Raw genomic sequence first — 55,707 nt, forward strand, 5'->3', positions numbered from 1 at the left:
CGTGTGGTTCTGTGTCTCGCGCCCTTCAACGAAAGTGAATGTTGCTGTCCAGAGAATGGTGTTGTCATGGCTGCGAATGAGTCTGACGGAAAAAGCACCCTCGTGCCGGCCGCCGCAGCAATCCGCGAGCGCCAGTATGCATCGATATTCATCATTCCGGCCGCGAACCGTGCCCATATCAATGGTCTTTCCCGCCCACAGCCCGGCCATGACGCTCCTGGAAAAATGCCGGTCCGCAATTGCGAAATTATCCATGAGAAAAACCAGCCGTCTCTTCCGGGAAACTTTATTGATGAGGAGTTTCGACAGGGGTTTCTGAAGAAGGTCGTCATGCGGGAGCGGCAATTTTCGCGCTGCTGAAAAATCCGCCAGAAACCGCCACCACCGAAAGGTGACCAATGGATTGGCCGCAAAACGCAGCCAGAAAAGGACCGCCCGCTTCCAGTAGGCGCGCCGGGGAAAGGTCATAATTCTCCAGAGCAACAAAAAACGGGGTGTTTCCGAAACCGTCTGGGCCACATCATCCGTGACCGGGAGTTTCTCTGCCAGAACGGCAGCATCTTGAATGCGCGACATAAATGGGCTTCCGGCAGAACATGGCGTTCAGCCGGGGCATGCGCCGGAATTGTCAAGATTCTGTCGAGAAACGGCCTGCCCTACGTGAAGACCGGTTTGTTGCCTCAGCGCAAAACAAGCAACCGCAAAGAGACGGTTGGCCGGGAGATTTCAGGAGGTTTTCCCAAAGACAACTATCACGATGGCTCCGCCGTCCGGTCGTGTCTTTATCTGCAGATCGCTGTCATGCGCCCGTGCGATTGCGCGGGCAATCGACAGGCCAAGCCCCGTGCCGCCGGTTTTGCGCGCGCGTGACGGTTCCATCCGCCAGAAGAGTTCGATGCCGTGTGCCTCGACGCCGGGGGGAAAGCCCGGCCCTTTATCCTCGATCGCGACAAAGGCGCGCCCGTCCTGAAGCCCGGTCGAACAGCGCAGAAACCCGCCGCTCGCCGCGTAGCGGCGCACATTGTCCATCAGGATCAGCAGCAGCTGCCGAAGGCGTTGGCGGTCGCCGCAAACGGGAGCGGGCTCCAGCGACATATCGATATCGATGCCGGCCTCATCCATCAGCGGCCGCGCCGCTTCAGCCACGGCCGCGCATTCGGCGGCAAGATCAAGCGGCTCGGTGTCTTTGACGAGGCTGTTGGTTTCTGCCAGGGAAAGTGTGCGCAAATCATCGACAAGACGCGCCAGCCCCTCCACATGGACGATGAGGTGGCGAATGGCCTGCTTGTCGAGGGGAAAGACATCATCCGCGATGCCGTGCAAACGGCCCTGCAGGATCGTCAGCGGGGTGCGCAATTCATGGGCCACCGCCATCGTGTTGAACTTCAGCCGGCGCTCCATCATCTGAAGTTCCCGCGTCAGGCTCTCGAAACTGTCGACCAGAAATGCGACTTCGGCGATGGGGTTCGCCTTGATCTTTGCGCCTCCGCTGAAATCGCCGGTCGCCATGCGCCGAGCAGCATCGGCAAGTTCGCCGAGAGGTGCCGCAATGCGCCGGGAGATGAAATAACCGAGCAGGCTGCACAGAAGGACAGCGAGCAATCCGAAGAGGAATACCGATTTGATAAGCTCGTTATCCGCCTCATCCTCCAGGCCCGGCAAAACCTCGATAAGGGCCTGAAGCTGGCGCTGATCCGGCATCACGCCCCGGTCGATATCCGAAAAGGCCTTGGAGGCATCGGGCGACAGCTGGGCGATGATGCGCTCTTCAATATTGTCCGCATACCAGGAAACGCCGAAGTAGACCAACGCGACGGCAAAGATGAGCATCGTGGTGATCGTGATCGCCGTCATCGTGCGCAGGCGCAGTCGCCAGAGTTTCATGGTTTCTGCTCCCCGGCCAGCCGATAACCGACGCTGCGCACCGAGACCAGATAACCGCAGGCGCCATGATCCGCCAGTTTCTTGCGCAGATTGGCGATGTGCGTGTCGATGGTGCGCGCCAGCGCATCGCTTTCCGGCAGGCAGGCATCCAGAATATCGGCGCGCTGAAAGGCGTGGGTGGGGCGGCGCGTCATATGGGCGAGTATCCTGAACTCGCTCAGCGTCAGGGGTAGAACGGTCCGTCCCCCATCGCCGCAAACGGCCGCGACATAGGCTTCGGTGTCCACTTCGATGGCCCCGAAGCGCAAGACCCCACCGGCGGCCGGCTGTCGCGTGCGTTTCAGCACGGCATTCACCCGCGCGATCAATTCGTGGGGATTGAAAGGTTTGACGATGTAATCGTCAGCGCCAAGGCGAAGGCCGGTCAGCTTGTCCATATCCTCCGCAAGGGAGGTGACCATGATGACAGGTGTATCCCGTTCCCGCCGGATGCGGTTCAACACCTCGATGCCATCGAACTTCGGCAGGCGAATGTCGAGCAGAACCAGATCCGGTCTCAACATGGAGAAATGCGTCAGCGCTATTTCTCCGTCGCTCGCCCTGACGGTTCTGTACCCTTCGCGAATGAGATAGGCGTCCAGAATCTGAATAATATCGGGGTCGTCTTCGACGATCAGAATAAGCCCTTTGTCCATACTCGATCCGCAAATCTGCTTCTGTAAACCGTGGTAACGCCGGGACGCTAAGCGGATGCGAAACATCGGGCAAGAGCCTCCATCCCCGAATAAACACTATCGGTGCCGCTTTCCTCGCAGTCTTGTCTCTTTCTCCGCAAAGCCTTGACATTTCTGCGGAAGAGAACTGGCCATGCACCAGCCTCTCGCCAGTAAAACCGACAGGAAAAAGCGGAATTGGACCCGGAGGTCGAAATTTCGCGCAGGCGCCATCCATGTCGCCTGTCAGGCTTTTTCGCGTGCCGCCGGCAGTTCCTCCCTGCTGGCTCTTCTGGTCGCTCTTGCGATGATGATTGTCTTCACGCTCAGGTCGGATATCGATCTTGAGGTGAGCCGGCAATTCTGGACGGACCGTTTCCACCTTGGCGAGGACGAGTTCCTGGTTTCCGTCCGAGATCTGAACCGCATGCTTCCGCCAGTTTTGTTGTCGGGGCTGGTGTGCATGCTTGTCCTCATGCCATTTTCGGGCGGCCTGCCTCGGGTTTTACCACCGCACAAGCTGCTGCTTATTGCCGTCTTTTTTGCTCTGGGCCCGGGTGCCACGGTTCATATACTGAAAAACGCGTTTGGCAGGGCAAGACCTCGCCATCTCGGCGAGTTCGGGGGAGACCTGTTGTTTACACCGGTTCTTTCCCTTGACGGTGGCTGCGCCCGAAATTGCTCTTTTCCTTCCGGTGAAAGCGCTTCCGCAGCCGCTCTTCTTGCCTTCACCATTCTCCTGCCAGAGAAATTTCGCCTGATCGGCATCGCGATACTGGCGCCATTCATCGTGATTGTCTCCCTGAACAGGGTCGCAATGGGCGCTCACTTCCTCTCAGATGTCCTGATTGCTTGGCCCTTGATGCTTGCGGTGTTCCTTCTGCTCCGGCGGCCGTTCATGAACAACCGGCAGGCGATAGACGCCGCCTTTTCCCGCAGGGTCGACGGGACGCGGCCCGCCGCGGAAACAAGGCCATTTGCGGGACAATAAGGCTGAGGGGAATCACATCCGCCCAATATCAAAAAGGGCAGCGGAAAACCGCTGCCCGTGCTGTTTCTTGCGGAGTGGCCAGATGGCCTTATTTCACCTGGGCGACGACCAGCTTGCCGTCGGCGCGTTCGGCGACGAACTCGATATTGGCGCCTTCCTTGAGCTTGGCGAGGATCGCATCGTCCTTGACGCGGAACACCATCGTCATGGCCGGCATGTCGAGGTTCTTCAGTTCTTCATGGATGATGGTGACCTTCTTGGCTGCGGCATCGACCTTCTTTACCGTTCCCTTGGTGAATTCCTCTGCGAAGGCGCTGAAGGGAGCGGTGAGCAGGAGTGCTGCTGCAACGGTGATTTTAACGATGGTCTTCATGGTCAGATTCCTTTGTTGCCGGGTTACTTTGCAGAAACTTTGAGATCGCCGCGCATGCCGGCCTCGTAATGTCCGGGTTTCAGGCAGGCGAATTCGAACATGCCGTCATTGGTGAATTTCCAGATGATTTCGCCGCTTTCGCCGGGCGCGAGGCTGATCGCGTTCGGATTGTCGTGCTCCATCTCCGGAGCCTTCTCCATGGCGGCCTTGTGCTCCAGATTGGCCTTCTGTTCGTCGAGAATGAATTCATGGTCCAGTTCGCCGACGTTCTTCACGACAAAGCGGACTGTCTTGCCTTTCTTGAAGTCGAACTTGGCGGGGGTGAAGAGCATCTTGCCGTCCGGCGTTTCCTTCATCGTCACCTGAATGGTCTGGGTCACCTTGGCCTTGTCGCCCGGTTCGCCGATCGCCATCGCTTCATGGCCGCCGCCGTGGGTGCCCGACGCAAGGGCGGGCGTGGCGAGAGCGGCAAGAAGCAGTGCAATTTTCAGTTTGGTCATTCCATATTTCCTTGATTTTGGTGGGGTTCTTGTGGGGGTTGGGATCTGCGCGATCAGCCGTGTTTCATCGGTTTCGGCGTGATCTGCGTTTTGGGGTCATTGGTCTTGGTCGTATCCGGCAACTCGCCGGTCCATTCCCAGGCCTGGGTTCCGGGCGGGTTTTCGTACCAGCCGGGATCTGAGTAATCGCCCGCGGAGATGCCTTCGCGGACCTTCACCACGGAGAACATGCCGCCCATCTCGATGGGGCCGTGCGGACCCCAACCCGTCATCATGGGTACGGTATTCTCGGGGATTTCCATTTCCATCGCGCCCATATCGGCCATGCCGGCGGTGCCCATCGGCATATATTCCGGCCGCACCTTGCGGATTTTCTCTGCGACGCTCTTCTTGTCGACGCCGATGAAGGTCGGGACGTCATGTCCCATCGCATTCATCGTATGGTGCGACTTGTGGCAATGGATCGCCCAGTCGCCGACATATTTGGCGTCGAATTCATAGGCCCGCATCGCACCCACGGGGATATCGATGCTGACCTCCGGCCAGCGCGCCTCGGGCCGCACCCAGCCGCCGTCCGTGCAGGTCACCTCGAAATCGTAACCGTGCATGTGGATCGGATGGTTGGTCATGGTCAGGTTGCCGACGCGCACGCGCACCCGGTCGTCCTTGGAAACCACCAGCGGATCGATGCCCGGAAACACCCGGCTGTTCCATGACCACAGATTGAAGTCGGTCATGGTCATGATCTTCGGCACATAGGAACCGGGATCGATGTCGAAGGCATTGATGAGGAACACGAAATCGCGGTCCACCGGCATGAAGGCCGGGTCCTTCGGATGGATCACGAAGAAACCCATCATGCCCATCGCCATCTGCACCATCTCGTCCGAATGCGGGTGGTACATGAAGGTGCCGGATTTCACGAGATCGAACTCGTAGACGAAGGTTTTGCCAACCGGGATATGCGGCTGCGACAACCCGCCGACGCCGTCCATGCCGGACGGCAGGATCATGCCGTGCCAGTGGATCGTCGTATGTTCCGGCAGCTTGTTTGTGACGAAAATACGCACCCGGTCGCCTTCGACGGCCTCGATGGTCGGGCCGGGCGACTGGCCGTTATAACCCCAGAGGCGGGCGGTCATGCCCTCCGCCATTTCGCGCTCCACCGGTTCGGCGACAAGGTGGAATTCCTTGACGCCGTTGTTCATCCGGAAGGGCAGGGTCCAGCCGTTCAAGGTGACGACGGGGTTGTAATCCGGGCCGGTGGTGGGCTTGACCGGGGCCTGGGTCGCAGCCGTTTCCATCACGGCCGCTTCCGGCAGGCTGGTGTTGGATGTTTTCGCCCAGGCCGCCGAGGAGACCATTGCGGCGCCGACACCCAGAAAGTTTCTTCTATTAAACATGGTCGTTTCCTTTCTCAATGTCCGCCACCGCCGCCGCCAGCGGCGGCAACCTCGGTCTCCGCGCCAGCCGCAGCACCCGTGCCGCCACCGTAAATGGCGGGAGCGAGGCTGGCCTCGGCGAGCCAGAAGTCACGTTTCGCATCGATGGCGAGCAGGCTTGAATTGACCTTTTCCCGGCTGTCGGCCAGAAGCTCGAAGGTGTTGGTGATCATGCCGTTATAGGTCAGCAGCGACTGCTCCTCGATTTTGGTGCGCAGCGGCACCACGCTGTTGCGGTAATGCCGGGCGATGTCATAGTTCGAGCGATAGGCCTGATAGGCGGAGCGGGCTTCCGAGCGGACATTGACCGCCTTTTCCGCCAGCAGGTTCGCCGCGCGCATATAGGCAAGTTCGGATTCCCGCATGCGCGCCTGACCGGAATCGAAGATCGGAATGACGAATTCCAGCTCGGCATTGCCGGTGGTCTGCTTGTGGATTTCGCCGTCTTCCAGCTCGCGCTCGGTCTCGAAGCCGGAACGGATTTCGAGATCGGTCACGTATCGGGTGGCTTCCGTGAGCTTGAACGACCGGGCGGTCGCTTCCAGATCGAGCTTTGCCATCTGCAGATCCACGCGGCGCTGCAGCGCCTCGGCCTCGATCATGTCCCGTTTGGTAAGCGCTTTCGGAAGCGGGGGCAGGCGGTTGGGAATGGTGTATTCGATATCCGCTCCCCACAGTCCCATCAGCCGGGTCAGTTCCTCCTTGGCAAGACGGGCCTCAAGCCGCGCTCGGGCAATCTGGCCGGTCAACTCGGCGTAAAAGACCTGTTCGCGGGCCTGGCCCTCCTTGTTGAGCGAACCCGCCTCGCCGAGTTTCACGGCAAGTTCCGAGGCGGCATCCGCCGCGGTCTGTGCCTGCGCCAACTGGCCGACATTTTCCCATGCTGCCACCGCGGTAATCCAGGCGCGGCGGGTATCGGCCGCCAGTTGCAGCGTCTTCAGCGCGGCGCCAAGCTGCGCCTTGCGGAAGCCGGTATCGGCGATCTCGACATTTTTCTTGAGGGTGGCCAGCGCCAGAATATTGGTGACGACGACACCCTCGATCGCCTGATAGGCCCTGAGCCCCGGGGCGCCGATCCCCGTCAGCCCGATACCGACCCGCGGATTGACCAGCATGGTCGATTGCCATGCGGTGGCGGCGGATTCGCCGAGATCGGCATAGGCTGCCTGAAGGCCCTTGTTGTTCAGGAGCGCAACCTGCACCGCCGTCTCGACATCGAGACTTTTGCCGGCGGCCATCAGCGATTTGACGCGGGCCTGCGTCGCCTGCGCCTCGGCCCGGTTTTGCACCCAGACCGCCTGCTTGCCTGTCGCCTCGGATGTCCTGGCCGAAACATTGGTGAAACCGGCGTCACGCGACGCATATTGGGCGGCCGTGACACAGCTGCCGAGAAGAAGCGGCAGGCAAAGGGCGGTCGCGAGTTTCGCTCCGAGTTTGAAGGTAAGTATCGTCATGATGCGTCTCCTTTCGGAGCCTGCGCATCGTTCTGGTTACGCCAGGGCTTCGGGTCCACCGGCGCGCGGTGCGTGTAACCCGCGACCGGGGTCTGATAGCGGATGGGGGCCGCGCCGAGCGAAGGGTTTGCCGCGTCGTCATAGGAGGCGGCGTCGTTCATCATGGATGTGGCTGTGCAGCCGCCCAGAAGCAGGGGCGCCGCAACCACAATGTAAATTGGGTTCATGGGTATTTTCCGAATAGGAGATGCAACGGCGCGGCGGCGCTAAAGCCGCTCACGCACGGTCATTGCCCAAAGGCGGGCTTTGCCTGTTCAGATATTCGGGGGGCGGTGAAGGAGCGGGGTCTGGCCCAGCGCCTTGCTGTCGTCGAGGAAGGAACGGATGCTGTTGACGACGGGTCTGCCAATGGTGTCGTGGCTGATCAGAACCGCCATGCCGAGACAGAAATCGCCGCAGCATTGCGGCTTGACGGGCTTTTTGACGCCGCCGTCCTGTTCGGCCATATCGTTGTGATCGTGACTGTCGGACATCATGGCTGAGGCGCCATGGTCCATCGTCGCGCCGTGATCCATCATGGCGGACTGATCGTGCTGCATTCCACCGGCTTCGGCAGGATGCATTGCGGCATTGACGGTGGAAACACTATAGCCAGCCAGTGACAGTATCATCACCAGTCTAAACAACAGGGCCAGCAATTTCGATGCTCGCAACATCTCACGCATGTTGCGTAGAAAAGCTGTAGTCCTGTGATTTGTCAATGGATATCCCTCATAACCATTGACGAAAGCCGTTATGTCGAATTCACGCGGAGCGAGGCCGGCAAGCGGAATCGCGGGGTCTGCAGCCTGCCCGCACCTTACGCGAAGTCGATGAAGGCTTCATCGAGAATAAGGAGCTTGCGGGCCTGCATGCGGGCATATTCCTCGTAAAAACCCTGCGAAATCCAGAGCGCGGAGCGGCCGCGTCGTCCGCTCCAGCCGATGCCGCCGATCAGTTCGGCCGCCGCTAGCTTACGGCCGATGTGGATACGCGACAGGGAGAGGGATGTCGCCAGTTGCGTCACGGTTTCCACATCAGTCAGGCGCCTGCCCTGTTCGGTCGGCCTTTCCCAGTCGATGCCGGCGATAAGGCGGTCCATCAGCAGTCCGCCGGCATCGAACCAGTTGAAGATGATGGAGAGCGGGCCGGGGCAGCGCACCTCCGGATGCGACAGAAACGCCTGCGATACGCAGGGGTGGATATGGGGAAGCATGGCCTCCGACCGCTTGATGAAACGTGATGCCCTGAAGCCCTCGTCGAGCAGATCCAGCGCCTGAAAATGCACGTCGTACCATTGGGCGAGCATCGCCAGCGCCGGGGCTGAAGGCACGACCCCATTGCCGGGCCCATTGCTGGATTGGTCTGCCGGGCGTGTCATTCCGCGTTTCAGCGCCTCTTTGAAGAAGGCATAAGCGACACTATGGCTGGCGAGCCCATGCCGAAGCGCCAGATGGCCGAAATCTTCCCGCGTCAGGGCGGCTTCTCCCGCTCCTGTTTCATGGGCGCCGCATTTCTGAAAATAGAGCGCCAGAAGCGCGTGAGAAAGAAGCCGGCTCTGGCGTGTCGCAAAAAGCGCGGTCATCTCGGGCGAGCCTTCGTAAAGGGCGATGAAACTTCCCGCCAGCAGACGCAGCGCCGCCGCGAAGGGTTCTTTTTGCAGCATCGCCTCTATTTCGCCGGGCGCTGGCCTGCGGCAATCGGCTGTCGCGGTCGGCAACCGGGAGATCGCAAAATCGAAAAAATTGGTCATTGGCCGCGCTCCGGGATGGGATAATCCAATCGCCCTTACAGGAGCTGAAATGGCGCGTCTTCTCATTGCGCGCAGAGGTGAAATTTTAAGCCGGCGGCATATCCGCAGCGCGGGCGTCGCCGGGCGTCATGCCATAGGTGCCGGCAAATACCCTGTAGAAAGTAGCGAGGCTGTCGAAGCCGCAGCCATAGGCGATCTGCGTGACCGGCAAGGCGGGGAATGCCAGCAGCAACCGTTTCGCTTCCTCTATCCGCATGGAGGAGAGCGTGCGGGAAAACGACAGTTCGGCACCCTCGAAAACCACATGCAATTGCCGAAGCGAAATGCCCAGTTCCCTTGCGACGGCGGCAGGGGTCAGGTTCTGCCGGGATTTTTTCCGTATCATGATGTCCTGTGCCGCATAACAGAGCCCGGTCCTGAGCGCGGCGCGAACCTCCGGCATGGCGGGCGAAAGCCGCCCGCGCGCCGTCATGGCAAGCCGGGCGATATGGGTGACATCGCGGGCGGGATCGATGAGCCTGCCGGGGTCGGCGTTCAGCGCATTGAAGAGGGCCCGGAAGGGCAGGGAGAAACTGTTGTTTTCCGCATAACGCGTCGCAAACAGGTCATCGGTGGCCTGACCGAGCATGACCTGGTAATCCACGGGGATCTTCAGCATCCTGTAGTGAAAATCCGCCTCGTTTCCCGGTATCGCATCATAGGGCAAGTCGGAATAGTTGATGGTGATATCGCCACCGCCAACCGCGTGAACCTGATTTTTACCGGCATGCAGAAAGCCGGAGCCCCTGACCTGCAGGCCGATGCAGAGGCTGTCGCCGGCAATGCGGGCAATATCGGCTTCGGTGCGGTTCACCCGGTAAGAGGAAGCACGCATCTCGGTCACCACGGCGCCGGCGACGGCGCGCGCCTGAAACGAACCCCGGAAGCTGTGGCGGAGATCCCGCGCAAGCTCGATTGTCACGCCAAACAGGCTTTTGCCGCGCACTTCGCGCCATTGGTCGAAGCGGTGTTCGGGCAGAAAATCGTCGGTTGCGAAGCGGACTATGGTGTTCGTGGCTTGATCCTCCCCGACGATCCCTGCGGCCTATTTTTCCGTTGCGCGAAATCGAAGATGAACGAGCGGATAGGGTCGCCCCTGTCCGTCGAGATCGGAGCGTCCCGTCGGTTCGAATCCCAGCCGGCGGTAAAACCCCATGGCCGCGGCGTTCTGTTCGTTGACGTCCGTGGTTAGTGCGGGGTGGAGCGCAAGCGCCCGCTGAACCAGAACCTTGCCGATGCCCTGGCCGTGATGGTCCGGATCGATGAAAAGCGCCTCCATGTGCCCTTCATGCAGAAACATGAAACCGAGGGGGCGATCAGAAACATCGACCGCCAGCGTGAGCGACGCCCGCGGCAGAAAAGCTTCGACTTCCTCCCCGATCGCGACGCGATCCGCCGGCAGAAGGAACCCATGGGTGGCGTCGACTGCTTTGCTCCATATGTCGAGGATGCGGGAAGCGTCGGGGCTCTCGGAGGGACGAAGTGTGATCATGCCTCACCCTTAGCAAGGGCGGACTTTTCACGCCATGGGCCGACCCGATCTTTTCCGTGAGCGCGTGCGGATTCAATGAATTTCAGCGTTAAAGCCGGCGATTCCGATCCTCGCATATGTCGCCCTCTCTCCTGCCGAAAAATTTTTCTCGAAAAAAGTGCTTGCAAAAGACGGTTCGAAAAAAATAGATAAAAAGAACTTCTATCTATTTATTTTGAGGGAAAGATCGGCAGATGGATCAGATCGTCACGCAAATCGACAGAAATCCAGCTCCGGCTGGGGGTTTCGGCAACGGCTTGTCGCTCGAAGAAGCCAAAATTATCTATAATTTGCCGTTTAACGATCTCCTGTTCCGCGCCCAGCGTGTGCATCGCTGTCATTTCGATCCCAATGCCATCCAGATGAGCCGGCTTTTATCCATCAAGACCGGCGGCTGCCCGGAGGATTGCAGCTATTGCAGCCAGTCCGCCCGCAACCCCACCGGCCTTAAGGCCTCCAAACTCATGGAAGTGGAGCGGGTGCTGGCTGAGGCGCGCAAGGCGAAGGAGGGCGGCGCGACGCGTTATTGCATGGGTGCTGCCTGGCGCAATCCCAAGGAGCGCGACATGGAGGCCGTGGTGGCCATGGTCGAGGGCGTGAAGGCGCTCGGCATGGAAACCTGCATGACGCTCGGCATGCTGACGCCGGAGCAATCCGAGCGGCTGGCCGATGCCGGTCTCGACTACTACAACCACAACGTCGACACTTCCGAGCGGTTCTATTCGCAGATCATCACCACCCGCACCTTCGAGGACCGGCTGGAAACGCTCGCCAATGTCCGTGATGCCGGCATCAAGGTCTGCGCGGGCGGCATTCTCGGCATGGGGGAAACGGTGGAAGACCGGATCTCGATGCTGGTGACGCTCGCCAACCTGCCGGTGCCGCCGGAAAGCGTGCCGATCAACCTGCTGATCCCGATCCCCGGCTCGAAGCTGGCCAAGGCCGATCCCGTCGATCCGATCGATTTCGTCCGCACCATCGCGCTGGCGCGCATCCTCATGCCGCGTTCGCATGTGCGGCTCTCGGCCGGGCGCACGGAGATGAGCGATGAGACGCAGGCGCTCTGTTTCCTGGCCGGCGCCAACTCCATCTTCATCGGCGAAACCCTGCTGACGGCGGATAATCCGGGTGAGGACCACGACACGGCGCTTTTCCGCCGTCTTGGCCTGAAGCCGATGGAACTGCAGTCCACGGAATTGCAGTCTGGGGAGGCGGGAGGGTGCCGGTGAACCTCGCGGCCCTCTCTCCCTATGAGGCGAAGCTTGCAGGCCTGGAGCGCAAATCGCGGCTGCGCGCGCTCGCTCCTCAACAGGGGATCGATTTCACCTCCAATGACTATCTTGGCCTTGCCGATTCGCCCCGGCTGAAGGCGGCATTTCCCGACGCCATCGGAAGGGGCGTGCCGGTGGGGGCCGGCGGCTCGCGGCTGCTGCGTGGCAACCACCGCGAACATGAGGCGCTGGAAGCGGAAGCAGCGGCATTTTTCCGAGCGGAAAAAGCGATCTATTTCGGCAGCGGTTTTGCCGCCAATGTCGCGCTGTTCTCCACATTGCCGCTGCGGGAAGACCTCGTTCTTCACGACGCCCTGATCCATGCCAGCGTCCATGACGGTATCGCGGCCGGCAAGGCGAAGGCGATTGCCGTGCCGCATAATCAGATCGAGGCATTCGAACGGGAAATTATCCGCTGGCGGCAGGAGGGTGGCCGCGGCCGGCCGTGGATCGCCATCGAAAGCCTCTATTCCATGGATGGCGACCGTGCGCCCCTTTCGGCCCTGGCTGATCTTGCCGGGAAACACGGAGGCTTCCTTGTCGTCGATGAGGCCCATGCCACCGGTGTTTTCGGCCCCGGCGGGCGCGGGTTTGCCGCGGAGCTGGAAGGCCGGGGCAATGTGGTGGCATTGCACACCTGCGGCAAGGCGCTCGGTCTCTCCGGCGCGCTTTTGAGCCTGCCGGCAGTGCTTGCCGATTACCTCGTCAACCGCGCCCGCGGTTTCATCTATTCGACCGCGCCTTCGCCGCTGATGGCGGCCGCGGTGCGGGAAGCCCTGCGCATCGTCGCCGATGAACCGTGGCGACGCCTGCGGCTGGCGGAGCTGGTAAACTTTGCCGGCGAGGAGCTTCGCTCCCGGCTCGGCGTTGCGCCCAGCGGCTCGCAAATCCTGCCGGCGATGATCGGTGACAATGCCCGTTCGCTTCGTGTCGCCGCGCATCTGCGGGAGGGCGGTTTCGATGTACGCGCGATCCGCCCGCCGACGGTGCCAGAGGGCACGGCGCGCCTGCGCATCGCCATTACGCTCAATGTGGATGAGAGCCAGATCGCCGATATGATTGAGCTGCTTGCCCTTTCCTTGGCGGAGGAGCGAAGATGAGCCCTCGTTTCGTTATCTCCGGCACCGATACGGGCATCGGCAAGACGGTTTTTTCCGCAGCGCTGACCCATGCCCTGCAGGCTTGTTACTGGAAACCCGTGCAATCCGGGCTGGAGGAAGAAACAGACAGCGAGACGGTGGAACGGCTGGGTGGCGTGCCGCGTGCGCGCATCCTGCCAGAGGCCTATCGCCTGAAAATGCCGGCTTCGCCGCATCTATCGGCCCGCCTCGAGAATGTAACGATCGACCCCACGCTGCTGCTGCCGCCGCAAACGGATGGACCGCTGGTGATCGAGGGGGCGGGCGGGCTTCTGGTGCCGCTGACCGACACGGTGCTCTTCGCCGATATCTTCGCCCGCTGGCAAATTCCGCTTGTGCTCTGCGCAAGAACGTCTCTCGGCACCATCAACCACACGCTGCTCTCGCTCGAGGCGTTGCGGCACCGCGCCATTCCCGTGCAGGGCGTGGTCTTCATCGGCCATGAGAACCGGGAAAATGAGCGCGTCATCGCCAATATCGGCGCCATTCGCCTGCTCGGCCGTCTGCCGTGCCTGCCGGAGATGACATCAGAGGTGCTGCATCGGGCATTTGCCCGACACTTCAATCTCGCTGATTTTCTGGAGGCGCCGGCATGAGCCGTTCCCCTGTCTGGCATCCCTTCACCCAGCATGGGCTGGAACCGCTAATGAAACACGTCGTATCAGCGGAAGGCGCATTTCTCGTCGATGAAGACGGCAATCGCCTGTTTGACGCCATTTCCTCCTGGTGGGTCATCACCCACGGGCACCGGCATCCGGCGATCATGGCAGCCATCCGCGCCGCGACAGAGGCCTTCGACCAGGTCATTTTCGCCGAGTTCTCCCATGAACCCGCCGAAACGCTGGCGCGCGGGCTGATCGAGCTTGCGCCCGCCGGGCTAAGCCATGTGTTTTATTCCGATAGCGGCTCGACGGCGGTTGAGGTGGCGCTGAAAATGGCGCTGGGATATTTCCACAATCGCGGAGAAAAGCTCGACCGTATCGTGGTGATGGAGCATGGCTATCACGGCGATACCATCGGCACCATGTCGACCGGTGAGCGCGGTGTCTTTAATGCCGCTTACGAACCGCTGCTCTTCGGTGTCGACCGGCTGGCTTTTCCGGAAGCGGGCAGCGAACAGCGCACGCTGGACATGTTCGAAAACTTCTGTCGTTCAGGCCGTATCGCTGCCCTGTTGGCTGAGCCGCTGGTGCTTGGGGCCGGCGGCATGAGGATTTACGGCGCGGATGTTCTGGCCGGGCTGAAACAGATCGCCGAACGCCATGGCTGCCTCGTCATTGTAGACGAGGTGATGACGGGCTGGGGCAGAACCGGAACCATGTTCGCCTGCGAACAGGCCGGCATTTCACCGGATATTCTCTGCACCTCCAAGGGCCTGACCGGCGGCTCCCTGCCGCTGGCGGCAACGCTGTGCAGTGCGGAGATTTTCGACGCGCATTTTTCGACGGATCGTCGCAAGACCTTTTTCCATTCCAGTTCCTATACGGCCAATCCGATTGCCTGCGCCGCGGCCGTCGCCAATCTTCAGGTCTGGCGGGATGAGCCCGTGCTTCAACGCATCGGGCAATTGCAACGGGTGCTGCGTGACAATCTCCGGCGATTTGCGGATGACCGGCGTTTCACCGGCATCCGGCAGATGGGGACCATCGCGGCCCTCGATCTCGTGGTGCCCGCCGGCGGGTATCTCGCCGAGGCGGGGCCGCGCATGCGGCAACTGTTCCGCGAGCGCGGGTTCGTCATCCGCCCGCTCGGTAATGTGCTTTACCTGATGCCGCCCTATTGTTCGACGGCGGAAGATCTGGCCAGCGCCTTTGACGCCATTGATGAGGTGGCCGGGATCGTCACCGAAACCGCTTCGCTAAAATCGCGCGCGCTCGGCATCGCGTGAAAACGGGGTGTGGCCATGTTCAGCCTGTTCCAGAACCGTTTCCGAAAGTCCTGACAATGCAGACCCGTTCTTCCCGCATGGCCGGTTTTGGTCATGCCGTTCCGTCACGATGCGTCGACAATGCCGAGATAGAGACCAGTCTCGGGCTGGAAGCCGGCTGGATCGAGCGGCGCACCGGCATCCGCACGCGTTATTGGGCGCAAGAGGGCGACACTCTGAGCGGCCTTGCCGCGAGCGCCGGCCGCATGGCGCTGGAAGACGCCGAAATCGGCTCCGACGACATTGCTCTGACGCTGCTTGCGACTTCCACGCCGGATCACCTCTTGCCGCCCTCGGCGCCGCTGCTCGCCCACAGGCTGGGCCTTGCCCGATCCGGCGCGATCGATCTCGCCGGGGCCTGTTCCGGCTTTCTTTATGCGCTCACCCTTGCGGATGGCTTTGTCCGCGCCCACGGCCGCGCCGTCCTCATCGTTGCCGCCAATATATTGAGCCGCCGTATCAATCCGGCGGAAAGGGCAAGCGCGGTCCTGTTCGCCGATGCCGCCGGCGCCGTCGTCCTCAAGCCCTGCCGCGAGGCGCAGCGTGGGCTTTTGTCAGCCGATCTCGTTGCGGATGGCGACGGTTACGATCTGATCCAGATAGCGGCGGGAGGCAGCAGCCAGCCATTCTCTGCCGATACATCGACTGAGGAGGTGCTGATGACGATGCGTGACGGCCGCGAAGTATTCTCCCGTGCCGTGGCGCTGATGACCGAGACCTCGCAAAGGGTGCTGCTTGAAGCCGGAATGACAGCAACCGATATCGACCGTTTCGTGCCCCATCAGGCCAATGCCCGCATGTTCGACGCCGTCTGCGGCAATCTCGGCATTGACAGGGAAAAGACGGTTCGCACCATAGAAACCTTCGGCAATTCCTCCGCTGCCACCATTCCGCTTTCGCTCTCCGTCACCAATGCCGAAAGGCCTCTCGCGGAAGGCGAAACCCTGCTTTTGACGGCCGCCGGTGCCGGTATGACGGGTGGAGCTGTGGTCTATCGCGGGTGAACGATGCCGGGCACGGGACGTCGCGATGCCATGCGATATCCAAAACTCAAGAAGCTGATTTTATTTGGAGAAATTTGGCTGGGGAACCTGGATTCGAACCAAGATCGACGGAGTCAGAGTCCGCTGTTCTACCATTGAACTATTCCCCAAAAGCTTTAAAGCGCGTGGCGCGTTCGCTTTGGTGGGTCGTCATATAGATGATTTATTCCGGGGCGCAAGTCGAAAAAATCGAAAAATGCGTTTTATCCCTGTTTTGCGTTTTGCTCCTCGGTTCAAAGCCGTGCCCGGGTGGAGCGTGGGGTGGAGAGCAAAAGGCTGGTCTCGCTGCCGGTGATGCCGGGCACCAGGCGGATGCGGCGCAGTACCGCGTCGAAATCGCTGAGCGTGGCGGCGTTGAGTTCCACGATCAGGTCCCAGCGGCCGTTGGTGCTGTGGATTTCAGAGATTTCCGGAAAACCGCCAAGGGTGCGGATGACGCGGTCCGTCACATGGCCTTCAATCTCGATCATCATGATGCCGCGGATCGCGGCCTCCACCGCATCGGCGCGCAAAATGACGGTATAACCGATGATGGTGCCGTCATTCTCCATTCTTTCGATGCGTGAGCGCACCGTCGCACGCGAGGTTTCCGTCTCGATTGCGAGATCGGAAATGCTGCGCCTGCCATTGTGTCGCAAAAGGGTGATGAGCCGCTCGTCGAGATTGTCCATGATGACCAATTCGGTAAATCAATTTTACCAGATCGATAGCTTATTTCGATAATATTGCCAATATTTGATGTTCATTTCGCCAGATCACTGTGGTGAACTGGTCTTGTTGGCAGGAAAGCGAGGATGGGAATGGAAATCAGGTTGATCGGTGCGCCGCTGCAAATCGGGGCCGGGCAATTGGGATGCGAGATGGGGCCGAGCGCCTATCGCGTCGCGGGGCTTGCTCGTGCCCTTGAAGAACTGGGGCATCGCGTTGTCGATACCGGCAATGTGACGCCGGCGACCTTCCGCGAATTTAATCATCCCAATCCCGCCGTGCATCATCTGTCTGAAACCGTGGCCTGGACCGAGGCTCTGACGGAGGCTGCCTATCGTGAAAGCGCGGATGCCGTGCCGATCTTTCTCGGAGGCGACCATGCGATTTCCGCGGGGACAGTCGCCGGCATGGCGCGCCGGGTGGCAGAGACCGGCCGGCCGTTTTTCGTGCTCTGGCTCGATGCCCATACCGATTATCATACGCTTGAGACGACGCGCAGCGGCAATCTGCACGGCACGCCGGTCGCCTATTTCAGTGGGCGAGAGGGATTTGCCGGGTATTTCCCACCGCTTTCCCATGCGGTTCCGGAAGACAATATCGGCATGATCGGCATCCGCAGTGTGGATCCGGCCGAAAGGGCCGCGCTGGAAAAGAGCGGCATCACCGTGCACGACATGCGCTCGATCGACGAGCATGGCGTCGCCGTTCTGCTGCGGGCGTTTCTGGCACGGGTTCAGGCGGCAAACGGGCTTTTGCATGTCAGTCTCGATGTCGACTTTCTCGAGCCGTCCATCGCGCCGGCCGTCGGCACCACGGTTCCGGGCGGTGCGACGTTCCGCGAGGCGCATCTGGTCATGGAAATGCTGCATGATAGCGGGCTGGTCTGCAGTCTCGATCTGGTGGAACTCAACCCGTTTCTCGACGAGCGCGGCAGAACCGCGACGCTGATGGTGGATCTCGCCGCCAGCCTGATGGGCAAGCGGGTCATGGACCGCCCGACACGGGCCGGCTGAAAGGGGTGATGCGATGAACATGATACCGAACCTCAATATCGTGCCCTTCGTCAGCGTCGATCACATGATGAAACTCGTGCTGCGCGTCGGCATCGATACGTTCCTGCGCGAGCTTGCCGAGGCGGTGGAAGAGGATTTCCGCCGTTGGGAAAGCTTCGACAAGACGCCGCGCATCGCCTCGCATTCGAAGGAAGGCGTCATTGAATTGATGCCGACCAGCGATGGCACGCTTTACGGCTTCAAATATGTCAACGGCCATCCGAAGAACATGAAGGAAGGCCGCCAGACGGTGACGGCTTTCGGTGTGCTTTCCGATGTCGGTAACGGTTATCCGCTGCTTCTGACCGAGATGACCATCCTGACGGCGCTGCGCACCGCCGCCACCTCCGCTGTCGCCGCAAAATATCTCGCCCGCAAGAATTCCCGCTCCATGGCCGTCATCGGCAATGGCGCCCAGAGCGAATTCCAGGCGCGCGCCTTCAAGGCGATTCTTGGCATAGACACGCTGCGGCTATTCGATATCGACCCGTCCGCCAGCGAAAAATGCGCCCGCAATCTCGCCGGGCAGGGTTTTGCCATCAAGATCTGTGAGAGTGCACAGGAAGCGGTCGAAGGGGCGGATATCATCACGACCGTCACCGCCGACAAGCAATATGCGACGATCCTGACCGACAACATGGTCGGGCCCGGCATTCACATCAACGCCGTCGGCGGCGATTGCCCCGGCAAGACGGAGTTGCACCGGGATATTCTGCTTCGATCCGATATTTTCGTCGAATATCCGCCGCAGACGCGCATTGAAGGTGAAATCCAGCAATTGCCGGCGGATTATCCCGTCATCGAGCTTTGGCAGGTCATAACCGCTGAAAAGCAGGGGCGGGCAAGTGAGCGACAGATCACGCTGTTCGACAGCGTCGGCTTCGCGACGGAAGATTTTTCGGCGTTGCGTTACGTGCGCTCGAAGCTGCCATCCACCGGGCTTTATACGGAGCTCGATCTGCTGGCTGATCCGGATGAGCCGCGTGACTTGTTCGGGATGCTGCTGCGGTGTGAGGCGGCTCTCGTCTAGGGTTTTCTGCCTATTTCGTCTCCCGGCGGCTCTTGCGGGCAACCACATGTTCGCGCCAGATGGTGAAGAGGCCGGCGGCAATGACGATCGCTGCACCGATGACCATGTTGGACGTCACCACTTCGCCATAGACGGTGACGCCGATGATGGAGACGAGCACCAGCTGATAATAGGAAAAGGGCTGCACGGAGGCTGCATCCGCCAGTTCGAACGCCTTTATCAGGCAATAATGGCCGCTCATGCCGGTAATGCACAGCGCCAGCATCCAGCCCCAATTCTGCGGCTCGATGCTGACCCAATAAAACGGACCGACCAGCGTCAGGGCCGCCGCACCGGCCACGCCGGTGTAGAAGAAGCTTGTCATCGCCGAATCGCTTTTGCTGCCGAGGCGGGTCAGGACGCTGTAGAGCGCCAGCATGAAGGTGGCCACGAAGGTGATAATCAGCCGGTTGTCGAAACCGTCGCCCTCCGGCTTGAGGATGACGAGAACGCCGATGAAGCCGACAAAAATGGCGCTCCAGCGCCGCCAGCCCACATGTTCTCCCAGCAAAGGCATGGACAGCGCCGCAACGATCAGCGGTGCGGAGGCAAGGATGGAATGGCTGTGCGCCAGCCCGACGACGGCGAAAGAAAAGATCGAAATGACGATCTGTACGGCGAGAAGCACGCCGCGGCCGATCTGCAGCCAGGGACGGTTGGCCATGACGGCGCCCCGAATGCCGCCCGCCGACCTTGCGGCCATCAAAAGAACGAAGACGGCAAAGGCCCAGTATCGCAGCATGGCGATAAAAACCGGCGGATAGGCGCTGCCCAGATGTTTCGATATGCCATCCTGCGCCGCAAAGATCGTGAAAGCGACAAGCGCATAAAGAAAGCCGGTCCGGGGTGATGGCATGAAAAAACCGCTATCCGACTGCCGCCGGCAAAAGAGTATTCGGGGTGAATGAGGTGGGTAACAGCCATATGTTACGGCCGTACCTTGTCAGACAACCTTATTTTCCGAATAGCTGCCATGCAAGTGTGGAAGCTGCGTTTTAAAGGGGCGATTGCTGGAGCATGCTTTTGCTGCATTCTCTCCTCATCCCTGTGCCTGTCACAGGGATTCAGCCAGCCCAAGTCATTGGGCTGAAAGGAGTTTTTCTCGCCGTGCAGACGCGCGTCGGCTGGATTCCTGTGACGAGCACAGGAATGAGGGCGGTGGGCACGCCGCTCCGCAGGTCGGCGTAGAGCTAGTATGATGTGAGCCTGCTGCCGAGGGCTTTGGGACAGGCAGGGCTGTCCGCCGTCAACAATTGCGCGGCGGAGAGAAGGTTCAGCAAGACGCTCAGCGTCCCGGTTGTGGCTTCAGCCGATCTTCACGGCCGTCTTCGAGGTCGCGGATTTCAGTGCGGCATCGGCCAGTTTCAGCGCGATCAGACCGTCCTTGATGGAGGGCGACGGCGCGACGTTGTTTTCGATGCTGTCGATAAAGGCGGTGATTTCCGCGGCATAGGCGGCCGTATAACGCGTCATGAAGAAATCATGCAGCGGCGGGCGGGTGTAGCCGTCCGCATTGGCGATTTCGATGGAAACCGGACGCTGGTTTTCGGCCGCGGCCGAACCGAGCGAACCGTGCACTTCGATGCGCTGGTCGTAACCATAGGTCGCGCGGCGGGAATTCGAAATGATCGCCTGTCTGCCGCTTTTTGTCGTCAGGATGATGCTGGCGCTGTCGAAATCACCCAGCGCGCCGATCTCCGGATTGACGAGGACGGAACCGGTGGCAAACACGCTTTCCACTTCCTCGCCGAGCAGGAAACGGGCCATATCGAAATCATGAATGGTCATGTCGCGGAAAATGCCGCCGGAGACCTTGATATATTCGGCCGGCGGCGGGCCGGGGTCGCGGCTGGTGATGGTCACCATTTCCACCTTGCCGATGCGGCCATCATCGATTGCCTTGTGAACGGCCTGGAAATGCGGGTCGAAACGGCGGTTGAAACCGAGCATCACCTTCGCTCCGGTTTCCTCGACCACCTTGGCGCAAGCTTCCGCGCGGGCGACATCGAGATCGACGGGCTTTTCGCAGAAGATCGCCTTGCCGGCGCGGGCGAAACGCTCGATCAGGTCGGCATGGGTGTTGGTCGGGGTGCAGATGATAACGGCATCGATCGTCTCGTCGGCCAGAACCTCATCGATCGTGCTGACCTTGCACTGCGCCTCGCGGGCGATTGCTTCCGCAGCACCGGCCATGGCGTCCACAACGGCCACCAGCTGCGCACGGCTGTCGGTGGTGATCGCCTTGGCGTGGACCTTGCCGATCCGTCCAGCGCCGAGCAGTGCCAATTTCGTAACCATCTTTCCTCCGGTTTCTCACACCCGTCCCTCACTCCCGGAAAGACAGAATATGAATGCAAGCAATGTTTCGATATGGAATATATGTTCCATTTTGCTAGATCGACATTGCAGACGTGTCAAGCGTTTTGACGATGATCCAGACGGCCGAAATCGCTCTTCGGGAAGGTCATGCGGCGCGGATGGCCGGTGTCGTTAAAAGCCCCTAGCGATAATCAATCGGCCGAAGCTGTCAGGGCCGCATTGTGGGGCAGGGCGTATACTTCGACCGGGGTTTCGAGGCCGCGCAGCAGCCATGGGCCGAGATTTTCCAGCTTTCCCTGATATCCGGCCATGCGTACGAATTCCTCGGAGAAAAGCACATTGCGCCCGGTCTCCTTGGTCAGCGTTTCCAGCCGCGAGGCGATATTGACGGCGGGGCCGATGACGGTGAAATCGAGGCGGGTTTTCGAGCCGATATTGCCATACATGACATCGCCGACATGCACGCCGATGCCGTAACCCAGGGGATCGTGGCCCTTGCGGCAATTGATTTCATTCAGCGCAACGAGGCTCTTCTGCGCGCTGGCGATGGCTTTCAGCAGGTTTTCGCAGGCCTTGGGATCGCTGAGCGGGAAAATCGCCAGTAGCCCGTCGCCCATGAATTTCAGGATTTCGCCGCCGAATTCCTCGATGGGATCGCACATGGCATCGAAATAACCGTTCAGAAGCTCGATGACATCGTCGCGCGGCCAGAGGTCGGAAATATGGGTGAAATTGCGCAGGTCGCAGATCAGGATCGCCGCGCCCACCGTCATGCCGCTGCCGCGTGTGGTTGCGCCATTGAGGATTTTTTCGCCCGCATGCGGCCCCACATAGGTTTCCAGAAGGGTGCGCGTCATGCGGTTCTTCAGGCGTATTTCGCTGACGAGCGCCAGCGCCGGAAGCAGGTTTTTCAACGCGAGGATTTCGCTGTCGGAAAAACCGCCGGGCCGGTCGCTGGAGAAGCTGGCGACATGGCGCTTGCCGAAGGTGTGCTCGATCGGCCATGCGCAATAATCGGTCAGCCCCTCGGCCCGCAGGTCTTCGTAGATCGTATAGCCGGGCTCATCGATGTCGTCTCCGTTCAGCCGGTGGCGGACTTCGGCGGCGCCCTGGTGAATGTCGTTGATAGGGCTGTTCAGATATTCGGGCGTATTTTCAGACCCATAGCCATAGGTGGCGATTTCGGCGGAGGACAGGCCGGCTTTCCACAGAATGCGCGCGCCAAGCCATTGCGGATGGCGAATGCGGAAAGCGAGCACGCCCCGCGCCACGGAAATTCCGCTCGCCCGCAGCCTGTTGCAGAGCTCGACGAATATTTCGTCGATAAAGCGTTCGTCCTTGGTGCCGGTGATCAACCAGTCGAGAATTTCCGTCTTTTCCGCTGGCCACAATTCATCCAATGCTGAAGAAACCCGTTCTTCGGTGTCGAGACTTAGTGTCATGGCAGGATTCCGGAGGTTGTTGCTGCTCTCGCACAAGCGGGGCGCATGTCGCACTCGGCCAACATGGTCGCTCGTGAACCCCATGTGGTGCCGGATAACGAAAATGTTAAGAGAGGGGCGCGGAAAATGTTCCGGAAGGGATAGGCGGCATCGGGCCACGCGCGCCGCCCGGATGTTCCCGGGAACATCGTCCCCGGCGGCGCTGAGATTTTTGATGATCGCTAAGGCGGATCAGATAACGGTTTCGACAGGAATATGAAGAGCTGCGGCAACGCGTCTGATGCGCAGCGGATCGCTGTCCGTGCCGTCTTCGAGCGCGCGTATTTCGCTGGTCGTCAGGCCGCAGGTCACGGCAAGCTGTTCGACCGTATATCCGGCGAGATTGCGCGCGGTCAGAACCTTTTTGGCAAAAGGAGCATCTGTTTCGTGATCGGAATCGGGTTGTGAGATTGAAATTGTCATTATTGCATCTCCCTCAGAATGGACACTTAAATGCGGGCGGCAAAGAAAAGTTGCCGGGCCGAATGCGACCGCGTTGCCGGAGAAGAAAATCGGTGCTGCAACGCAGCGAGGAACATAGCGGCTTCATCGACCTACGCAATAGTTAAATTTTGTTAAGATTCGTGATCGCTGCATTCCTGCGGCACGCCTCTGCCGGAAAAAAGCCGAGATACCGCCGTTTTTCGGGGCTCTTGCGACGGGGCTTTCGCTAGAGCATGCCCCAGGCGCGAAACCGGCCGCGACCGGTCACTTCCCGCAGTTCCAGCTGGTTGGCGAGCCCGATCGCGCCCTGCGGTGTGGTGCCGAGTTCCTTGACGATCATCGCTGCGGAAACCACCGGTCGGGAGACGACAAGTTCCACGAGTTCCGGCAGGCGCGAGGAGGAACGCCGGCCTGCCAGCTTGCGCATCATGCGTTCACGCGCATGGGCCAGCCGGTCATGTTCCTTCATGCCGACCTGCGCCGCTTCGTAAAAGCTGTCGAGAAGTGCGAGAACCCGCTGTGTCTGGTTTCGGGCGTGCCGACGCTCCCGCGGGACCGCGCGGAGACCGGCGCTGAGGGCCGGCAGGTGATCGGGCGTGACGGCGCCGTCGCGCAGAAAGGCGGAGGCCAGAAGCCGGCCGAGCCAGGGGCTGCGTTGCAGCACCTCGATCATGTTCCAGGCGTCGAGCAGGATGGCGGTGCGAAGAATCGCCGGCAGTTCCTCCGTCCGCGCATAGACGTTCCACCATTCTTTCAGCCGCTCATCCTCGTCCCAGTCGGGTTCGTTGATGATCGCATGGCTTTCCTCCCTGTGCATTGGCGGAAGCGCGCTACCGGTGGTGATCGCGTCGAGCGTTGCGGCGCTTCGCGCCAGAAGCGCATCCAGCTCGGAAAAAGCGCCATCCAGCGATGTTTCCTCCACCTCCTCGTCGGTGTCTTCATCGCGGGCGTGGTCGAGCGTTTGTCTGGAAGGCTCTGGCGCTTGGGCAAGTGCCGCCCTGCCGCGTAGCCTTGAAAGGCCCGGCGCGGTAAAGGCCCAGCCGGGGGGATTGGAAAAGATCAGCCGTCTCGAGCGGAGAATCCGGTGCGCCGCCGTCATTTCATGGGTTGGCGCGCGCACATCCATATGCGCGTCATGCAGCACCAGATCTTCCATGTGAACGAGTTCGCCATCCACCCACATGGAGGAAATCGCATCGGTGAAATCCTGTCTTTCGATGAAGCCGTGTTTCATCGGTGACCGGTCGATCCGCTCGTCCAGCCGCGCCAGCGCCTCGCCGGCACGGGCGGCGGCAATGAGAAGCTTTTCAATCTGAACGTCCGATATATCGTAAATCATTGATATTTTTTAGTTTGAGCGCGGGCGGCTTACAAGGCGGATCACAGGTGGGCGGGTTTGGCTGGTTTTTCGGCAATATTGCGATGCGGTATAAACTTGCGCACTGCAACATGACGGGTATATACCCCCACCGAGAGCGACAAATTATCACACCTTCCGTTCGCCCTTCCATCTCCAGACGAAGATGAATTGGAGTTTACCCGTGAATATTATGGCAAATGGTCCCGCCACCGCGCCGGACCAGAAAACCCGTTTGAAATCCATTATCGGCGGATCGGCGGGCAACCTCGTCGAATGGTACGATTGGTACGTTTATTCGGCCTTCACCCTTTATTTCGCGCCGGTGTTTTTCCCTTCCGGAAACCAGACCGCCGAGCTTCTGAGTGCAGCCGCCGTTTTCGCCGTCGGATTTCTGATGCGGCCCATCGGGGCCTGGTTCATGGGCACCTATGCCGACCGCAAGGGCCGCAAGGCCGGCCTGACCTTATCTGTCACGCTGATGTGTCTCGGCTCGCTGCTGATCGCGATTACGCCCGGCCATGAGGCGATTGGCATTGCCGCGCCGGCCATTCTGGTTTTCGCAAGGCTTCTGCAAGGCATCAGCGTCGGCGGCGAATATGGCGCGAGCGCAACCTATCTCAGCGAAATGGCCGGCAAGAACCGCCGCGGTTTCTTCTCCAGTTTCCAGTATGTGACGCTTATTTCCGGTCAGCTTCTGGCGCTGGCGGTACTTCTGGTGCTGCAGCGGGTTCTGACGCCGGAACAGCTCGGCTCCTGGGGCTGGCGCATTCCCTTCTTCATTGGCGGCCTTCTGGCGATTGCGGTGTTTTATATCCGCCGCGGCCTTGTCGAGACGCAGTCCTTCGAAAATGCCAAGACCGGCGCTGCCGACAAGCCGAAGTCCAGCGGATGGGCGCTGTTCAAGCACTATCCAAGGGAAGCGCTGATGGTCATGGCGCTCACCTCCGGCGGCACGCTCGCCTTTTATGCCTATACGACCTATCTGCAGAAATTCCTCGTCAACACCTCCGGCTTCAGCAAGGAAAGCGCCACGGAAATCACCACGGCGGCGCTCTTCGTCTTCATGCTGTGCCAGCCGATTGCGGGTGCGCTGTCCGACAGGATCGGCCGCAAGCCGCTGATGGTCGGCTTCGGTATCCTCGGAACGCTGTTTACCTATGCGATCTTCAGCATGCTTTCGACGACGACCGATCCCATCATGGCTTTCGCCCTCGTTCTGGTCGGCCTGTTGATCGTCACCGGCTATACCTCCATCAATGCGGTGGTGAAGGCGGAAATGTTCCCTGCCCATATCCGCGCGCTTGGCGTGGCTCTGCCCTATGCGCTGGCGAACACCATATTCGGCGGAACGGCGGAATTCGTGGCCCTGAAGTTCAAGCAGATCGGCCACGAAAACTGGTTCTTCTGGTATGTGACGATCATGATCGCCCTGTCGCTGGTGGTTTATGTGAAGATGCGCGATACGCGCGATCACAGCCATATCCACGAGGATTGAGCGACCGCCATCCAGACCGGCAAAAGCCCCGTCCTTCCGACGGGGCTTTTTCTTTTTAGCATTCAGGCGGCTTCGGCGGGAAGGGCGATGCGGGCTTCAAAACCGTCCTGCCGGCCCGGCGCCGGAGAGGAAAGCACCAGCTCTCCGCCGGCCTGCTCCACCAGGCTCTTCACGATGGCAAGGCCAAGCCCGGTTCCGTCCGCCGTGGTCTGGCCCCTGGTAAAACGCGTCGTCAGCTTGGGCAGGAGAGCCGCGTCGATCGCCGCCCCGGAATTGACGATGCGGATCGTGCCGTCCGCTTCGGCGACGACCTGCACCGGGCTTTCCGCCGGGCTGTGGATCAGCGCATTTTCGAGGAGGTTACGGATGATGATGCCAAAGGCATCCGCGCCGATCCTGCAGGACAGGCCGCCTTCACAGCGATTGGTGAAGCGGATGCGGGATGAGCCGATGGCCGTTCTCATCATGTCATCGATAACCAGTTCGAGAACGGGGATGAGATCGTTTGCCGTGTCGGTGACCCCGATCCTCGCTTCCGCGCGCGACATCTGAAGCAGTTTTTCGGCCAGGTGGGCGAGATGCTGCAGGGATTTTTCGATGTTTTCCACGCGCGGCGCAAGTTCCGGCGGTATGTCGGCGTGCAGCCGCTGCGCCTGCGCCAGCGCGCCGGCAATCGGCGTGCGCAATTCATGGGCGCTGTTGGCGGTGAATTCCCGTTCCGCCTCGATTGCCGATCGCAATCGTCCGAGCAGCAGATTGACCGAACGGGCAATGGGATGGAGCTCGCCCGGAAAGGGTTGCGTCGGCAGCGGCGCGAGATTGCCGCCGTCCTTTTTGCCGATGTCGTCGCGCAGGGTCTGTATCGGTCGCAGCGTTCTGCGCACCACGACAATGACGGCGAAAATGCTGGCGGGAATGAGGAGGAGAACGGGAAGCAGCAGCGCGGTGCCCGCCTCTTCGATTGCCTCGCGGCGATTTGCGAAGGCATCGGCAACCTGCAGGAAATAGTTTCCGTCCGGTGTCGCAACCGTAAAGATACGCTGGGTCGCGGTTTCGGAAAAGCCGGGTTCGAGCGAGACCTCGAAAGGCTCCGTCGAACTGTCATGCGAATGCAGCACCACCTGTCCTTCCCGGTCGCGGACCTGATAGGTCAGATATTCCGCCCGTTCCGACGTCCGGTTGAGCTTTTGCGCGGCAGGCGCGGTGTTGTTTTCCCTCAGGTCGTCCACCAATAGCGGCAGCAGTCTTTCGGCGGTTTCCTCAACGCCGGCGTCGAAAATTTCGGCGAACTCATCCTGCATCACCATGACGCCCAGCCCGCAGGCGAGAAGCCAGGATATGGCGACAACGCTGGTCAGCGCCGTCACGAGCTTGCGGGTCATGCTGGTCGGTCTGGCCATTTCTGCCTGCTTGTAATTCTGACTATCGAATGGTGTAGCCGACGCCGCGCACGGTTTCGACGCGGTCATGGCCGATTTTCTTGCGAAGTCGGCTGATATAGACCTCGACCGTGTTGCTTTCTATTTCCGCGCCGAATTCATAAAGCGTGTCGTGCAATTGCGCTTTCGAGACGACCGCGCCGGGATGTTCGACGAGTTTTTCCAGCACGGCCCATTCCCGGGCGCTCAGCGTCTGCGCCGTTCCATCGACCGTGATGTTGCGCGCCACCTGGTTGATCTCGATGCCGGGCAGGCGGATGACGGGAGCGGAACGCCCTTCGTAACGGCGCGAAACCGCCAGCATGCGGGCCGAAAGCTCGTTGAGATCGAAAGGTTTGACCAGATAATCGTCCGCACCGGCGTTCAGCCCGGCAATCCGGTCGGAGACCTGGTCATGGGCTGTCAGAATGATCACCGGCGTTGCGTCATCGCGCTGGCGCAGGCTTTGCAGAAGGGTAATGCCCTCGCCATCCGGCAGGCGCATGTCGAGCAGGATGAGGCCGTAACCCATCGTCAGCGTCGCCGCCATGGCGTCGCCGAGCGTCTTGAACCAGTCGACAGCATGACCCGCCGCCGCGACATGGTCCCGCAGCGCTTCGCCCAGCACATGATCGTCTTCAACAAGCAGAACCCGCAAGACAGCTCCCTCTATCGCTTCGTCCTGCGTATCTCTTTCTCCGGATAAGCGTCAAGCACGGTGTTTCAGCTGTTCTGCCGCTGGGTGCAGCCGCCGAATACATCGAGCGAGGGATCGTAGACCGAAGTGGAGACATTCATCATGCCAAGGATGCTGTGGAAATAATTGTCGTGCGAGCGCCCGCCCTCCGCTGCGGTTTTTGCGAGGCAGGCTTTGTTGAGCCCCATGGATTTCGCAAAGTCGTCGTCGAACCAGACGAGAAACGGCACATGGGTCTGCTGGTCGGGCGCCAGAAGATAGGGCGCGCCATGCAGGTAGACGCCGTTTTCGCCAAGCGACTCGCCATGGTCAGACGCATAGATCATGCCCGTCGCCAGCCTGTCCGAACGAGCCTTCAGCTTGTCGATCACGGTCGAGAGGAAATGGTCGGTATAAAGAAGCGTGTTGTCGTAGGAGTTGACGATCTCCGCGTCGGAGCAGTTACCAAGCTCGGCCGTGCGGCAATCCGGGGTGAATTTGCGGAATTCGTCGGTATAGCGCAGATAATAGGTCGGCCCGTGGCTGCCCATCTGGTGCAGCACGATGACGCTGTCTCTGGTGACGTTGTTGAGCCAGGAGTCGAGCTTGTCGAAGAAGATATCGTCGCGGCATTCCCCGCCGGTGCAGAAGCGGCTGTCATTGGTGGAGGGCAGGTCGAAATAGGGGATGCGGTCGGCCACGTTCTTGCTGCCGGTATTGTTGTCCAGCCATGTCGCGCTGACCCCGGCATGGACGAGAACATCCATGACGTTTTCATTGGCGAGCGCCTTTTTGTGGCTATATTCCGAACGCGGGAACTTCGAGAACATGCAGGGAATGGAAATCGCCGTCGCGGTGCCGCAGCTGGTCGTGTTCGGAAAATAGACCACACCGCGTTTTGTAAGCTCGGGATTGGTATCGCGCCCATAGCCATTCAGGGAAAAGTTCGCGGCCCGCGCCGTCTCGCCCGCCACGATGACGGTGATACGGGGTTTGCGGACGCCGCCCAATGAAGGCAGGACCTTCGCATCCCCGCCGACCGGGCTGACCTGAATATCGACTTCCTTGCCCGCCAGCGTGAAGTAATGAATGGCCGACATGATTGGCGACAGGGGATTGACGCTTTTGACGATATCCTTGTGCTGGCGCACGGCGGTGGTGAAGGTCTTGGAATTGGCGAAGCTGATGATGCCGGCGATGGAAAGACAGATCAGGATGCTGATCGTGTTCCACAAAAGCTTGTCGAGGATCGGGCGGTGGCGCACACGCACGGTGGCGATGAGGAGGGACGGCACCAGTCCGTAAATCGCCATGTGCCAGAGAAAGCCGGGCGTGATCAGATTGCCGGCTTCCGCCTGCGTCGTCTCCATGGCGTTGCGGATCATGTCGCTGTCGATGACGATGCCGTAGCGATCCATGAACCAGGAAGCGGCCGCCGCCGCGAAGATCACGAAGATCAAAAACGGCTTGATGAGATATTTGGCGGAAAAAATGATGATGAGGGCGCCGAGAAAGGCGGCCATGGCAGCATAAAGCGCGACAATGGCGACCGGATAGGCGGAAAGATAGGTGTGAACCTTCGACCAGAATGTCCGGTTCATGAAAAACAGCAGATAGGCCGCCGTCAGCAGGCTGAGCGGCACGCTGCCGATTTCCGGACGATATGTTACTGTTCCCGTCGCTTTCGCGGTAAAAAGAGCCACTGTCAGATCCACCAGATTTCCAATAGGCCGGCGGCAACGGAGACGGGGCGAAAACGCCGTCGTCCAGGCTGCCGCATGGGCCGATCAATGGCGGATGCGTCATTTTGCTGACATCAACCTGAAAGCTTGTCATGGAAGTGTCACACTCCGTCGTGGCCGTTCGGTGGTGGTGTTTGAGATTGTCGAGACGATAGAGGCCTTAATTGAGGCCCACGATGCCTGTGGCGGTGGTGCGCGTTGCGAATATGCGCGTGGCCCTGACCGGTAGCAGGCTGCCTGCGGGCAGGTTCTGGAAGGTCACCGTCGCCCCGGAAAGCAGGGTCAGGCAGAGATGGCCGCCATTGCCCACATAGATGGCGCGGGTGGGGGAAGAAAGCGGGTTCGTATCGTCCGGAACGACATCGAAAGCGTGGGATGCCGGAGATTCGAGGCCGGCGGCGTGGTGTTCGTAAGTCTCAGCCATTGCTGTCTCCCGTAAATTAAAATCTGCCGCGATTATGGGGTGCGCTGCGGCTGTGGGGAAAAGCGGGGACAGGAAATATTCGGACAGGATTTCGGCCTCGTGTTGGGCCTGCCCGCAAGAGCGTCATTCCTTTCGCAATCCCATGCGGTTACGCCGCCCCCGCCTGTTGCCGCCGATGCGGCGCAAACGGGTGATGGCGGATTTTTCGTCCACGGGATCGGCAGGCGGGCGGGTGCTGTCGCTTCAATTGCGCATATGGAGAATGAAGGCCCTGACGGCGGGAGAGGCTTCCGTTTTCCGGTGGGCTATAGCGAGGTCCGAGGTCGTGGAACTGGCCGCAAGCGGCACGTAGCGCACACCGGGCAACCTCAGGCAATTAAGCGAGCGCGGCACCAGCGCGACGCCGAGGCCGATGGCCACCATGCTAGTAATCGTGGTGTAGTCCCTGCCTTCCGGGTTGATCGCCGGCTGGAACCCGGCTTCATTGCAGGCTTCTATCGTATTGTAATGAAAGCCGACATCCGGTGGTTGCCGCGGGGTAATGAAGGTCTCGCCGGCAAGGTTTTTCAGATCGACCTGCAGCGCAAACGCCAGGGGATGGTTTTCAGGAAGTGCGGCCATCAACGGTTCGCGCAGCACCACATGGGTTGTCACACCTTCCGGAACAGGCGCAGGCGGGCGGATGAAGGCGAAGTCCAGATTGCCGTCGGCAATCTTGGCCAATTGCAGCCGCATCTCCATCTCGATCAATTGTAGCTCCACATCGGGATGGGAAGCGCGGAAACTGGCGATGGACCGGATCATCAGGCCGGAATAGGCGGCCGAGGCGACATAACCGATGGAAATGCGCCCGGTTTCGCCGCGATCGACGCGTTTGAGCGCCGCAAGCGTCGCCTCGGCATTGGCGAGGATCTTCCGGGCATCCTCGTAGAGAAGCTGGCCGGGCGTGGTCAGCTTCACCGAGCGGCGCGTCCGGTCGAGAAGCGGCATGCCGACAATCTGTTCGAGCGCCATGATCTGCTGGCTCAAGCCCGGCTGGGCGATACCGAGGCGGGCGGCGGCGCGCTCGAAATTGCGCTCATCCACCAGCGTGGTGAAATAGCGCAGGTGGCGCAATTCGAACGTTTCTGCCCGGCTTGCCGGTTTCCTGCCCATCGTCACGGCCTTTCCGGCAGATTTGAATAATTCCAAGCTATTATCGCTGCTACTTTTCATAATCAATAGTTCTGAAAAAAACCGGCTGCGCTTATTGGATCACAATTCGTCCCTTGCGTAATAAGATGACTTAAATTCTCCAGAAAAATACCGCCTTATGGTGGCGCGGGTGATGAAGGGGCTTGGGGTGCAGGGAAAAACCAAACACATTTCCATTCTGGCTGGCGGTTGCGCCGTCATCGCTTATGTGGGCTTTTTGGCCCCGGCTTCCGCCCTTGCGCAGGAGGCCGGTACGACGGTGCTGCAGACCATCACCGTGGAGGGCGCCAAAAATCAGGACCCCAAGGCGCCCGTGAAAGGCTATGTGGCGAAAACCAGCGCCAGCGCCACCAAGACGGGGCGATCCCTGATCGAGACGCCGCAATCCGTATCCGTCATCACCAAGGACCAGATGGATGCTCAGAACGTTCGCAATCTCAGCGAGGCGCTGAATTATGTTCCGGGTGTCGTCGCGCAGCCGTTTGGGGCGGATCCGCGTTTCGATGCGCCGCGCATTCGCGGGTTCCAGGGAAACCAGTTGCAGTTCCTGAACGGTCTGCGGCTGATGCGCACCGCCGGTGCGCCCTCCTATGAGGTTTACGGTCTGGAGCGCGTGGAAGTCATTCGCGGGCCGGCTTCCGTTCTTTTCGGTCAGGGCAATCCCGGCGGCCTCATCAATCTCATCAGCAAGCGGCCGACCTTCGAACGGTTCGGCGAAGTCGGTGTGCAGATCGGCAGCTTCGACTATTACCAGTCGATGTTCGATATTGGCGGCCCCGTGGCGGATAGCGACAGTTTCGCCTATCGCCTGACCGGCCTTGCGCGCAACGCCCATGCCCAGACGGACAATTTGCAGAACGACCGTTATTTCATCGCACCGGCGCTGACCTGGCAGCCGGACGAGGATACGAAGCTGACGGTTCTTGCCTCCTATCAGCACGACAATCCGAGTTCGCCCTCCGGCCTCCCGCCGGCGCTGACCTATCTCAGACCCGGCAATATGCTGGATCGCAGCTTTTATGTCGGCGATCCGTCCTTCGATACGTCGAGCCGCAAATTCACCAATATCGGTTATGAATTCGAGCACCGTTTCGACGAGACCTTCACCTTCCGGCAGAACGCGCGTTATTCCAATTTCGACTGGTCCTACCGCGCGCTCGGCATGTCCTCGACCAGCGGCGGCATGATCGGCAATCTTATCCGCCGCAATGCGACGTTTCAGGACGAGTTGCTGAACACTTTCAACATCGACAACAGCCTGCAGGCGGAGTTCTCCACGGGGCCAATCGACCACACCCTGCTTGTCGGGCTGGACTACCGTTATTTCGACAATAACGTCAAAACCGAGTTCTGGGCCGCGACGCCGCTCAATCCCGTCAATCCGGTCTATGGCGGGCCGATCAGCCTCACCTCGCGCACGCTTTATGCCGATGTGAAGACGGATATTTCCCAGATCGGCCTTTATGCGCAGGACGAGATGGCTTTTGAGAACTGGCGCGTTACCGCCGGCCTGCGGCAGGACTGGGCAAGCACCAGTGGCACGACCTTCAACGGCACCACCTACCGTTCGCTCGACAAGGACGATCACAAGCTGACCGGCCGCGTCGGCATCAGCTATCTGTTCGATGGCGGCATCGCGCCCTATGTCAGCTACGCGACCTCCTTCGAACCGGTGCCGCAGCCGGCTGTCGGCGATGCGCCGAAACCGACCACCGGCGAACAATGGGAGGCGGGCGTCAAATACCAGCCCGAGGGTTTCGACGGTTTCTTCTCCGCCGCGATCTACGATCTGACACAGAAAAACGTCACGACGACGGTGGGCGGCGTGACGCAGCAGATGGACGAGGCGCATGTGAAAGGCCTCGAGCTTGAAGGCGTCGCAAGCCTTGCCGACGGGCTCGACCTGCGCGCGGCCTATACCTACATGGACAGCGAGGTCTCCGGCCGCGTGAATAACGGCAAGGAGCTGGACAGCACGCCGCGGCACGCCGCAAGCCTCTGGCTGGATTACACTTTCCCGGAAGATACCGTCCTTGAGGGTTTCGGCATCGGCGGCGGTGTGCGTTATGTCGGAAAACGCTATGGTGATGCCGCCAACACCTTCGAGATGAAGGGCCTCGCCCTGCTCGATCTCGGCGTGCACTACGAGAAGAACGGCTACCGCGCCTCGCTTCTGGTGCAAAACTTGACTGATAAAGAATATATTTCTAGTTGCTCGACTTTCGGATGCTATTACGGTGACGGAAGAACGGTTATGGGCAAGCTGACCTATCGTTGGTGACGCCATATCAAAGTGAAGCAGCAGGGGCATGACGCGCAAGGATCGATGGATGTCCCCCCTTTGGGGGCGGCGGGAATTTTTAGGCCTGCTCGCTGCTTCGGCTCTTGCTGGCAAGGCGCGCGCGGCGGTCACGCCACGCCTTGCCGCCATCGACTGGGCCATGCTGGAAACCGCCGTTGCGCTCGGCGTCATGCCGGTGGCGGCGACCGAGCTCATCCAGTTTCGGGAGGACGCGGTCGAGCCGGAAATCCCCGCAACCGTCGCCGATCTTGGCCTGCGCGGCGCGCCGAATTTCGAGCTTCTGCAACTGACCCGGCCCGATCTCATTCTGATTTCGCCCTTCTACACCCGCTATACCGGCAGGCTGGAAGCGATTGCCCCGGTCTTCTCGCTGCCCTTTTACGTGAAGGGCGAGCCGCCTTTCGCAAAGGCGCTGGCGGCGGTCTCCGCCCTTGGCGAAAAGCTTGGCAGCGCCGATGAGGCGCGCAGGGTTCTGGGCGAAACGGAAGCGACGCTGCAAGCCATGCGGACCCGCCTTGCCGGTTTTGCGGCGCGGCCGAGTTATGTGATCAATATCGGCGACGCCCGGCATTTTCGCGCTTTCGGTGCGGATAGCATGTTCGGGGATGTTCTTGGCCGGCTGGGGCTCGCCAATGCCTGGGTGGATCGTTCGCAATTTACCTTCGCGGCCCCGGTGCCGCTTGAAAATCTCGCCGCTTCGCCCGATGCCCGCATCGTCATCGTCTCCGATATTCCGGTCGAGGCGCGGGAAACCCTGCGCAGCAGCGCCATATGGCGCGCGCTGCCTGCCGTGCGGGAAAACCGGGTGGTCACGATCGGCAATGTCGGTCCCTATGGCGGCATCACCGCCGGCATGCGCTTTGCGCGGCTTCTGACCGAAGCGCTCTCGGCGCAGGGAGAAGCTCTGTGACGGCGCGGCCTCTCCAGCTTTTCTTCGGGCTGCTGTTCGTTCTGGCCTGCGGGCTGTCCCTGCATGCCGGGCTGTTACGGCTGCCTTTCGGTGCATGGCCCGGCCTGCCGTTCGATGCTGCCACCATGTCGATGGATCAGGTGATTTTCGCCTTCAGCCTGATGCCGCGCGTGGCGGTCGCCATTCTGGCGGGCGCGATGCTCGGCCTGTCGGGCGCGTTGTTCCAGCAATTGCTGCGCAATCCGATTGCCGATCCTTCGACGCTCGGCATCTCGGCCGGCGCGCAACTGGCCATCGTCATCGCAACCCTGTTCTTCCCGTGGATGCTGGATGGCAACCGCGCTTTGGTGGCGCTTGCCGGCGCGGCCGGTGCCGCCGGCATCGTGTTTCTTCTCGGCTGGCGACGCTCCTTCGAGCCGGTGACCATGGTGGTGTCGGGGCTGCTGGTCGGCATCACCGCCGCGTCCGTTTCCGCCGCGCTGACGCTGGCACAGGGCGAATATCTGATGTCGCTGGTCGTCTGGAACGGCGGCTCGCTCAGCCAGCAGGACTGGTCGAACGCCTTGTCCCTCGCGTTCCACCTTGTTGCCGGGCTCGTTCTGACCGGCCTGCTGATGAAGCCGCTGACGGTCCTCGGTCTCGGCGATGCCGGTGCAAGATCGCTTGGCGTCTCGCTGTTTTCGATCAGGCTGGCGGTCGCCGCCGTCGCGGTCATGCTGGCCGCCTTTGTTGCTTCGGCGGTCGGCCTCGTCAGCTTCATCGGCCTTGCAGCACCTGCGCTCACCCGGGCGCTTGGTGTGCGGCGTTCGTCTTCGGTGCTCCTGGTTTCCCCGCTTCTGGGCGGACTGCTGCTGTGGTTCTGCGACGGTCTCGTGCAGCTTCTGGCAAGCACGACCGCCGAAGTTTTTCCGACTGGCGCGGTAACGGCCCTGATCGGCGGCCCGCTGCTTCTGTGGCTGCTGCCGAAAATCCGGCCGACCGATGTGCAGCGCGGTGAAGGCGTCGAGCTGGCGACAAGACGCCGGCTTACGGCCCTGCTGCCGGTGCTGGCCGTCATGGCGGGGCTGGTTTTTGCAGCGCTTGCCATCGGCAAGGGGCCCGATGGCTGGACGGTGCTGAAGGCTGACGATCTGCAAAGCCTGCTGCCGTTCCGCTGGCCGCGGCTGGTGGCGGCCGTGGCCGCAGGCGGACTTCTGGCTATGGCGGGCGCGCTTCTCCAGCGGCTTACCGGCAATCCCATGGCAAGCCCGGAGGTGATCGGCGTCAGCGGCGGTGCAGGCCTCGGTTTTGCCGCCGCCATCACGATTTTTCCGGCCGCCGGTCTTTTCGAACTGTTTTGCGGCGCAGGCATCGGCTCTGCGGCCGTCATGATCCTCGTCCTGCTGTTTTCCATGCGCCGGCACCTCGCGCCGGAAAAAATCCTGCTCGCGGGCATTGCCATCAGTTCGCTCTGCTCGGCCGTTCTCTCGGCGCTGCTTGCCATTGGCGACCAGCGGGCATGGCAGATCCTCGCCTGGCTCAGCGGCTCGGGTTCGACGGCGACGCCGGCTTCGGCGATTTTTCTCGCCATTCTTTCCGTCGTGCTGCTGGCGGGCGCGCTATCGGTCACGCGCTGGCTGACGATCCTGCCGCTCGGACGCGATGTGCCGCTCTCCCTCGGCCTGCCGCTCGGCGCGGCCCGCATCGCCGTCATCGCGGTGGCGGGCATTGCCACCGGAGCTGCCTCGCTGCTCGTCGGTCCCTTGAGTTTCGTCGGATTGATGGCGCCGCATATTGCGCTTCGCGCCGGTTTCACTACGCCGCGCGACCATCTCTTCGCCTCCTTCCTGTTCGGCGCGGTGCTGATGGCGCTTTCCGATCTTGGCGCACGGACAGTCACCTTTCCTTACGAACTGCCGCTCGGGCTTTTTGCGGCGCTTGCCGGCGCGCCCTATCTGATCTGGCTTTCAGGCAGGCGATGATGATTTTTTTGAACGACGTACGGAGATGAGAACCATGGGTCAGGCAGCACTTGCCGTCGATTATGACGATATTCCGCTTTTTTCTCTCGACGGCGTGACCATGGAAGTGCCGGGCAGGACATTGCTGCAGCCGCTGACGGCCAGTTTTGCGACCGGCAAGACCATCGGCCTGATCGGTCATAACGGTTCGGGAAAATCCACGTTGCTCAAGATTCTCGCGCGGATTCAGGAGCCGACGGCGGGCAGGGTCTCATTCGAAGGTAAGGCGCTCGGCGCATGGGGCAATCGTGAATTTGCGCGAAAGCTCGCCTATCTGCCGCAATATACGCCGGCCGCCTCCGGCATGCTGGCCAAGGAACTGGTGGCGCTCGGCCGTTATCCCTGGCACGGCGCGCTTGGGCAGTTCACCAAAGCGGATCAGGAGAAGGTGGACGAAGCCATCGAACTCACCGACACCGTCGCCTTCCGCGACCGGCTGGTGGATACGCTTTCAGGCGGCGAGCGCCAGCGCGTGTGGCTTGCCATGCTGGTGGCCCAGAACGCCGAGAGCCTGCTTCTCGACGAACCCATCTCCGCGCTCGACATGGCGCACCAGATCGAAGTGCTTTCGCTGGTGCAGAGACTGTCGCGCGAAAAGGGTCTCGGCGTCATCGTCGTGCTGCACGACGTCAACATGGCGGCGCGCTTCTGCGATGAGATCGTCGCGCTTCATTCCGGCCAGCTTATCGCGCGGGGAACGCCGCAGGAGATCATGACGCCGGAGACGCTGCAGCGCATCTATGGTGTCCGCATGGATGTCATGACCCATGCCGCCACCGGCTTTCCCGTCGCCCTGCCGCTTTGAGGTTGTTGCAGCAAAACAACGGCCGGCAACACTGGCTGTTGATGGCGATTCCCCACGTATTTCCCGCCCTAACAATGTCTTAATGGCATCCTACCGCCATCAGACATTGTTAACCGTTCCGCTTTCATCGCCTCCAATTAAGTTGTTTTGGATCGATTTCAGGGAACAAACGTTAACAGTGCGGAATTCAATATCCGGAGAGGGCAAGAAGGGCTGCTGCGGGTAGGAATAAAACAGGAGAAAATCAGATGAAAAAGGCTGTTGCCGTAACTTTTGCCGCATTGACAATGGGCCTCGGCGGAACCGCATCCGCCCTCGCTGCCGACCTCGCGAGATATGAGCCGGCTCCGCAGGAGCAGGACGATCGCAACGGCGTCAAGATCGGTTACCTCACCTGCGATATCGGCGGCGGCGTCGGTTACGTTCTCGGCTCGGCCAAGGAACTGGATTGCACCTTCCAGTCCACCATGGGCGCCCGTCGCACCGACCATTACACCGGCGCCATCCGCAAGATGGGTGTCGACCTCGGCTTCACCACGCAGGGCCGTCTGGTCTGGGCCGTTTTCGCCCCGACCGCCGGTTACCACCGCGGTTCGCTCGGCGGCCTTTATCAGGGCGCAACGGCTGAAGTCACCGTCGGTCTCGGCGTCGGCACCAACGTTCTCGTTGGCGGCACGTCCGGCTCCATCCAGCTGCAGACGGTCAGCGTGACGGGTCAGGTTGGTCTCAACCTCGCCGCCACCGGCACCTCCGTGACGCTCACGGCCATGAACTGATCGGCAAAGTGCCCGGCCCCGGCCGGGCATTCTGTCGCATGTCAAAATACGCCCTCTTCGTTGTCAGACGGAGAGGGCGTTGTATTATCCGGGCCATGATTTCCACATTCAGAAGTGTCGCGGCAGTAACCGTCTGTTCTTTCCTTTCGGCGACAGCCGCTTTTGCCGAGGGCGATGCGGCCCACGGGGAGAAGGTCTTCAGCCGCTGTTCCACCTGTCACAGCGTCGACACGCCACGCACCCGCATGGGGCCGCATCTGATGGGTGTCGTCGGCAGGTCGATGGCTTCCGTCACCGATTACGGCCACTATTCGCAGGCGCTGAAGGATGCCGGTGCGGCTGGCCGGGTGTGGTCGGAAGAGGAACTGCAAAAATTCATCGCCAGCCCGAAAAAGGCGATCCCGGGAAATGCCATGCGCTTTTTCGGGCTGTGGAGCGAAACCGATATAGCGGATCTGATCGCCTATCTGAAAACGCATCCCATGCCGCAATAGCGGTCAGAGCGGCGCTTCAGCGATAATCTCTTCCGCCTCTTCGAAGGTCATCGCCATGACTTTCGAGCCGATCTCAAAGCCGAAGCCGTTACGGGCGAAAGCGGAGAATTCCTTGGTCTTGCGCTTCTCGTCCAGTTCGACACGGCGAAACGGCCCGAAGGCGCGCTTGCGGGCGAAGATGACGGCTGCGACGAGATCGTTTGTTTCCTGAAGCGCGACGGCTGCCGTTTCCCGGGCGATGCCCTTGACCTGAAGTTTCTGCGCGAGCCCGCGTTTTGACTTGCCGCTGCGCTGGCCGCTCCGCACGGTAATTTCCGCGAAGGCCGTGTCGTCGAGCGCCTTGATGCCATAAGCGAAGGTCACGGCAAATTCGCCAAGCGCCCTGACCTGCGCCGGGCTGATATCCTCGAATTTTTCCCGCGCCTTGCGCATGATGGCGTCGCGCAGCTGCTTTTCCGTCATCATGCGCTGTTCCAGCCGGTAGAGCGCAGAATTGCGCGCCCAGGACAGCATCCGGCTGGTGGGTTCAATGGCCGGCGTGTCGCCGTCCATCGCCATGTCCTCGGCCAGGAAGGGGCTGGAATCGTCGTTCATTCCGCTTTTATAGCGCGGTGAACCCGTCTTGCCAGTTCCTTCCCGGCCCGTTTCCTCCGGTTTTCAGTAGCTCAGGGCGTTTGCGCGCCGGTTGCGGCGACATAGACCGAATAAAGCGATTTCGTCGCGGTGATGAACAGGCGGTTCTTTTTCGGGCCGCCGAAAGTGAGGTTGGCGACTGTCTGCGGTACCCTGATCTTGCCGAGGAGCGTACCTTCGGGGGAAAAGCAGTGAACGCCATCGCCGGCGCTGGTCCACAGGTTGCCGGCCGTATCCAGGCGGAAACCGTCCGGCAGGCCATTGTCGAGATTGCAGAATTCCCGGCCGTTGGTGAGCTTCGCGCCGTCCACCACATCGAAGACGCGGATATGGCGCGGGCGGGAGACATCGTGGCTGTAGGAACTGTCGGCAACGTAGAGCTTCGTCTCATCAGGCGAGAAGGCAAGACCGTTCGGCTGCAGGAAATCGTCGATGGCGATGTCGATCTTTCCGGTTGCGGGATCGAGCCGGTAGACATTGCGGGTCTTCTGTTCTGGCTCCGCCTTGTAGCCCTCGTAATCGGACAGAATGCCGTAGGTTGGATCGGTGAACCAGACGCTGCCATCGGATTTCACCACCACGTCATTGGGTGAGTTCAGCCGCTTGCCGCCGTAGCTGTCGGCAAGAACGGTGATCGCGCCGTCGACTTCGGTGCGGGTGACGCGGCGGCCGCCATGTTCGCAGGAAACGAGCCGCCCCTGCCGGTCGCGCGTATTGCCGTTGGTGAAGTTGGAGGGCTGGCGGAATACCGAGATCCCGCCATCCGGCACCCAGCGCAACATGCGCTCATTCGGAATATCGCTGAACAGCAGGCAGTTCAGATCGGCAAACCACACCGGGCCTTCGGCCCAGCGGCAACCGGAATAAAGCTCTTCCAACTCGGCATTGCCGACGATCAGATGGCGAAAGCGGTCGTCGTGGATTTCGTAAGGGGAGGTCTTGTCTGTGGTCATGAGCGTGGTCCGCTTGGGGGCTTGTCGTTATGGGTTCAGCGCGTGGCCTTGGGGCCGCTTGCCAGAAGAATGACGGAGATGATGATGAGGCCGGTGAGGATGAGACGGATGCCGGCGCCGAAACCGTAAGTATTCAGCATCGACACCACCAGGAACATGAAGAGCGAAGCGCCCCAGATGCCGGGCACATTGGAATCCCCTCCCGCCACCGCCGTTCCGCCGATGACGACGACAGCAATGGACATCAGCAGATATTCCGAGCCCATGTTGAGCGCAGCACCGCCGGAGAAGCTGGCGAGCAGGTAACCCGCGATGGCAGCAAGCACCGCGCAGAGCACATAGGTGACGAAACGTGCGCCGTCCACCGGAATGCCGGTCATGCGGGCGGCGAAGGTGCTCTGGCCGATGGCGGAAATCCAGCGTCCGTAAAACGAGCGGTCGAGCAGCAGCCAGGCGATGACCGAAAGTAGCAGGGCCACGAGGGCGACGTTCGGAATGCCGAAGAAACTTGACGTGGTGAATGTGGCCAATGTTTCCGGCGGCTTGATGCGCAGGCCGCGGTTCGACCAGATGGCGATGGATTGCACGATGAAGCTCATGGAGAGCGTCGCGATGATTGGCGGGATGCGCAGGAGCTTGATCAGCGCATAATTGCCGATGCCGATGGCGATGCCGATCAGGATGGCGATCAGCAGTCCGGGCAGGATGAGACCGTCGGACACATCCATGAATTTGAGCGCCAGCGTGCCTGACAGCGTCATCGTGGCGGGTACGCAGAGGTCGATATTGCCCGGTCCGAGCGTGATGACGAACATCTGGCCGATGCCGACGATGACCGAAAAGGCCGCAAAGGTGAGTGCGGCGTGCGACAGGCCGAAGGAGCTTGCACCGCCGGTGAAGAGCACGGTGACGATCCAGACGACCGCCGTTGCGGCAAAAGACCAGATCCATGGTTTTCTGGTGAGGGAAGAGAGCCCGTTCATTGGTTTTTCTCCCGCTTTTCAAGACGGTTGAGCAGAATCCGCAGCGCCAGCACGATGATGAGGATCGCCCCCTGCGCGCCGATCTGCCAGTCCGGCGAAATGCGCATGAAGGAGAGAAACGAACCGGCGAGCGTCAGCGTCAGCGCGCCGATGACCGCACCTATGGGCGATACCCGGCCGCCGACGAATTCACCGCCGCCGAGAATGACGCCGGCAATCGAGAGCAGCGTGTAACGCAGCGCGATATTGGCGTCGGCCGATGTCGTCAGCCCGACGAGGGCGATACCGGACAGCACCGCGAAGAAACCGGCCAGCGCAAAGGTGGCGGCGCGAATGCCGACGACCGACCAGCCGGAACGCTCGACCGAGCGGAAATTGCCGCCGACGCCGCGCATCAGCACGCCGAAGGAAGAGCGCATGACGATGTAATGGGCGACCACCGCGATCAGGATGCTGGCGACGATGGCGATCGGCACAAAAGGCGGTTTTGCCGTCATCAGCGTGCGGATGAAAGCGGGGGCCTGGCCGCCGGGCGAGGGAAGAATGAGAACGGCGAGGCCGCCCCAGACGAAGCTCATGCCGAGCGTGACCACGATGGAGGGCAGGGCGCGGATATGGATGATGGCGCCCAGCAATGCATAGACCGCAATCGCACCGGCAAAAATCGCAATTCCGAGGAGTGGCGTGGTTTGCAGGAAAGTGGCGGTCACACAGGCGCAGAAACTGACGAAGGTACCCATCGACAGATCGAGATCGTTGACCGACATGATCAGCATCTGCGCAATGGTGGCGAGCGCAATCGGCACCGCCAGATTGAACAGCAGGTTCATGCCGGTATAGCTCATGGCGCGCGGCTGCATGTAGAAGACGGCGGCGAGCAGGAAGGCGAGCGAGGCGGCGGGAATGATGAGGCGGAGCGCGTTTGCCGAGAGTTTCATGCGTGGTCTTCTCCGGCAAAGGAGGCCGCCAGCACATTCTGCTCGGTAATATCGTCGCCGACGAGTTCCGCCTGGATGGCGCCGTCGCGGAACACATAGACCCGGTCGCAGAGGCGGATTTCGTCCATTTCGGTGGAGTACCAGATGAAGGTGCGGCCGTGGGAGGCTTCGGTTCTCAAGATGTCATAGACCTCCTGTTTGGTGCCGATATCGACGCCGCGCATCGGGTCGTCCATCAAAACCGTGCTGGCGGTGGTGGCAAGCGCGCGGGCAAAAAGCACCTTCTGCTGGTTGCCGCCGGAAAGCGAAAGGATCTTGTTGCCCATGTCGGGCGTGCGGATTTCGATGCGCTTTTTCCATTGCGCCCCAAGCTCGGTTTCCTTGGCTCTGTCCACCATGCCTGCGGCTGAAATATCCCTGAGCGAGGCGATGGACAGGTTTTTGAGGATGCTCCACAGCGGAAAAGTGCCGTTCAGGCTGCGATCCCCCGCCACGAAGGCGATATCGGTCTTGCGCGCGGGCAGCCAGCTATTGTTGCGGGCAAGATAAAGATCGAGCAGCGCTTCGGTCTGGCCATGACCGCCGAGGCCGGCAAGGCCGACGATCTCACCGCGAAAGGCCTCGAAGGCAAGGCCTTCGCCGCGCCGTGCCGGCATGGAAAGCACCTTCTCGCCTGCCTTGCGGCTTTCACCCCGCCGCCTGTCCTGTTCCTTGACGACGCTGCCCATGGCCTCAACCAACGAGCGGGTGGTGAAGTCGGTGGCCTTCCGGTCGGCCACCACCCGGCCATCCTTCATCACCACGATACGGGTGGCCGTCGAAAGAATTTCGCCGAGAATATGCGAGATCAGCAGAACCGAGCCGCCCTCACGCACGAAACGGCGGACATAATCCATCAGCTGCTCGGCGAGACCGGCATCCAGCGAAGAGGTGGGTTCATCGAGGATCACCAGTCTCGGCGCGTTCGGTATGCGGCAAAAATTGATGGCGATTTCCACCATCTGCCGTTCGGCGATGGAAAGTTCGGCGATGGTCAGCTCGCAATCGATGCCGTGGCCGGGAAAAATCTCGTCCAGTGTCTGGCGGATCGTCGTCAGCGCACGGCCGCGCCAGTTTCGCCCACCCGTGGCGGCATGCATGATGCGGACATTTTCGCTGATCGTCAGGTTCGGGCAAAGCGACAGTTCCTGAAACACGCAGCGAACGCCGCTCGCGCGCGCGGCGGCAATGCCGTGGCGGTTTTCGTTGCCGCCATAAGAAACGGAACCCTCATGCGGCGTCAGCCCGCCATTGATGACGTTGACGATGGTGGACTTTCCCGCGCCGTTATGGCCGACGAGCCCGAGGCATTCCCCCGTGCGGATGACGAGATCGGCCCCATCCAGCGCTCTTACCGCGCCGAACACGACCTTCACGCCGCGCGCAGCGACGACTTCTTCCGCCTCGATGATGTCATTCATGAGCAACTACGCCAGTGATGTGAAAATCAGACAATGTGTGACTATTGCGGCGCCCTTTACGGGAGCGCCGCAATAGTCAGGCTCTGGGTCGATCCGGCCTATTTGGCCGATGCGATGGCCTTCTGGGCGTCTTCCTGCGAATATTCAACATTCGCCACGCCGCCCTTCTGGGTCGTCTTCAGATTTTCCTCGAGATTGGCCTGGTCGATGCGCAGGAAGGGCACGGTCAGGTCCTTCTTCACATCCTTGCCATCAAGGATCTGCTGCGCCACCCAGAAAGCGAGCGTCGAGACGCCTGGGGCGATGGAGACGGACATGGTCTCGTAACCGCTTGCGTCCTTCTGCTGTTTCCACCATTGCAGTTCGTCTTCACGGTTGCCCATGACGATGGTCGGCGTCGGGCGCTTGGCGGCGGCAAAAGCCTGTGCCGCGCCATAACCGTCGCCGCCCTGCGTCACGACTGCCGCGACTTCGGGAAGGCTCGGCAGAATGCCGGCGACGGCGCGCTGCGCCACATCCTGCGCCCAGTCGCCGTTGACGGAACCGACGATCTTGAACTGCGGGTTCTTGGCGACGCCGGCGGCGATGCCGGCGTGGATTTCATCGTCCACCGAAACGCCGGCAAGGCCGCGAATTTCAAGCAGGTTGCCGCCCTTCGGCATGGCCTTGGCGAGATAGTCGATCTGGCTTTCGCCCATTGCCTTGAAATCGACGGCGATGCGCCATGCGCAGGGCTCCGTGACGATGCCGTCGAAGGATACGACGGTGATGCCGGCATCGCAGGCTTCCTTCACCGCGCCGTTAAGCGCGGTCGGCGAAGCGGCATTGATGACGATGGCGTCGTAACCCTGAAGAATGAGGTTCTGGATCTGCGCGGCCTGTTCGGTCGCCTGGTTTTCGGCGGTGGTGAAGGCGTCGGCGGCAGCGACCTGCTTGTCGGCAACCGCCTGCTTGGTGATCTTGTCCCAGCTCGTCAGCATCGCCTGACGCCAGGAATTACCGGCATAATTGTTTGAAAGCGCGATTTTTTTGGCCGACGTATCGGCATGAGCGGTGATCGGCAGAGCTGCGCATGCGACAGCGGCCGATGCCAGAAGCATCTTCCTGAAAGCCATTTGATTTCCTCCCTCGTGGCTTGCCCTTTTCGAGCCCGGAATCCTCGCACGCCGCAAATCTCCTCGGCGGCAGGTGGAATTCCTTTGCACTGGAGCTCCTTTCCCCAGTAGAAGCGAGAATGACCAAGAAGATTTGGCTTGTATAGGCGGATCGCGGCAATCTTCCTGCGGGTTTCCGCAGAAAGCTTGCGGGAACCCGCAGGACGAAACGCCACTGCCGGGCGCAGAATGGATGATGCGGCGCCCTAGGGGTTGAATCTTGCCGCGATGGTCGAAGGCAGGCGCTTGGGAGGGCGTCCGCACATGCTGGATACGCCGAAAAGCGCTCTTTTTCATCATTATATGGGCATTTCGCGGCTGCTCGCCGGGCAGCTCGAATTTAATGCCATCATCCAGGCGGTCGCCACCGAGATCAGCCATATCATCCCGCATGACCATATGGATGTCTGCATCAAGCAGCTGGATGACAAATATCACATCGCCTATGAGAGCGGTCTCGTCAGCGCCTGGAGCCGGCAGCCGCCCGCCCTTCTGACCGGCAGCCCGATCCGTTCGCTGCTGTCAGGCGAGGTGGAATATCTCTTGAGCGGCGACGCCTGTTCCGATCCGCGCTTTCATTTCGAAGGGTCGTTTTCAAGCCCGATCATCGAACTCAACCTGCATAGCCGGCTGCATGTGCCGATGAAGGTGCATGGCGATATCATCGGCGCGCTGAGTTGCTCCTCCCACCAGTCGGATGCCTACACGATGGAGGATGTGGCGAATGCCCGCGCCGTCGCGGATTTGCTGGCGCCTTATTTCTACGCCATCCGTGCCGCCGAGCAGGCCAAACGCTCCGCCATCGAGGAAGCGCGCGCCAATGCCCGCGAGGAGGGACTGCGGCTGGGCGCGCTGCAATTGACCGAGGCGCTGGAGGCCGAGCGGCAACGTATCGGCATGGATCTGCACGACCAGACGCTGGCGGATCTGACGCGGCTGGCGCGGCGCATCGAGCGCATGAGCCATACCCCCGACCTGTCAGGCGAGATGCTGGAGCCGGTGGTGCGCAGCCTGCAGCATTGCATGCAGGATTTGCGCGAGATCATCGAGGAGGCGAAACCCTCGATCCTGCAATTGTTCGGCGTCGTTGAGGCCATCGAGACCTATGTGGACCGTTCCGTGCGCGACAGCGGGTCCGCAATCGACTGGTCGGTGACGGATGAGACCGATGGGCTGGTGGAAAGGCTGGACAAGACGGTGGTCATCTCGCTGTTCCGCATCGTGCAGGAGGCGGTGAACAATGCCATTCGCCATGCACAGCCCGAAGCGATTGCCGTGAAACTGACCGCAATCGACGGCGGCTTGCGGGTGACGGTCAGCGACGATGGCAGCGGCGGCGGCGAAGGCGGGGCCTCCGGCGGCCTCGGCATCGGCAATATGAAGACGCGGGCGCGGCTGATTTCGGCGAAATTCGATATTGGCGGCAATGGCATGGGAGCGGGAACCCGCATCACCGTCACCTTGCCGGCAGGCGCTTTCGACCGGGGGGAGGAGTTGTGACATGGACGTGCTAATCGTTGAGGACGATGCGCTGCACCGCGCCTATCTGAACGAGGCGGTGCGTGCCGCGCTGCCGGAATGCGACAAAGTTCTGGAGGCGGCAAACGGCAGAACCGGCGAAAAGCTCGCACGGGAAAATCGCGCCGCCCATATCGTCATGGATTTGCAGATGAACGAGCGCAACGGCATCGAGGCTGCACGCACCATCTGGAAGGAAAGGCCGGATACCCGCATCCTGTTCTGGTCCAATTATTCCGACGAGGCCTATGTGCGCGGTGTCTCCCGCATCGTGCCGGAAGGGGCCGCCTATGGCTACGTGCTGAAATCGGCCTCCGACGACCGCCTGCGGCTGGCGCTGCGCAGCATCTTCATCGAGGCGCAATGCGTGATCGACCGGGAAGTGCGCGGCCTGCAGGAAAAGAGCCTCGGCAAGGCGCATGGCTTTACCGATTCCGAATATGAAATCCTTGTCGATGTCGCTCTCGGCCTCACCGACAAGGCGATTGCGCGCCGCCGCAACCTGTCGCTGCGCAGCGTGCAGAACCGGCTGCAAAGCCTCTATGAGAAACTGAACGTGCATCAGGCAGCCGGCGATGACGAGGCGGAAGGCCGGTATAATCTCAGAACCCGCGCCGTTACCGTCGCTTTCCTGCGCAAGCTGTTGAATTACAGCGCGCTGGAAAGGGCCGAGCGGGAGTTGGCGGAATGGGCGGGCAGCCGCTGATCCTCAGGGCAGGAAGGCAAGCAGCCGTCTTTCATCCGCCCTGAGGCCGGAGACTGGCTTTGCCCCGACCTTCAAGATGCGGCCAAGCTTTTTCTGCGCTTTCTCTTCCGTGGCGATGTCGAGGACGGCCGGGTGCACATAGCTCTTGCGGCAGATGGCGGGCGTGTTGGAAAGCTCCGCCGCTGCTGCCTGGCACATGCCTTTTATGCTCGGTTTTTCACCCGCCGCCACATGTTCCATCGCGTTGCAGAAGGCGGCGAGCGTTCCGCCCCAGGTGCGGAAGGTCTTGGCGGAAATACCCTGACCGCCGATACGGGAGAGATAAGCGTTGAGATCGCTGGAATCGACGGAATGCACCCGGTTTTCACTGTCCTGCCAGACGAAGAGTTCCTTGCCGGGCAGATCGGCGATTTCCTCAAGGATTTTCTGAAGGCGAGGGTGGCGCAATTGCCGTTTCACCTTCTGTCCGCCCTTAGCGGCAAACCGCAGCTCGATGGTTTCACCGAAAGAGACGTGCCGCTTGAGCAATGTCGTTGCGCCATAGGTGCCGTTGGTTTCGAGATAGGAGCGGTTGCCGACGCGCAGATAGGCGGCATCGAGCAGCAGCGTGAGCGCCGCGAGCGTCATTTCCTGCCCATGATCCTGTTTTTCGATATCGGCGATGGCGCGGCGGCGAATGGCGGGCAGCGCCTTGCCGAAGCTCTTGAGCTGGAAGAATTTCGTCTCACCCCGGAGCGCATGCCAGTCGGGATGATACCGATACTGTTTTCGCCCGCGGGCATCGAAACCCGTAGCCTGCAGATGCCCTGATGGGTCGATGCATATCCAGACGTCTTTATAGGCTGGCGGCACGCCGAGCGCCTTGATGCGTTTCAGTTCGACGCTGTCGGAGAGAAGTTCGCCGCCCGGAAGGCGGTAACAGAAACCGCGTCCGCGTTTTTCGCGGGAAATACCCGGCTCCTGATCGTTAACATAGGCAAGTCCGATTTTGGCAAGAAGGCGGGTGGGCGGTTGTGGCATGGTTTTTTCCGGCAGGTTTCACGCTGCGGCAAACGAAAAATAGGCCGCCTTCGTTCCGGCGGCCCGTCGTTCCAGTCGTGAGTTTTCTCAGCGGCCTTTTTAATCAGCCGGCCTTGGCGATCCGCAGAATCTGCGAGTTCCCGCCGCCGCGCTCTTCGGTCACGGCATAGATGGCGCCATCCGGACCGACCTTTACGTCGCGAATGCGCGCTTCCAGCGGCAGCCGGCTTTCGGTGGCAACCCTGTCGCCATCGATATGCAGGATGACGAGACCCTGGCTCACCAGGCCGCCCACGATGAAGGCGCCCTTCCATTCGGGGATTTGGTCGCCTTCATAATAGGCCATGCCGGAGGGGCCGATCACCGGGTCCCAATAATAGACCGGCTGTTCCATGCCTTCCTTTGCGGTAACGCCTTCGCCAACCGACCTTCCGCTATATTCGACGCCATAGGTGATGACCGGCCAACCGTAGTTCAGGCCGGCTTTCGGCAGGTTCAGCTCATCGCCGCCCTTCGGCCCGTGCTCCACCGTCCAGAGCCTGCCCTCACCATCAAGTGCCGCAGCCTGCAGGTTGCGGTGGCCATAGCTCCAGATTTCGGGGAGGGCGTTCTGCTGGCTGGCGAAGGGATTGCCTTCAAAGGCCTTGCCCTGCGTATCGATGCGGAAGACCTTGCCGAGCCCGCTCGACAGATCCTGCGCCTGCACGCGCGGCTTCGAATCGGAACGTTCTCCGACGGTGACATAAAGCTCGTTGTTCGGCCCGAAAACGAGGCGGGAGCCGAAATGTTTGTCGCCGTCATAGGTCGGCATCTGGCGGAAAATCACTGAGACATTGTCCAGCTTTGCCGCGCCGCCCTCCTCGGTCAGTTTCGCCGAGGCTACCGACGTGCCGTTGCCGCCATTGCGCGGTTCGGAAAAGGAGAAGAAGATGGTGCGCGATGTTTCGAAATCCGGAGCCAGCGCGATGTCGAGAAGGCCGCCCTGTCCGTCGGATGCCACCTCAGGCACGCCCGCGATCGCCGGGCCGGCCTTGCCGTCGGCGACGATATGCATCGCGCCTTCCTCGGCCGCGACGATCATGCGGCCATCGGGCAGAAACTCCATCGACCACAGATGCGGCAGGCCGTCCGCGACCACGTTTTTTTCGACGCTTGGCTGGGTGGCGGCCTGCGGCGCGCGGGTCTGGCCCTCAAAAGCCGGTTTCTGATCCGGCGCATTCGGCCGTTTCGTTTCGGCGGCCGGGGCCTGGGCCTGCGCAACACCGGCAAGCGGCACGGCGAGCAGCGCACACAGGATCGTCGAACTCAGAAATCGGTTGGTATGGAACATGGGTCTCCCTTCCATCGTTTACATCAGGCGGAGAACCATTTGGGGAGGATTTCGTTTCCTACGATAGTTTCAAGAAAACTTGATCACTCCGTGTGCAGGCGGCACGCTCTTTTCTCATCCATGCGAATTCATAAGGAACCGCAAGGCGCAAGCGACGTTTGGGCTCTGTTATACGGAGGGCGCCATGCAGATCATCGACAACAAGACCATTGACGGGAACAGAACCAAGCCGATTCTCAACGTTGCGGAATTCTGCCGGCGTTACCGGCTGGACAAGGCCGAGGAAACCCGGCTCAGAAAGCTGTTCGGCGAGTTCGCCTCGCGGCACGAACTTTTGATGAATGCGCAGCGCAAGCCGAGCTTCCGCTGATCATTCCTCCGGGTCGAGAGATTTCCCGAAGATCATGAAGACATCATAACGGGTGTTCTTGCCCATTATCTGATGCGAAGGCTTGCGAATGCCCGGCATTGGCTCGGCGCGGAGCGGCCATTTCAGAACCACCCGTTTCGTCGCATTCTCCAGTGCAGCCTCCATCAACTCCACCTGATCCGGGTCGGAGCCAACCAGTTCCCTGAGCACCCGCATCTCCTTTTTCACCAGCGCCGTGTTGTGGCGCGGTGGGTGCATGGGGTCTACAATCACCACCTCCGGTGAAAGCTCTTGCAGCAACTGGCGTGAATCTCCGTGAAGCAGCGTCATGCGCGCCGCCGCCTCGGCATAGGCGCCGCCCGCCTCCAGCGCACGGCGAATGCCATCGGCGAGATGAGCATGCATGTCCGGCGAGCGTTCGATGAGGGTCACTTCCGCGCCGAGTGAGGCAAGCAGAAAGGCATCCCGCCCGAGCCCGGCCGTGGCATCGACGATTTTTGGCGTGCGGCCTTTGGTGAAACCCGCGGCTTTCGGCAGGGCCTGCCCGCGCCCTTCGCCGGAACGGAAACGGTGCCCGACCGCGCCGCCGACAAAATCCACCACGAAGCTTTCGTTTTGTTCCTTCATCTTGGACCTCAGAAGGGGCAGGGTACGGTATAGGTGACGTCACGGCCATCGGGATGGCGGAACCCGACCTCCTGCGCATGCAGCATCAGCCGCGGCGCGGCGGCGAGCGCTTCGCCCTCGGCGTAAAATTCATCGCCGAGGATCGGATGGCCAAGCGCCTTCATATGCACCCGCAATTGGTGGGTGCGGCCGGTAAGCGGGGTCAGCGCCAGTCGCGTTGCCGGAAGCGGCAATCGTTCCAGCACCCGCCAGAGGCTCTGCGCGGGCTTGCCGTTCTCGCGGTCTACCCGGTGGCGTGGCTTGTTTTCGGGATCGATGGCGAGCGGCAGGTCCACTTCCCCCGCTTCTCCCACAACCTCTCCCCAGACAATGGCGACATAGGATTTGCGTGTCTGGCGGTTTTCAAACTGCGACGCAATCGCCGCATGCGCCTTGCGGTTCAGAGACATCAGCACGATGCCGGAGGTGTCCTTGTCCAGCCGGTTGATCATCAGCGCTTTCGGAAACTGTTTCTGTACCCGCGTCATCAGGCTGTCCGAAAGCGCGGGATCGCGCCCCGGCACCGATAAAAGCCCGCTTGGCTTGTCGAGCACCAGCAGATCGTCGTCGCGGTGCACGATGGTGAGCCAGGGGTCGAGTGGCGGAAGATAGACGGGGTTGGAAAGCTCTGGAGACATGTCGCTTCCTTAGCACGAATTGCGCATACGGACAGGCGCTAGAGCATTTCCAGGAAAAGTGGAGCTCGGTTTCCGTCCGGAAATGCGCCAAAACAAGGAGTTAGAGTGTTTTCGCGCTCCGAAGAAAAGCGAAAAAACTCTAGTCGGGAATGTGGAGATTGACGCGACCGCTGGTCAGGTCGCTTAAAAGGCGGGTGAGCCGTTCGGCTTCCTCCGCCGGAACCGAAAGCAGCATATCCGCGCCGGTGCCGGTGAAATCCTCCCTTTCCAGACGCAAGTTCTGGGTGGCGGAAAGGCGTGATTTCACAAGCGCCAGATCGGAGAAGGGGCAACTGAGCGTCGCGCTGACATAGGCGATGACCGGCGAGGTTTCGCCAAGCCGCAGGCAGGCGGCCGCCGTGCCGCCATAGGCGCGCATTAGCCCGCCGCTGCCGAGCAGGATGCCGCCGAACCAGCGGATGACGAGAACGGCGACATTGTCCAGCGCCTGACCGTCTATGGCCTGAAGGATCGGTTTCCCGGCCGTGCCCGAAGGCTCGCCGTCATCGCTGAAACGATAGGTCTGGCCGCTTCGCCAGGCCCAGCAATTATGGTTCGCATCGGGATCGGAATGCGCCGCAAGAAAGTTTTTCGCGTCCTCTTCGCCCGTCACCGGCGCGGCAAAGGCGATGAAGCGGCTTTTCTTGATATCCTGCGAAAAGGTTACGGGGCGGTCGAGCGTGAACATGGGCGTTTCAATATCGCATATATTCGCATGCGGAAATCGGTATAAGGCTCGCAATGGCGAAGATGGCGATGGAGAGGGTTTTGAGCGAGGCGAGGCAGGTCGCGATTATCGGCGGCGGACCGGCGGGGCTGATGGCGGCCGAGATGCTTTCGGCCGCAGGCCATGCCGTGACGGTGTTGGAGGCGATGCCGACCGTGGCGCGTAAATTGTTGATGGCCGGAAAATCCGGCCTCAACATCACCCATGCCGAAGATTACGACAGCTTCCGTCACCGGTTCGGCGATGCGGAACCGAGGCTGCGCGCCGCTCTCGATGATTTTACGCCGGACATGCTGCGCGACTGGGCGCAGGGGCTGGGGCAGGAAACGTTCGTCGGCACCTCGGGCCGGGTCTTTCCCACCGTCATGAAGGCCTCGCCGCTGCTGCGGGCATGGCTTGCCCGGCTGGAGGCGCAGGGGGTGACCATCAGGACGCGACATCGCTGGATGGGTTTTTCCAGTGAGCATCTGGTTTTCGCGACACCGGAGGGCGAGATCACCATCAAGGCCGATGCCGTTCTTCTGGCGCTCGGCGGCGCAAGCTGGCCGCGTCTCGGCTCCGATGCCGCATGGGTTCCGGCGCTGGCGGAGAAAGGCGTGGCGCTTTCCCCGTTCCGCCCCGCCAATTGCGGTTTCGACGTTGACTGGAGCGATATCTTCCGCGCGCGTTTTGCCGGTGAAGCGGTGAAATCCACCATCACCATTTCGCCGGCCGGAGCCTTTCAGGGCGAATTCGTCATCACGGAGCATGGTATTGAGGGCAGCGTGATCTACGCCCATTCCGCCGCGCTACGCGACCGGCTGGAAGAGGCGGGCAAAGTGTCGCTCGCAATCGATCTTGCGCCAGGGCGTACGGTCGAACGCCTCAGCCGCGATCTGGCGAAGCACGGGCGGAAGGAGAGTTTTGCAAACCGCATGCGCAAGGCGGCCGGCTTATCGGCGGTGAAGGTCGGGCTTCTGCGGGAAATCTTTCCCGACATCGCGGCCATGCCGGATGAGTTCGTCGCCGCGAGAATAAAACATGCGGAGATTCCGCTTTTGCGGACGAGACCGATTGCCGAGGCAATTTCGTCCGCCGGCGGTATCGCGTGGAGCGACCTTGATGAGAACTACATGCTGGAAAAGCTCCCCGGCATATTTGCTGCCGGGGAAATGCTGGATTGGGAAGCGCCGACCGGCGGTTATCTCTTGACCGCCTGTTTCGCCACCGGCAGGGCCGCCGCACAGGGCATGGCCGCGTGGCTTGAAGGCTCAGCCTGATAAGCGTTCAGCCGTGCCTGCTTCCTCACCATGTGCGGTTCTGACGAGGCAGCGCATGATGGCATCGGTGGTGACGGCGCCGAGCGATTTGCCGTTTTCTCCGACGACCGTGGCGCTGCTGACATTTTCCCGGACGAGGGCGCGCAGGCCCTCTTCAACCGTCATATCCGCATCGAGCTGAAGGCGGGACTGGCCGGCAAATTCCGGCTGCACCACGGCGCCAAGGCGAATGACGCGGCCGCGATTGACCTCTTCCACGAAGGCTTCGATATAGCTGTCGGCCGGAGACATGACGATTTCGGCCGCCGTGCCCTGCTGGATGATCTCGCCGTCGCGCAGAATGGCGATCTTGTCGCCCAGCCGCAGGGCCTCATCGAGATCGTGGGTGATGAAGACCACGGTTTTTTTCAGTTCCTTCTGCAGTTCCAGCAGCACCGTCTGCATATCGACGCGAATGAGCGGATCGAGCGCCGAATAGGCCTCGTCCATCAACAGGATTTCGGCATTGTTGGTGAGCGCCCGCGCCAGACCAACACGCTGCTGCATGCCGCCTGAGAGCTGGTTGGGATAATGGTTGGAGAAACCTTCCAGCCCCACGCGCCTGATCCAGACCTCTGCCCTTTCTTCGCGCTCGCGTTTGTCGACGCCCTGCACCTCGAGGCCATAGACGACGTTTTGCAGCACGTTACGGTGCGGCAGGAGCCCGAATTTTTGGAACACCATCGCCGTCTTGTGGCGGCGGAATTCCAGCAGATCCGCTTCGTTGAGGCGACACACGTCCGTGCCGCCATAGAGGATTTCGCCGGCTGTCGGGTCGATCAGCCGGTTGACGTGGCGGATCAGCGTCGATTTGCCCGAGCCGGAAAGGCCCATGATAACGGTGATCTGCCCGCCCGGCATGGTGATGTTGATATCGCGCAGGCCGAGCACATGGCCATGTTTGGCGTTGAGATCGGACTTGGACATGCCGGCCTTAACGGGTTCGACATAGTCTCCCGCCTTGGGGCCGAAAATCTTGTAGAGGCTGCGAATTTCGATCGATTGACTAGCCATGCGCCACTTCCCGGTGTTTTTGCAGTCGAAGGCCATAGGCCTGGCTGATGCGGTCGAAGATGATGGCGATGCCGACGATGGCAAGCCCGTTAAACACGCCGAGCGTGAAATACTGGTTGGCAATGGCCTTCAGCACCGGCTGACCGAGGCCCTGAACGCCGATCATGGAGGCGATGACGACCATGGCGAGCGCCATCATGATGGTCTGGTTGATGCCGGCCATGATGGTGGGAAGGGCAAGCGGCAGCTGCACCTTGAAAAGCTTCTGGCGCTTCGAAGAGCCGAAGGCATCGGCAGCCTCCAGCACGTCGCGGTCGACCATGCGGATGCCGAGATTGGTAAGCCGGATCATCGGCGGAATGGCGTAGATGACGACGGCGATGACGCCGGGCACGCGGCCGATGCCGAGCAGCATGACGACAGGAATGAGATAGACGAAACTCGGCATCGTCTGCATCACGTCGAGAACGGGATTGACCACGCTCTGCAGGCGGTTGGAGCGCGCCATGGCGATGCCGATGGGCAGGCCGACGACGATGGACAGCACGGCGCAGACGAAGATCATCGAGACCGTCTTCATCGTGTCTTCCCACATGCCGAACCAGCCGATGGCGAAGAGAATGCCGCAACAGAGCGAAACAATGGTGGCGCTGCGGCTGCCGAACCAGGCAAGCGCGCCGACAATAAGAATAACGACCGGCCAGGGTGCGCCGATCAAAAGCCTTTCCGCCCAGATGAGGAAGCTCTGAAGGGGGGTAAACAACCCCTCGATTGCGCCGCCATAGGTTCGGGTGAAAGCCCGGAACCCCTCGTCGATGACTTTTTTTAGCGCGCGCAGAGCATCGTCATTCATGGTCGGAAATTTGAAAAGCCATTCCATATCCTGTTCTCCATGACGAACCGGAGGCGGGGATCGATATCCTCCGCGCTCCGGGAGTAAAATCGTCAGAGCGCCGCGCATCCGTCAGGAATGCAGGCCGGAACGCTCTGTTGAACCGGCGCATCGCCACCGGAAAGCCGGGAGGCATTCCAGGGCCGATGCGGGCGCGGCGTCGCCGCTGGCGGACGCCGTTTGCCGGGCAGATATGCAGGGGCCGGCTTTTAAAGGGCGGCCTTTATCTTTTCCGCGATGTCAGGAGATACCCAGCCCGTCCACAGCGCTTCGTTTTCCTTCAGGAAATGCTTGGCGCCGTCTTCACCGGTCGCCTGGTTATCCGTCATCCAGGCGATCAGCTTGTTGACGGTCGCGTTGGTCCATGCGCGTTTGTTGAGATAGTCCATGGCGGGGCCGGCACGATCGGCAAAGGACTTGCTGACCAACGTCTGCACGTCGTCCACCTGCCATGCGTTCGGCTTGGGGTCCGCGCAGTCGGCGACGGATGTGCAGCGCTTCCATTCGGCCGCATCATAGTCCGTTCCGAATTCGAGCTTTACCATCTCGTATTTGCCGAGCAGCGAGGTGGGCGCCCAATAATAACCGACCCATGGCTGC

General features: G+C 60.9%; 56 protein-coding genes and 1 tRNA gene (2 of these 57 only partly in view). 19 read left to right on the top strand and 38 right to left on the bottom strand.

The window, feature by feature from the left end; genetic code table 11:
• The 3 genes from AGR7B_RS19570 to AGR7B_RS19580 form a co-directional block, all read right to left on the bottom strand.
• Positions 1-576 carry the 5' portion of a DUF535 family protein gene (locus AGR7B_RS19570; protein ID WP_080857634.1) on the bottom strand. The gene continues 378 nt to the left of window position 1, outside the view, so only the first 576 of its 954 coding nucleotides appear in the window; the start codon lies at positions 574-576; its stop codon lies off the left edge, out of view.
• Between the two features lie 150 nt (positions 577-726).
• Positions 727-1,884, bottom strand: coding sequence for an ATP-binding protein (locus AGR7B_RS19575; RefSeq protein ID WP_080857635.1), 1,158 nt, complete (start codon positions 1,882-1,884; stop codon positions 727-729).
• Positions 1,881-2,579 carry a response regulator gene (locus AGR7B_RS19580; protein ID WP_003522071.1) on the bottom strand — a complete coding sequence of 233 codons (699 nt, stop codon included), beginning with the start codon at positions 2,577-2,579 and terminating at the stop codon, positions 1,881-1,883. Before AGR7B_RS19580 ends, AGR7B_RS19575 begins: the two co-directional genes overlap by 4 nt.
• A gap of 172 nt (positions 2,580-2,751) precedes the next feature.
• On the opposite strand from AGR7B_RS19580, the gene AGR7B_RS19585 reads away from it, so the two are divergent.
• On the top strand, positions 2,752-3,588 hold the full coding sequence (locus AGR7B_RS19585; protein WP_080857636.1) for a phosphatase PAP2 family protein: 837 nt from the start codon (positions 2,752-2,754) through the stop codon (positions 3,586-3,588).
• 88 nt (positions 3,589-3,676) lie between these two features.
• Here AGR7B_RS19585 and AGR7B_RS19590 read toward each other — a convergent pair whose 3' ends face one another.
• The 9 genes from AGR7B_RS19590 to AGR7B_RS19630 form a co-directional block, all read right to left on the bottom strand.
• The gene (locus tag AGR7B_RS19590; RefSeq protein ID WP_080857637.1) at positions 3,677-3,961 is read right to left on the bottom strand and encodes a copper-binding protein; all 285 of its coding nucleotides are present in this window, start codon (positions 3,959-3,961) and stop codon (positions 3,677-3,679) included.
• Positions 3,962-3,984: 23 nt separating this feature from the next.
• Complete coding sequence (locus tag AGR7B_RS19595; protein ID WP_080819833.1) at positions 3,985-4,461, bottom strand: cupredoxin domain-containing protein; 477 nt, start codon at positions 4,459-4,461, stop codon at positions 3,985-3,987.
• Between the two features lie 53 nt (positions 4,462-4,514).
• A complete protein-coding gene (locus AGR7B_RS19600) occupies positions 4,515-5,864 on the bottom strand; it encodes a multicopper oxidase family protein (protein WP_080857638.1) in 1,350 nt (449 codons plus the stop codon).
• Positions 5,865-5,878: 14 nt separating this feature from the next.
• The gene (locus AGR7B_RS19605; RefSeq protein ID WP_080857639.1) at positions 5,879-7,357 is read right to left on the bottom strand and encodes a TolC family protein; all 1,479 of its coding nucleotides are present in this window, start codon (positions 7,355-7,357) and stop codon (positions 5,879-5,881) included.
• Positions 7,354-7,584: a hypothetical protein gene (locus tag AGR7B_RS19610; protein WP_003522077.1), complete on the bottom strand. Its 231-nt coding sequence runs from the start codon at positions 7,582-7,584 to the stop codon at positions 7,354-7,356. Before AGR7B_RS19610 ends, AGR7B_RS19605 begins: the two co-directional genes overlap by 4 nt.
• Positions 7,585-7,671: 87 nt before the next feature.
• Positions 7,672-8,082 (bottom strand): hypothetical protein, encoded by a 411-nt coding sequence (locus tag AGR7B_RS19615; protein ID WP_078053696.1) that lies wholly within the window; start codon positions 8,080-8,082, stop codon positions 7,672-7,674.
• A gap of 134 nt (positions 8,083-8,216) precedes the next feature.
• Entirely contained in the window at positions 8,217-9,149 is a 933-nt protein-coding gene (locus AGR7B_RS19620) for a hypothetical protein (RefSeq protein ID WP_080857640.1), read from the bottom strand.
• 85 nt (positions 9,150-9,234) lie between these two features.
• Positions 9,235-10,134, bottom strand: a complete 900-nt coding sequence (locus AGR7B_RS19625; protein ID WP_162934207.1) for an AraC family transcriptional regulator — start codon at positions 10,132-10,134, stop codon at positions 9,235-9,237.
• Positions 10,135-10,233: 99 nt separating this feature from the next.
• Positions 10,234-10,680, bottom strand: coding sequence for an acetyltransferase (locus AGR7B_RS19630; RefSeq protein WP_080857641.1), 447 nt, complete (start codon positions 10,678-10,680; stop codon positions 10,234-10,236).
• 233 nt (positions 10,681-10,913) lie between these two features.
• Here AGR7B_RS19630 and bioB point away from each other — a divergent pair, with 233 nt between their 5' ends.
• From bioB to AGR7B_RS19655, 5 genes are read left to right on the top strand one after another with little or no spacing between them, the layout of a single operon-like run.
• A complete protein-coding gene (gene bioB, locus AGR7B_RS19635) occupies positions 10,914-11,948 on the top strand; it encodes a biotin synthase BioB (protein WP_080857642.1) in 1,035 nt (344 codons plus the stop codon).
• The gene (locus tag AGR7B_RS19640) at positions 11,945-13,090 is read left to right on the top strand and encodes an 8-amino-7-oxononanoate synthase (RefSeq protein WP_080858178.1); all 1,146 of its coding nucleotides are present in this window, start codon (positions 11,945-11,947) and stop codon (positions 13,088-13,090) included. Before bioB ends, AGR7B_RS19640 begins: the two co-directional genes overlap by 4 nt.
• Positions 13,087-13,725, top strand: coding sequence for a dethiobiotin synthase (gene bioD, locus AGR7B_RS19645; RefSeq protein WP_078053692.1), 639 nt, complete (start codon positions 13,087-13,089; stop codon positions 13,723-13,725). Before AGR7B_RS19640 ends, bioD begins: the two co-directional genes overlap by 4 nt.
• On the top strand, positions 13,722-15,017 hold the full coding sequence (locus AGR7B_RS19650) for an adenosylmethionine--8-amino-7-oxononanoate transaminase (protein ID WP_080857643.1): 1,296 nt from the start codon (positions 13,722-13,724) through the stop codon (positions 15,015-15,017). The genes bioD and AGR7B_RS19650 overlap by 4 nt, the downstream gene beginning before the upstream one ends.
• 56 nt (positions 15,018-15,073) lie before the next feature.
• Complete coding sequence (locus tag AGR7B_RS19655) at positions 15,074-16,060, top strand: 3-oxopimeloyl-[acyl-carrier-protein] synthase BioZ (RefSeq protein WP_080857644.1); 987 nt, start codon at positions 15,074-15,076, stop codon at positions 16,058-16,060.
• 75 nt (positions 16,061-16,135) lie between these two features.
• On the opposite strand, the gene AGR7B_RS19660 is transcribed toward AGR7B_RS19655, so the two are convergent.
• Together AGR7B_RS19660 and AGR7B_RS19665 are read right to left on the bottom strand one after the other, a co-directional pair.
• A tRNA-Gln gene (locus AGR7B_RS19660) sits at positions 16,136-16,209 on the bottom strand.
• A 123-nt stretch (positions 16,210-16,332) separates the two neighbouring features.
• Positions 16,333-16,770 carry an Lrp/AsnC family transcriptional regulator gene (locus AGR7B_RS19665; protein ID WP_003508428.1) on the bottom strand — a complete coding sequence of 146 codons (438 nt, stop codon included), beginning with the start codon at positions 16,768-16,770 and terminating at the stop codon, positions 16,333-16,335.
• Between the two features lie 129 nt (positions 16,771-16,899).
• Between AGR7B_RS19665 and rocF the strand changes: the two genes are divergently transcribed.
• Positions 16,900-17,820: an arginase gene (rocF, locus tag AGR7B_RS19670; protein WP_080857645.1), complete on the top strand. Its 921-nt coding sequence runs from the start codon at positions 16,900-16,902 to the stop codon at positions 17,818-17,820.
• A gap of 13 nt (positions 17,821-17,833) precedes the next feature.
• Positions 17,834-18,889, top strand: coding sequence for an ornithine cyclodeaminase (locus tag AGR7B_RS19675; RefSeq protein WP_080857646.1), 1,056 nt, complete (start codon positions 17,834-17,836; stop codon positions 18,887-18,889).
• Positions 18,890-18,899: 10 nt separating this feature from the next.
• Here the strand turns inward: AGR7B_RS19675 and AGR7B_RS19680 are convergent, their stop codons facing one another.
• From AGR7B_RS19680 to AGR7B_RS19705, 5 genes are all read right to left on the bottom strand, one after another.
• Complete coding sequence (locus AGR7B_RS19680; RefSeq protein ID WP_080857647.1) at positions 18,900-19,784, bottom strand: DMT family transporter; 885 nt, start codon at positions 19,782-19,784, stop codon at positions 18,900-18,902.
• A 449-nt stretch (positions 19,785-20,233) separates the two neighbouring features.
• Positions 20,234-21,226: an inositol 2-dehydrogenase gene (gene iolG, locus AGR7B_RS19685; RefSeq protein ID WP_080857648.1), complete on the bottom strand. Its 993-nt coding sequence runs from the start codon at positions 21,224-21,226 to the stop codon at positions 20,234-20,236.
• Positions 21,227-21,438: 212 nt separating this feature from the next.
• Positions 21,439-22,689 (bottom strand): adenylate/guanylate cyclase domain-containing protein, encoded by a 1,251-nt coding sequence (locus tag AGR7B_RS19695; RefSeq protein ID WP_080857649.1) that lies wholly within the window; start codon positions 22,687-22,689, stop codon positions 21,439-21,441.
• A gap of 231 nt (positions 22,690-22,920) precedes the next feature.
• Positions 22,921-23,151: a helix-turn-helix domain-containing protein gene (locus AGR7B_RS19700; RefSeq protein ID WP_003522093.1), complete on the bottom strand. Its 231-nt coding sequence runs from the start codon at positions 23,149-23,151 to the stop codon at positions 22,921-22,923.
• Positions 23,152-23,398: 247 nt separating this feature from the next.
• Positions 23,399-24,511, bottom strand: a complete 1,113-nt coding sequence (locus AGR7B_RS19705) for an RHE_PE00001 family protein (protein WP_080857650.1) — start codon at positions 24,509-24,511, stop codon at positions 23,399-23,401.
• 211 nt (positions 24,512-24,722) lie between these two features.
• On the opposite strand from AGR7B_RS19705, the gene AGR7B_RS19710 reads away from it, so the two are divergent.
• Positions 24,723-26,027, top strand: coding sequence for an MFS transporter (locus AGR7B_RS19710; protein WP_162934252.1), 1,305 nt, complete (start codon positions 24,723-24,725; stop codon positions 26,025-26,027).
• Positions 26,028-26,089: 62 nt separating this feature from the next.
• Here the strand turns inward: AGR7B_RS19710 and AGR7B_RS19715 are convergent, their stop codons facing one another.
• The 5 genes from AGR7B_RS19715 to AGR7B_RS19735 form a co-directional block, all read right to left on the bottom strand.
• A complete protein-coding gene (locus AGR7B_RS19715) occupies positions 26,090-27,427 on the bottom strand; it encodes a sensor histidine kinase (RefSeq protein ID WP_080857652.1) in 1,338 nt (445 codons plus the stop codon).
• Positions 27,428-27,449: 22 nt separating this feature from the next.
• A complete protein-coding gene (locus tag AGR7B_RS19720) occupies positions 27,450-28,103 on the bottom strand; it encodes a response regulator transcription factor (RefSeq protein WP_020010073.1) in 654 nt (217 codons plus the stop codon).
• Between the two features lie 65 nt (positions 28,104-28,168).
• Positions 28,169-29,836, bottom strand: coding sequence for a phosphoethanolamine transferase (locus tag AGR7B_RS19725; protein WP_080857653.1), 1,668 nt, complete (start codon positions 29,834-29,836; stop codon positions 28,169-28,171).
• A 187-nt stretch (positions 29,837-30,023) separates the two neighbouring features.
• Positions 30,024-30,287, bottom strand: coding sequence for a spike base protein, RCAP_Rcc01079 family (locus tag AGR7B_RS19730; protein WP_065657417.1), 264 nt, complete (start codon positions 30,285-30,287; stop codon positions 30,024-30,026).
• A 243-nt stretch (positions 30,288-30,530) separates the two neighbouring features.
• On the bottom strand, positions 30,531-31,442 hold the full coding sequence (locus AGR7B_RS19735; RefSeq protein WP_065657513.1) for a LysR family transcriptional regulator: 912 nt from the start codon (positions 31,440-31,442) through the stop codon (positions 30,531-30,533).
• 157 nt (positions 31,443-31,599) lie between these two features.
• Here AGR7B_RS19735 and AGR7B_RS19740 point away from each other — a divergent pair, with 157 nt between their 5' ends.
• From AGR7B_RS19740 to AGR7B_RS19765, 6 genes are all read left to right on the top strand, one after another.
• A complete protein-coding gene (locus tag AGR7B_RS19740; RefSeq protein ID WP_162934208.1) occupies positions 31,600-33,762 on the top strand; it encodes a TonB-dependent siderophore receptor in 2,163 nt (720 codons plus the stop codon).
• 28 nt (positions 33,763-33,790) lie between these two features.
• Positions 33,791-34,693: an iron-siderophore ABC transporter substrate-binding protein gene (locus tag AGR7B_RS19745; protein ID WP_162934209.1), complete on the top strand. Its 903-nt coding sequence runs from the start codon at positions 33,791-33,793 to the stop codon at positions 34,691-34,693.
• Positions 34,690-36,654 (top strand): Fe(3+)-hydroxamate ABC transporter permease FhuB, encoded by a 1,965-nt coding sequence (fhuB, locus tag AGR7B_RS19750; protein WP_080857654.1) that lies wholly within the window; start codon positions 34,690-34,692, stop codon positions 36,652-36,654. The genes AGR7B_RS19745 and fhuB overlap by 4 nt, the downstream gene beginning before the upstream one ends.
• A 34-nt stretch (positions 36,655-36,688) precedes the next feature.
• A complete protein-coding gene (locus AGR7B_RS19755) occupies positions 36,689-37,498 on the top strand; it encodes an ATP-binding cassette domain-containing protein (RefSeq protein WP_035263594.1) in 810 nt (269 codons plus the stop codon).
• A gap of 248 nt (positions 37,499-37,746) precedes the next feature.
• Positions 37,747-38,274 carry a DUF992 domain-containing protein gene (locus tag AGR7B_RS19760; protein WP_003522107.1) on the top strand — a complete coding sequence of 176 codons (528 nt, stop codon included), beginning with the start codon at positions 37,747-37,749 and terminating at the stop codon, positions 38,272-38,274.
• Between the two features lie 95 nt (positions 38,275-38,369).
• On the top strand, positions 38,370-38,768 hold the full coding sequence (locus tag AGR7B_RS19765) for a c-type cytochrome (protein ID WP_162934210.1): 399 nt from the start codon (positions 38,370-38,372) through the stop codon (positions 38,766-38,768).
• Positions 38,769-38,771: 3 nt separating this feature from the next.
• Here the strand turns inward: AGR7B_RS19765 and recX are convergent, their stop codons facing one another.
• The 6 genes from recX to AGR7B_RS19795 all read right to left on the bottom strand — a co-directional run bounded on the left by recX (position 38,772) and on the right by AGR7B_RS19795 (position 44,850).
• On the bottom strand, positions 38,772-39,362 hold the full coding sequence (recX, locus tag AGR7B_RS19770; protein WP_121490440.1) for a recombination regulator RecX: 591 nt from the start codon (positions 39,360-39,362) through the stop codon (positions 38,772-38,774).
• 71 nt (positions 39,363-39,433) lie between these two features.
• Positions 39,434-40,354, bottom strand: coding sequence for an SMP-30/gluconolactonase/LRE family protein (locus AGR7B_RS19775; protein WP_080857656.1), 921 nt, complete (start codon positions 40,352-40,354; stop codon positions 39,434-39,436).
• A 35-nt stretch (positions 40,355-40,389) separates the two neighbouring features.
• Positions 40,390-41,337: an ABC transporter permease gene (locus AGR7B_RS19780; RefSeq protein WP_080857657.1), complete on the bottom strand. Its 948-nt coding sequence runs from the start codon at positions 41,335-41,337 to the stop codon at positions 40,390-40,392.
• Positions 41,334-42,275, bottom strand: coding sequence for an ABC transporter permease (locus tag AGR7B_RS19785; protein WP_080857658.1), 942 nt, complete (start codon positions 42,273-42,275; stop codon positions 41,334-41,336). Before AGR7B_RS19785 ends, AGR7B_RS19780 begins: the two co-directional genes overlap by 4 nt.
• Positions 42,272-43,735: an ATP-binding cassette domain-containing protein gene (locus AGR7B_RS19790; protein ID WP_080857659.1), complete on the bottom strand. Its 1,464-nt coding sequence runs from the start codon at positions 43,733-43,735 to the stop codon at positions 42,272-42,274. Before AGR7B_RS19790 ends, AGR7B_RS19785 begins: the two co-directional genes overlap by 4 nt.
• A gap of 98 nt (positions 43,736-43,833) precedes the next feature.
• Positions 43,834-44,850: an ABC transporter substrate-binding protein gene (locus AGR7B_RS19795; RefSeq protein WP_003522114.1), complete on the bottom strand. Its 1,017-nt coding sequence runs from the start codon at positions 44,848-44,850 to the stop codon at positions 43,834-43,836.
• A gap of 303 nt (positions 44,851-45,153) precedes the next feature.
• Here AGR7B_RS19795 and AGR7B_RS19800 point away from each other — a divergent pair, with 303 nt between their 5' ends.
• Together AGR7B_RS19800 and AGR7B_RS19805 are read left to right on the top strand one after the other, a co-directional pair.
• Positions 45,154-46,389, top strand: a complete 1,236-nt coding sequence (locus AGR7B_RS19800; protein WP_080857660.1) for a GAF domain-containing sensor histidine kinase — start codon at positions 45,154-45,156, stop codon at positions 46,387-46,389.
• Between the two features lies 1 nt (position 46,390).
• The gene (locus AGR7B_RS19805; protein WP_003522116.1) at positions 46,391-47,113 is read left to right on the top strand and encodes a response regulator transcription factor; all 723 of its coding nucleotides are present in this window, start codon (positions 46,391-46,393) and stop codon (positions 47,111-47,113) included.
• A 3-nt stretch (positions 47,114-47,116) separates the two neighbouring features.
• Here AGR7B_RS19805 and AGR7B_RS19810 read toward each other — a convergent pair whose 3' ends face one another.
• Both AGR7B_RS19810 and AGR7B_RS19815 read right to left on the bottom strand, forming a co-directional pair.
• On the bottom strand, positions 47,117-48,133 hold the full coding sequence (locus AGR7B_RS19810; protein WP_065657404.1) for a DNA topoisomerase IB: 1,017 nt from the start codon (positions 48,131-48,133) through the stop codon (positions 47,117-47,119).
• Positions 48,134-48,236: 103 nt separating this feature from the next.
• Positions 48,237-49,463, bottom strand: coding sequence for a PQQ-dependent sugar dehydrogenase (locus tag AGR7B_RS19815; RefSeq protein WP_080857661.1), 1,227 nt, complete (start codon positions 49,461-49,463; stop codon positions 48,237-48,239).
• A 184-nt stretch (positions 49,464-49,647) separates the two neighbouring features.
• On the opposite strand from AGR7B_RS19815, the gene AGR7B_RS26010 reads away from it, so the two are divergent.
• Positions 49,648-49,833, top strand: a complete 186-nt coding sequence (locus AGR7B_RS26010) for a hypothetical protein (RefSeq protein ID WP_003508485.1) — start codon at positions 49,648-49,650, stop codon at positions 49,831-49,833.
• Here the strand turns inward: AGR7B_RS26010 and AGR7B_RS19825 are convergent, their stop codons facing one another.
• From AGR7B_RS19825 to AGR7B_RS19835, 3 genes are all read right to left on the bottom strand, one after another.
• Positions 49,834-50,460, bottom strand: a complete 627-nt coding sequence (locus tag AGR7B_RS19825) for a class I SAM-dependent methyltransferase (protein WP_080857662.1) — start codon at positions 50,458-50,460, stop codon at positions 49,834-49,836. It lies immediately after the preceding gene.
• A gap of 8 nt (positions 50,461-50,468) precedes the next feature.
• Positions 50,469-51,137, bottom strand: a complete 669-nt coding sequence (locus AGR7B_RS19830; protein ID WP_080857663.1) for an RluA family pseudouridine synthase — start codon at positions 51,135-51,137, stop codon at positions 50,469-50,471.
• 139 nt (positions 51,138-51,276) lie between these two features.
• Entirely contained in the window at positions 51,277-51,864 is a 588-nt protein-coding gene (locus AGR7B_RS19835) for an IMPACT family protein (protein WP_080857664.1), read from the bottom strand.
• A 53-nt stretch (positions 51,865-51,917) separates the two neighbouring features.
• On the opposite strand from AGR7B_RS19835, the gene AGR7B_RS19840 reads away from it, so the two are divergent.
• Positions 51,918-53,162 (top strand): TIGR03862 family flavoprotein, encoded by a 1,245-nt coding sequence (locus AGR7B_RS19840; RefSeq protein WP_080857665.1) that lies wholly within the window; start codon positions 51,918-51,920, stop codon positions 53,160-53,162.
• On the opposite strand, the gene AGR7B_RS19845 is transcribed toward AGR7B_RS19840, so the two are convergent.
• The 3 genes from AGR7B_RS19845 to AGR7B_RS19855 form a co-directional block, all read right to left on the bottom strand.
• Positions 53,154-54,215, bottom strand: coding sequence for a quaternary amine ABC transporter ATP-binding protein (locus AGR7B_RS19845; RefSeq protein ID WP_065657397.1), 1,062 nt, complete (start codon positions 54,213-54,215; stop codon positions 53,154-53,156). The genes AGR7B_RS19840 and AGR7B_RS19845 overlap by 9 nt on opposite strands.
• Positions 54,208-55,095 (bottom strand): ABC transporter permease, encoded by an 888-nt coding sequence (locus AGR7B_RS19850; protein ID WP_035263623.1) that lies wholly within the window; start codon positions 55,093-55,095, stop codon positions 54,208-54,210. The genes AGR7B_RS19845 and AGR7B_RS19850 overlap by 8 nt, the downstream gene beginning before the upstream one ends.
• 221 nt (positions 55,096-55,316) lie before the next feature.
• Positions 55,317-55,707 carry the end of an ABC transporter substrate-binding protein gene (locus AGR7B_RS19855; protein WP_078053665.1) on the bottom strand. It continues 608 nt past the right edge of the window, so only the last 391 of its 999 coding nucleotides appear in the window; the start codon falls outside the window, past its right edge — the gene reads right to left on this strand; it ends in the stop codon at positions 55,317-55,319.

Source organism: Agrobacterium deltaense RV3, from assembly GCF_900013505.1.
GTDB classification, from domain to species: Bacteria; Pseudomonadota; Alphaproteobacteria; order Rhizobiales; family Rhizobiaceae; genus Agrobacterium; species Agrobacterium leguminum.

Excerpts from the sequence above, each read along its gene's own strand:
- AGR7B_RS19575 (WP_080857635.1), bottom strand. The coding sequence starts at position 1,884 with ATGAAACTCTGGCGACTGCGCCTGCGCACGATGACGGCGATCACGATC.
- AGR7B_RS19580 (WP_003522071.1), bottom strand. The coding sequence starts at position 2,579 with ATGGACAAAGGGCTTATTCTGATCGTCGAAGACGACCCCGATATTATT.
- AGR7B_RS19585 (WP_080857636.1), top strand. The coding sequence starts at position 2,752 with ATGCACCAGCCTCTCGCCAGTAAAACCGACAGGAAAAAGCGGAATTGG.
- AGR7B_RS19590 (WP_080857637.1), bottom strand. The coding sequence starts at position 3,961 with ATGAAGACCATCGTTAAAATCACCGTTGCAGCAGCACTCCTGCTCACC.
- AGR7B_RS19595 (WP_080819833.1), bottom strand. The coding sequence starts at position 4,461 with ATGACCAAACTGAAAATTGCACTGCTTCTTGCCGCTCTCGCCACGCCC.
- AGR7B_RS19600 (WP_080857638.1), bottom strand. The coding sequence starts at position 5,864 with ATGTTTAATAGAAGAAACTTTCTGGGTGTCGGCGCCGCAATGGTCTCC.
- AGR7B_RS19605 (WP_080857639.1), bottom strand. The coding sequence starts at position 7,357 with ATGACGATACTTACCTTCAAACTCGGAGCGAAACTCGCGACCGCCCTT.
- AGR7B_RS19610 (WP_003522077.1), bottom strand. The coding sequence starts at position 7,584 with ATGAACCCAATTTACATTGTGGTTGCGGCGCCCCTGCTTCTGGGCGGC.
- AGR7B_RS19615 (WP_078053696.1), bottom strand. The coding sequence starts at position 8,082 with ATGCGTGAGATGTTGCGAGCATCGAAATTGCTGGCCCTGTTGTTTAGA.
- AGR7B_RS19620 (WP_080857640.1), bottom strand. The coding sequence starts at position 9,149 with ATGACCAATTTTTTCGATTTTGCGATCTCCCGGTTGCCGACCGCGACA.
- AGR7B_RS19630 (WP_080857641.1), bottom strand. The coding sequence starts at position 10,680 with ATGATCACACTTCGTCCCTCCGAGAGCCCCGACGCTTCCCGCATCCTC.
- bioB (WP_080857642.1), top strand. The coding sequence starts at position 10,914 with ATGGATCAGATCGTCACGCAAATCGACAGAAATCCAGCTCCGGCTGGG.
- bioD (WP_078053692.1), top strand. The coding sequence starts at position 13,087 with ATGAGCCCTCGTTTCGTTATCTCCGGCACCGATACGGGCATCGGCAAG.
- AGR7B_RS19650 (WP_080857643.1), top strand. The coding sequence starts at position 13,722 with ATGAGCCGTTCCCCTGTCTGGCATCCCTTCACCCAGCATGGGCTGGAA.
- AGR7B_RS19655 (WP_080857644.1), top strand. The coding sequence starts at position 15,074 with ATGCAGACCCGTTCTTCCCGCATGGCCGGTTTTGGTCATGCCGTTCCG.
- AGR7B_RS19665 (WP_003508428.1), bottom strand. The coding sequence starts at position 16,770 with ATGGACAATCTCGACGAGCGGCTCATCACCCTTTTGCGACACAATGGC.
- rocF (WP_080857645.1), top strand. The coding sequence starts at position 16,900 with ATGGAAATCAGGTTGATCGGTGCGCCGCTGCAAATCGGGGCCGGGCAA.
- AGR7B_RS19675 (WP_080857646.1), top strand. The coding sequence starts at position 17,834 with ATGAACATGATACCGAACCTCAATATCGTGCCCTTCGTCAGCGTCGAT.
- AGR7B_RS19680 (WP_080857647.1), bottom strand. The coding sequence starts at position 19,784 with ATGCCATCACCCCGGACCGGCTTTCTTTATGCGCTTGTCGCTTTCACG.
- iolG (WP_080857648.1), bottom strand. The coding sequence starts at position 21,226 with ATGGTTACGAAATTGGCACTGCTCGGCGCTGGACGGATCGGCAAGGTC.
- AGR7B_RS19695 (WP_080857649.1), bottom strand. The coding sequence starts at position 22,689 with ATGACACTAAGTCTCGACACCGAAGAACGGGTTTCTTCAGCATTGGAT.
- AGR7B_RS19700 (WP_003522093.1), bottom strand. The coding sequence starts at position 23,151 with ATGACAATTTCAATCTCACAACCCGATTCCGATCACGAAACAGATGCT.
- AGR7B_RS19705 (WP_080857650.1), bottom strand. The coding sequence starts at position 24,511 with ATGATTTACGATATATCGGACGTTCAGATTGAAAAGCTTCTCATTGCC.
- AGR7B_RS19710 (WP_162934252.1), top strand. The coding sequence starts at position 24,723 with ATGGCAAATGGTCCCGCCACCGCGCCGGACCAGAAAACCCGTTTGAAA.
- AGR7B_RS19715 (WP_080857652.1), bottom strand. The coding sequence starts at position 27,427 with ATGGCCAGACCGACCAGCATGACCCGCAAGCTCGTGACGGCGCTGACC.
- AGR7B_RS19730 (WP_065657417.1), bottom strand. The coding sequence starts at position 30,287 with ATGGCTGAGACTTACGAACACCACGCCGCCGGCCTCGAATCTCCGGCA.
- AGR7B_RS19735 (WP_065657513.1), bottom strand. The coding sequence starts at position 31,442 with ATGGGCAGGAAACCGGCAAGCCGGGCAGAAACGTTCGAATTGCGCCAC.
- AGR7B_RS19740 (WP_162934208.1), top strand. The coding sequence starts at position 31,600 with ATGGTGGCGCGGGTGATGAAGGGGCTTGGGGTGCAGGGAAAAACCAAA.
- AGR7B_RS19745 (WP_162934209.1), top strand. The coding sequence starts at position 33,791 with ATGACGCGCAAGGATCGATGGATGTCCCCCCTTTGGGGGCGGCGGGAA.
- AGR7B_RS19755 (WP_035263594.1), top strand. The coding sequence starts at position 36,689 with ATGGGTCAGGCAGCACTTGCCGTCGATTATGACGATATTCCGCTTTTT.
- AGR7B_RS19760 (WP_003522107.1), top strand. The coding sequence starts at position 37,747 with ATGAAAAAGGCTGTTGCCGTAACTTTTGCCGCATTGACAATGGGCCTC.
- AGR7B_RS19765 (WP_162934210.1), top strand. The coding sequence starts at position 38,370 with ATGATTTCCACATTCAGAAGTGTCGCGGCAGTAACCGTCTGTTCTTTC.
- recX (WP_121490440.1), bottom strand. The coding sequence starts at position 39,362 with ATGAACGACGATTCCAGCCCCTTCCTGGCCGAGGACATGGCGATGGAC.
- AGR7B_RS19775 (WP_080857656.1), bottom strand. The coding sequence starts at position 40,354 with ATGACCACAGACAAGACCTCCCCTTACGAAATCCACGACGACCGCTTT.
- AGR7B_RS19780 (WP_080857657.1), bottom strand. The coding sequence starts at position 41,337 with ATGAACGGGCTCTCTTCCCTCACCAGAAAACCATGGATCTGGTCTTTT.
- AGR7B_RS19785 (WP_080857658.1), bottom strand. The coding sequence starts at position 42,275 with ATGAAACTCTCGGCAAACGCGCTCCGCCTCATCATTCCCGCCGCCTCG.
- AGR7B_RS19790 (WP_080857659.1), bottom strand. The coding sequence starts at position 43,735 with ATGAATGACATCATCGAGGCGGAAGAAGTCGTCGCTGCGCGCGGCGTG.
- AGR7B_RS19795 (WP_003522114.1), bottom strand. The coding sequence starts at position 44,850 with ATGGCTTTCAGGAAGATGCTTCTGGCATCGGCCGCTGTCGCATGCGCA.
- AGR7B_RS19800 (WP_080857660.1), top strand. The coding sequence starts at position 45,154 with ATGCTGGATACGCCGAAAAGCGCTCTTTTTCATCATTATATGGGCATT.
- AGR7B_RS19805 (WP_003522116.1), top strand. The coding sequence starts at position 46,391 with ATGGACGTGCTAATCGTTGAGGACGATGCGCTGCACCGCGCCTATCTG.
- AGR7B_RS19810 (WP_065657404.1), bottom strand. The coding sequence starts at position 48,133 with ATGCCACAACCGCCCACCCGCCTTCTTGCCAAAATCGGACTTGCCTAT.
- AGR7B_RS19815 (WP_080857661.1), bottom strand. The coding sequence starts at position 49,463 with ATGTTCCATACCAACCGATTTCTGAGTTCGACGATCCTGTGTGCGCTG.
- AGR7B_RS26010 (WP_003508485.1), top strand. The coding sequence starts at position 49,648 with ATGCAGATCATCGACAACAAGACCATTGACGGGAACAGAACCAAGCCG.
- AGR7B_RS19825 (WP_080857662.1), bottom strand. The coding sequence starts at position 50,460 with ATGAAGGAACAAAACGAAAGCTTCGTGGTGGATTTTGTCGGCGGCGCG.
- AGR7B_RS19830 (WP_080857663.1), bottom strand. The coding sequence starts at position 51,137 with ATGTCTCCAGAGCTTTCCAACCCCGTCTATCTTCCGCCACTCGACCCC.
- AGR7B_RS19835 (WP_080857664.1), bottom strand. The coding sequence starts at position 51,864 with ATGTTCACGCTCGACCGCCCCGTAACCTTTTCGCAGGATATCAAGAAA.
- AGR7B_RS19840 (WP_080857665.1), top strand. The coding sequence starts at position 51,918 with ATGGCGAAGATGGCGATGGAGAGGGTTTTGAGCGAGGCGAGGCAGGTC.
- AGR7B_RS19845 (WP_065657397.1), bottom strand. The coding sequence starts at position 54,215 with ATGGCTAGTCAATCGATCGAAATTCGCAGCCTCTACAAGATTTTCGGC.
- AGR7B_RS19850 (WP_035263623.1), bottom strand. The coding sequence starts at position 55,095 with ATGGAATGGCTTTTCAAATTTCCGACCATGAATGACGATGCTCTGCGC.